The organism is Pseudidiomarina fusca, from assembly GCF_032227045.1.
Classification (GTDB): Bacteria; Pseudomonadota; Gammaproteobacteria; order Enterobacterales; family Alteromonadaceae; genus Pseudidiomarina; species Pseudidiomarina fusca.
In genome coordinates this window covers 115,343-173,013 of sequence record NZ_JANFPJ010000003.1, presented here as the reverse complement: position 1 = coordinate 173,013, position 57,671 = coordinate 115,343, and the positions used below count along the sequence as shown (strand labels likewise).

51 protein-coding genes and 5 tRNA genes (2 of these 56 running past the window's edge) are annotated in these 57,671 nt (G+C 47.0%); 42 read left to right on the top strand and 14 right to left on the bottom strand.

The window, feature by feature from the left end; genetic code table 11:
• The 5 genes in view from NOG12_RS02540 to serS are tightly spaced (at most 58 nt apart) and all read left to right on the top strand, a layout consistent with a single transcriptional unit that may run on beyond the window.
• Positions 1-1,094, top strand: the 3' portion of a protein-coding gene (locus tag NOG12_RS02540; protein ID WP_313932325.1) for a DNA translocase FtsK 4TM domain-containing protein. The gene continues 1,429 nt to the left of window position 1, outside the view; 1,094 of the gene's 2,523 nt are visible here — the last part of the coding sequence; its start codon lies off the left edge, out of view; it ends in the stop codon at positions 1,092-1,094.
• 58 nt (positions 1,095-1,152) lie between these two features.
• Positions 1,153-1,794: an outer membrane lipoprotein periplasmic chaperone LolA gene (gene lolA, locus NOG12_RS02535; RefSeq protein ID WP_110075039.1), complete on the top strand. Its 642-nt coding sequence runs from the start codon at positions 1,153-1,155 to the stop codon at positions 1,792-1,794.
• Positions 1,781-3,121 carry a replication-associated recombination protein A gene (locus NOG12_RS02530; protein WP_313932388.1) on the top strand — a complete coding sequence of 447 codons (1,341 nt, stop codon included), beginning with the start codon at positions 1,781-1,783 and terminating at the stop codon, positions 3,119-3,121. The genes lolA and NOG12_RS02530 overlap by 14 nt, the downstream gene beginning before the upstream one ends.
• Positions 3,111-3,500, top strand: a complete 390-nt coding sequence (crcB, locus tag NOG12_RS02525; RefSeq protein ID WP_110075041.1) for a fluoride efflux transporter CrcB — start codon at positions 3,111-3,113, stop codon at positions 3,498-3,500. The genes NOG12_RS02530 and crcB overlap by 11 nt, the downstream gene beginning before the upstream one ends.
• Before the next feature lies 1 nt (position 3,501).
• Positions 3,502-4,794 carry a serine--tRNA ligase gene (gene serS / locus NOG12_RS02520; protein WP_110075042.1) on the top strand — a complete coding sequence of 431 codons (1,293 nt, stop codon included), beginning with the start codon at positions 3,502-3,504 and terminating at the stop codon, positions 4,792-4,794.
• 76 nt (positions 4,795-4,870) lie between these two features.
• Here the strand turns inward: serS and NOG12_RS02515 are convergent, their stop codons facing one another.
• From NOG12_RS02515 to NOG12_RS02495, 5 genes are read right to left on the bottom strand one after another with little or no spacing between them, the layout of a single operon-like run.
• Positions 4,871-5,200, bottom strand: coding sequence for a TusE/DsrC/DsvC family sulfur relay protein (locus NOG12_RS02515; RefSeq protein ID WP_110075043.1), 330 nt, complete (start codon positions 5,198-5,200; stop codon positions 4,871-4,873).
• On the bottom strand, positions 5,188-5,550 hold the full coding sequence (locus tag NOG12_RS02510) for a hypothetical protein (protein WP_313932324.1): 363 nt from the start codon (positions 5,548-5,550) through the stop codon (positions 5,188-5,190). The genes NOG12_RS02515 and NOG12_RS02510 overlap by 13 nt, the downstream gene beginning before the upstream one ends.
• On the bottom strand, positions 5,534-5,881 hold the full coding sequence (locus NOG12_RS02505; RefSeq protein ID WP_313932323.1) for a hypothetical protein: 348 nt from the start codon (positions 5,879-5,881) through the stop codon (positions 5,534-5,536). The genes NOG12_RS02510 and NOG12_RS02505 overlap by 17 nt, the downstream gene beginning before the upstream one ends.
• A 13-nt stretch (positions 5,882-5,894) precedes the next feature.
• Entirely contained in the window at positions 5,895-6,248 is a 354-nt protein-coding gene (locus NOG12_RS02500) for a DsrE family protein (protein WP_313932322.1), read from the bottom strand.
• Between the two features lie 57 nt (positions 6,249-6,305).
• Positions 6,306-6,983: a Bax inhibitor-1/YccA family protein gene (locus NOG12_RS02495; protein ID WP_110075047.1), complete on the bottom strand. Its 678-nt coding sequence runs from the start codon at positions 6,981-6,983 to the stop codon at positions 6,306-6,308.
• Between the two features lie 207 nt (positions 6,984-7,190).
• Here NOG12_RS02495 and NOG12_RS02490 point away from each other — a divergent pair.
• The 11 genes from NOG12_RS02490 (at position 7,191) to NOG12_RS02440 (ending at position 14,623) form a co-directional block, all read left to right on the top strand.
• Positions 7,191-7,282 (top strand) — tRNA-Ser (locus NOG12_RS02490).
• 219 nt (positions 7,283-7,501) lie between these two features.
• Positions 7,502-8,293: a thioesterase family protein gene (locus NOG12_RS02485; protein ID WP_153825564.1), complete on the top strand. Its 792-nt coding sequence runs from the start codon at positions 7,502-7,504 to the stop codon at positions 8,291-8,293.
• A gap of 209 nt (positions 8,294-8,502) precedes the next feature.
• Positions 8,503-9,147, top strand: a complete 645-nt coding sequence (locus NOG12_RS02480; protein ID WP_110075049.1) for a LuxR C-terminal-related transcriptional regulator — start codon at positions 8,503-8,505, stop codon at positions 9,145-9,147.
• 6 nt (positions 9,148-9,153) lie between these two features.
• Positions 9,154-11,022, top strand: a complete 1,869-nt coding sequence (gene uvrC / locus NOG12_RS02475; RefSeq protein ID WP_153825565.1) for an excinuclease ABC subunit UvrC — start codon at positions 9,154-9,156, stop codon at positions 11,020-11,022.
• A 16-nt stretch (positions 11,023-11,038) separates the two neighbouring features.
• A complete protein-coding gene (gene pgsA, locus NOG12_RS02470) occupies positions 11,039-11,587 on the top strand; it encodes a CDP-diacylglycerol--glycerol-3-phosphate 3-phosphatidyltransferase (protein WP_313932321.1) in 549 nt (182 codons plus the stop codon).
• A gap of 80 nt (positions 11,588-11,667) precedes the next feature.
• A tRNA-Gly gene (locus NOG12_RS02465) sits at positions 11,668-11,742 on the top strand.
• 9 nt (positions 11,743-11,751) lie between these two features.
• Positions 11,752-11,825: transfer RNA gene (locus tag NOG12_RS02460), tRNA-Cys, on the top strand.
• A gap of 40 nt (positions 11,826-11,865) precedes the next feature.
• Positions 11,866-11,952, top strand: a tRNA-Leu gene (locus tag NOG12_RS02455).
• Positions 11,953-12,037: 85 nt separating this feature from the next.
• On the top strand, positions 12,038-12,340 hold the full coding sequence (locus NOG12_RS02450) for a hypothetical protein (RefSeq protein ID WP_153825620.1): 303 nt from the start codon (positions 12,038-12,040) through the stop codon (positions 12,338-12,340).
• A 64-nt stretch (positions 12,341-12,404) separates the two neighbouring features.
• On the top strand, positions 12,405-13,007 hold the full coding sequence (locus tag NOG12_RS02445; RefSeq protein ID WP_153825621.1) for a CBS domain-containing protein: 603 nt from the start codon (positions 12,405-12,407) through the stop codon (positions 13,005-13,007).
• A gap of 149 nt (positions 13,008-13,156) precedes the next feature.
• Positions 13,157-14,623 carry an FMN-binding glutamate synthase family protein gene (locus NOG12_RS02440; RefSeq protein ID WP_313932387.1) on the top strand — a complete coding sequence of 489 codons (1,467 nt, stop codon included), beginning with the start codon at positions 13,157-13,159 and terminating at the stop codon, positions 14,621-14,623.
• A gap of 2 nt (positions 14,624-14,625) precedes the next feature.
• Here the strand turns inward: NOG12_RS02440 and NOG12_RS02435 are convergent, their stop codons facing one another.
• Positions 14,626-15,519, bottom strand: a complete 894-nt coding sequence (locus tag NOG12_RS02435) for a LysR family transcriptional regulator (RefSeq protein WP_313932320.1) — start codon at positions 15,517-15,519, stop codon at positions 14,626-14,628.
• 44 nt (positions 15,520-15,563) lie between these two features.
• On the opposite strand from NOG12_RS02435, the gene NOG12_RS02430 reads away from it, so the two are divergent.
• From NOG12_RS02430 to NOG12_RS02420, 3 genes are all read left to right on the top strand, one after another.
• A complete protein-coding gene (locus NOG12_RS02430) occupies positions 15,564-16,217 on the top strand; it encodes a LysE family translocator (RefSeq protein WP_153825623.1) in 654 nt (217 codons plus the stop codon).
• Between the two features lie 134 nt (positions 16,218-16,351).
• A complete protein-coding gene (locus NOG12_RS02425; protein ID WP_313932319.1) occupies positions 16,352-17,233 on the top strand; it encodes a 6-carboxytetrahydropterin synthase in 882 nt (293 codons plus the stop codon).
• Positions 17,226-18,155, top strand: a complete 930-nt coding sequence (locus NOG12_RS02420; protein WP_313932318.1) for a M23 family metallopeptidase — start codon at positions 17,226-17,228, stop codon at positions 18,153-18,155. Before NOG12_RS02425 ends, NOG12_RS02420 begins: the two co-directional genes overlap by 8 nt.
• A gap of 18 nt (positions 18,156-18,173) precedes the next feature.
• Here the strand turns inward: NOG12_RS02420 and NOG12_RS02415 are convergent, their stop codons facing one another.
• Complete coding sequence (locus NOG12_RS02415) at positions 18,174-19,934, bottom strand: M61 family metallopeptidase (RefSeq protein WP_313932317.1); 1,761 nt, start codon at positions 19,932-19,934, stop codon at positions 18,174-18,176.
• 173 nt (positions 19,935-20,107) lie between these two features.
• On the opposite strand from NOG12_RS02415, the gene NOG12_RS02410 reads away from it, so the two are divergent.
• The 3 genes from NOG12_RS02410 to NOG12_RS02400 are packed head-to-tail and all read left to right on the top strand — an operon-like array spanning position 20,108 to position 22,863.
• Positions 20,108-21,184 carry a sensor histidine kinase gene (locus NOG12_RS02410; RefSeq protein ID WP_110075058.1) on the top strand — a complete coding sequence of 359 codons (1,077 nt, stop codon included), beginning with the start codon at positions 20,108-20,110 and terminating at the stop codon, positions 21,182-21,184.
• Entirely contained in the window at positions 21,181-22,008 is an 828-nt protein-coding gene (locus tag NOG12_RS02405; RefSeq protein ID WP_110075059.1) for a LytR/AlgR family response regulator transcription factor, read from the top strand. The genes NOG12_RS02410 and NOG12_RS02405 overlap by 4 nt, the downstream gene beginning before the upstream one ends.
• 12 nt (positions 22,009-22,020) lie before the next feature.
• On the top strand, positions 22,021-22,863 hold the full coding sequence (locus NOG12_RS02400; protein WP_313932316.1) for a DUF6279 family lipoprotein: 843 nt from the start codon (positions 22,021-22,023) through the stop codon (positions 22,861-22,863).
• Positions 22,864-22,913: 50 nt separating this feature from the next.
• Here NOG12_RS02400 and pyk read toward each other — a convergent pair whose 3' ends face one another.
• Positions 22,914-24,350, bottom strand: coding sequence for a pyruvate kinase (gene pyk, locus NOG12_RS02395; RefSeq protein WP_313932315.1), 1,437 nt, complete (start codon positions 24,348-24,350; stop codon positions 22,914-22,916).
• 146 nt (positions 24,351-24,496) lie between these two features.
• On the opposite strand from pyk, the gene NOG12_RS02390 reads away from it, so the two are divergent.
• From NOG12_RS02390 to NOG12_RS02320, 15 genes are all read left to right on the top strand, one after another.
• A complete protein-coding gene (locus tag NOG12_RS02390; protein ID WP_313932314.1) occupies positions 24,497-25,942 on the top strand; it encodes a glyceraldehyde-3-phosphate dehydrogenase in 1,446 nt (481 codons plus the stop codon).
• A gap of 107 nt (positions 25,943-26,049) precedes the next feature.
• On the top strand, positions 26,050-27,180 hold the full coding sequence (locus tag NOG12_RS02385) for a M14 family metallopeptidase (protein WP_313932313.1): 1,131 nt from the start codon (positions 26,050-26,052) through the stop codon (positions 27,178-27,180).
• A 56-nt stretch (positions 27,181-27,236) separates the two neighbouring features.
• Entirely contained in the window at positions 27,237-28,922 is a 1,686-nt protein-coding gene (locus NOG12_RS02380) for an alanine/glycine:cation symporter family protein (RefSeq protein ID WP_313932312.1), read from the top strand.
• 159 nt (positions 28,923-29,081) lie between these two features.
• The gene (locus NOG12_RS02375; protein WP_228759429.1) at positions 29,082-29,372 is read left to right on the top strand and encodes a hypothetical protein; all 291 of its coding nucleotides are present in this window, start codon (positions 29,082-29,084) and stop codon (positions 29,370-29,372) included.
• 2 nt (positions 29,373-29,374) lie between these two features.
• Complete coding sequence (locus NOG12_RS02370; protein ID WP_110075066.1) at positions 29,375-29,656, top strand: YeaC family protein; 282 nt, start codon at positions 29,375-29,377, stop codon at positions 29,654-29,656.
• Positions 29,657-29,671: 15 nt separating this feature from the next.
• Positions 29,672-30,157: a GAF domain-containing protein gene (locus tag NOG12_RS02365; RefSeq protein WP_153825631.1), complete on the top strand. Its 486-nt coding sequence runs from the start codon at positions 29,672-29,674 to the stop codon at positions 30,155-30,157.
• Positions 30,158-30,180: 23 nt separating this feature from the next.
• Positions 30,181-30,477, top strand: coding sequence for a hypothetical protein (locus NOG12_RS02360; RefSeq protein ID WP_110075068.1), 297 nt, complete (start codon positions 30,181-30,183; stop codon positions 30,475-30,477).
• Entirely contained in the window at positions 30,464-31,174 is a 711-nt protein-coding gene (gene proQ / locus NOG12_RS02355; RefSeq protein ID WP_313932311.1) for an RNA chaperone ProQ, read from the top strand. Before NOG12_RS02360 ends, proQ begins: the two co-directional genes overlap by 14 nt.
• 5 nt (positions 31,175-31,179) lie before the next feature.
• Positions 31,180-33,243, top strand: coding sequence for a carboxy terminal-processing peptidase (gene prc, locus NOG12_RS02350; protein ID WP_313932310.1), 2,064 nt, complete (start codon positions 31,180-31,182; stop codon positions 33,241-33,243).
• A gap of 220 nt (positions 33,244-33,463) precedes the next feature.
• Positions 33,464-34,933 (top strand): Na+/H+ antiporter NhaC, encoded by a 1,470-nt coding sequence (gene nhaC, locus NOG12_RS02345; protein WP_313932309.1) that lies wholly within the window; start codon positions 33,464-33,466, stop codon positions 34,931-34,933.
• Positions 34,934-34,950: 17 nt separating this feature from the next.
• Positions 34,951-37,593: an aminopeptidase N gene (gene pepN, locus NOG12_RS02340; protein ID WP_313932308.1), complete on the top strand. Its 2,643-nt coding sequence runs from the start codon at positions 34,951-34,953 to the stop codon at positions 37,591-37,593.
• A gap of 219 nt (positions 37,594-37,812) precedes the next feature.
• Complete coding sequence (locus tag NOG12_RS02335; protein ID WP_313932307.1) at positions 37,813-42,654, top strand: NAD-glutamate dehydrogenase; 4,842 nt, start codon at positions 37,813-37,815, stop codon at positions 42,652-42,654.
• 4 nt (positions 42,655-42,658) lie between these two features.
• Positions 42,659-43,666, top strand: a complete 1,008-nt coding sequence (locus NOG12_RS02330) for a quinone-dependent dihydroorotate dehydrogenase (RefSeq protein WP_313932306.1) — start codon at positions 42,659-42,661, stop codon at positions 43,664-43,666.
• A 74-nt stretch (positions 43,667-43,740) separates the two neighbouring features.
• On the top strand, positions 43,741-44,325 hold the full coding sequence (locus NOG12_RS02325) for a cell division protein ZapC domain-containing protein (RefSeq protein ID WP_162014470.1): 585 nt from the start codon (positions 43,741-43,743) through the stop codon (positions 44,323-44,325).
• Between the two features lie 46 nt (positions 44,326-44,371).
• Complete coding sequence (locus NOG12_RS02320) at positions 44,372-46,189, top strand: 5'-nucleotidase C-terminal domain-containing protein (protein WP_313932305.1); 1,818 nt, start codon at positions 44,372-44,374, stop codon at positions 46,187-46,189.
• Between the two features lie 22 nt (positions 46,190-46,211).
• Here the strand turns inward: NOG12_RS02320 and NOG12_RS02315 are convergent.
• Positions 46,212-46,288 (bottom strand) — tRNA-Met (locus NOG12_RS02315).
• Between the two features lie 177 nt (positions 46,289-46,465).
• Between NOG12_RS02315 and rlmKL the strand changes: the two genes are divergently transcribed.
• From rlmKL to rmf, 5 genes are all read left to right on the top strand, one after another.
• A complete protein-coding gene (gene rlmKL, locus NOG12_RS02310; RefSeq protein WP_313932304.1) occupies positions 46,466-48,598 on the top strand; it encodes a bifunctional 23S rRNA (guanine(2069)-N(7))-methyltransferase RlmK/23S rRNA (guanine(2445)-N(2))-methyltransferase RlmL in 2,133 nt (710 codons plus the stop codon).
• Positions 48,591-48,845 carry a glutaredoxin family protein gene (locus tag NOG12_RS02305; RefSeq protein WP_110075078.1) on the top strand — a complete coding sequence of 85 codons (255 nt, stop codon included), beginning with the start codon at positions 48,591-48,593 and terminating at the stop codon, positions 48,843-48,845. Before rlmKL ends, NOG12_RS02305 begins: the two co-directional genes overlap by 8 nt.
• Positions 48,842-50,785, top strand: coding sequence for an ATP-binding cassette ATPase Uup (uup, locus tag NOG12_RS02300; protein WP_313932303.1), 1,944 nt, complete (start codon positions 48,842-48,844; stop codon positions 50,783-50,785). The genes NOG12_RS02305 and uup overlap by 4 nt, the downstream gene beginning before the upstream one ends.
• A gap of 7 nt (positions 50,786-50,792) precedes the next feature.
• A complete protein-coding gene (locus NOG12_RS02295; protein ID WP_313932302.1) occupies positions 50,793-52,541 on the top strand; it encodes a DUF3466 family protein in 1,749 nt (582 codons plus the stop codon).
• Between the two features lie 195 nt (positions 52,542-52,736).
• Positions 52,737-52,910 carry a ribosome modulation factor gene (gene rmf, locus NOG12_RS02290; protein WP_153825644.1) on the top strand — a complete coding sequence of 58 codons (174 nt, stop codon included), beginning with the start codon at positions 52,737-52,739 and terminating at the stop codon, positions 52,908-52,910.
• 92 nt (positions 52,911-53,002) lie between these two features.
• On the opposite strand, the gene fabA is transcribed toward rmf, so the two are convergent.
• From fabA to NOG12_RS02265, 5 genes are all read right to left on the bottom strand, one after another.
• Positions 53,003-53,515, bottom strand: a complete 513-nt coding sequence (gene fabA, locus NOG12_RS02285; protein ID WP_153825645.1) for a 3-hydroxyacyl-[acyl-carrier-protein] dehydratase FabA — start codon at positions 53,513-53,515, stop codon at positions 53,003-53,005.
• 95 nt (positions 53,516-53,610) lie between these two features.
• A complete protein-coding gene (locus NOG12_RS02280) occupies positions 53,611-55,527 on the bottom strand; it encodes an AAA family ATPase (protein ID WP_313932301.1) in 1,917 nt (638 codons plus the stop codon).
• A gap of 101 nt (positions 55,528-55,628) precedes the next feature.
• Complete coding sequence (locus NOG12_RS02275; RefSeq protein WP_313932300.1) at positions 55,629-56,522, bottom strand: TraB/GumN family protein; 894 nt, start codon at positions 56,520-56,522, stop codon at positions 55,629-55,631.
• A gap of 33 nt (positions 56,523-56,555) precedes the next feature.
• Positions 56,556-56,708 (bottom strand): hypothetical protein, encoded by a 153-nt coding sequence (locus NOG12_RS02270; RefSeq protein ID WP_313932299.1) that lies wholly within the window; start codon positions 56,706-56,708, stop codon positions 56,556-56,558.
• A 398-nt stretch (positions 56,709-57,106) separates the two neighbouring features.
• Positions 57,107-57,671, bottom strand: the final stretch of a protein-coding gene (locus tag NOG12_RS02265; RefSeq protein WP_313932298.1) for an efflux RND transporter permease subunit. The gene runs 2,525 nt beyond the window's last position; 565 of the gene's 3,090 nt are visible here — the last part of the coding sequence; the start codon falls outside the window, past its right edge — the gene reads right to left on this strand; it ends in the stop codon at positions 57,107-57,109.

The window sequence follows — 57,671 nt, the reverse complement described above, 5'->3', positions numbered from 1 at the left end:
GTATTTCTGGTGCGCCGGTTGTAGTTGATTTAGCTAAGATGCCGCATTTATTGGTCGCGGGTACCACCGGCTCGGGTAAATCCGTTGGTGTGAATGTAATGATTTTGAGCTTGCTGTATAAGAGCTCACCTGATGATGTCCGCTTAATCATGATCGACCCAAAAATGTTGGAGCTGTCGGTGTACGAGGGGATTCCTCATTTACTTACCGAAGTGGTCACCGACATGAAAGATGCGGCCAATGCGTTGCGTTGGTGTGTGGGAGAAATGGAGCGCCGCTACAAACTGATGTCAGCCTTGGGCGTGCGTAACTTAAAAGGTTACAATCAAAAGGTGTTAGAGGCCATTGAAGCGGGCGAACCCTTGCGCGATCCCATCTGGAAACCAGGTGACTCGATGGACGAATTACCACCTTACTTAGAGAAATTACCAAGTATTGTGGTGGTGATTGATGAGTTTGCCGACATGATGATGATTGTTGGCAAAAAAGTAGAAGAGTTGATTGCTCGTATTGCACAAAAAGCGCGGGCAGCAGGAATTCATTTGATTCTTGCAACTCAGCGTCCGTCGGTAGACGTGATTACTGGGCTCATTAAAGCAAACATTCCTACGCGTATCGCCTTTCAGGTGCAGTCTAAAATCGATTCGCGCACCATTTTGGATCAGCCCGGTGCTGATCAGCTATTAGGGCAAGGGGATATGTTGTACTTACCGCCCGGCAGCGGAGTGCCAACGCGAGTTCACGGTGCCTTTGTGGATGACCATGAAGTACATGCGGTGGTCGCTGATTGGAAGAAACGCGGTAAACCTAATTACTTGGATGAAATTCTCAAGGGCGGCTTAGATGAAGACAACCTGTTGCCTGGCGAACAATTAGACATGGGTGATGAAGAAAGTGACCCTCTTTATGACGAAGCAGTCGCTTTTGTGACTGAAACACGTCGGGTATCCGTCTCTAGCGTGCAGCGCAAATTCAGAATTGGTTACAATCGGGCGGCACGAATTGTGGAACAAATGGAAGTAAGTGGGGTCGTTAGTAGTGCCGGCAACAATGGCCAGCGTGACGTTATTGCGCCGCGTGCTCCGCGCGATTAAGGCTTGTTAGCTAAACATTGCTATTGCTGGTCTCACTTAATAAGACAGAAGGTAAAAAATGACGTTTAAAACCCTAGTAGCTTACTCAGTTGGTATCTTTGCGTTAGCGCAGCAAGCGCTGCAGCCGGTTGCGGCCAACGATGCCGATCGTGATGCTCTGTTAGAGCGCCTAGCGCAAGTATCCACACTCGAAGCAGACTTTAGTCAGCAAGTTACCGATATGAACGGCGATTTGGTGCAGCAATTACATGGTCGCATGGCGCTCGCACGTCCTAATTATCTGTATTGGCAAACCGATGCTCCTGATGAAACCCTGATGGTCGCTGATGGCATCAATTTATGGTACTACAATCCCTTTGTTGAACAGGTTACTGTCTATCAACAAGCTGAAGCAGTGGAGCAAAGTCCGTTATTATTGTTGCTTGATGCTGATGCTACAGCTTGGGCAAATTATGACGTTAAAATGGCTGACAACAGTTTTGCGTTACAACCAAATGACCAAGCGCAGAGCCCGCAAAGTTTGCAGTTGGTGTTTGCCGGTGCGGATCTGAAGGCCCCACTGAGCCGAATCATTCTAGATGACGGGCAAGGCCAAATGAGTACCATTGAGCTAACCAACGTGAAGCTTAATGGTGCGGTCGCCAAGCAATTATTTACCTTTAAAGTGCCGGCTGGAGTAGATGTGGATGACCAACGCTAACCAGCGCTTGGCGTTCGACCCTGATTTTCGGCCATTAGCGGCACGGATGCGACCTCGGCGTTTGGCTGAGTACATCGGCCAAGAGCATTTGTTAGCGCCAGAAAAACCGCTCTATCAGGCGATCAGCAAGGGCCTGTTACACTCGATGATTTTGTGGGGGCCACCTGGTACCGGCAAAACCACCTTAGCTGAGCTGGTGGCAACCAGTGGCGCTGCCCAATTAGATAGAATCAGTGCCGTAACTGCTGGGGTGAAAGATATTCGCCAAGCCATAGAAACGGCCAAGCAGCGAGCTTTGCAACGGCAACAGCGCACGGTATTGTTTGTAGACGAAGTACATCGCTTTAATAAAAGCCAACAAGATGCCTTTTTACCTCACATAGAAGATGGCACCATCATTTTCGTGGGGGCCACCACTGAAAACCCGGCGTTCGAACTCAACAACGCGCTGCTGTCGCGGACCCGCATTTACCGATTGCAGAGTCTGGATGAAGAGGCTATTAAAAAAGTCATCATGCAGGCCTTAACCGATCCTGAACGCGGTTTGGGTGAACGCCACTTACGGCTCAGCGACGATGCGTTACAGTATTTATTGCATGCTGCGGCTGGGGATGCACGGCGTGCCCTGAATTACTTAGAAATTAGTGCCGATGCGACCACCGAGTCTGAACTGAGCTTAGCCTTAGTCAAGGAGGCTGTCGGTGGGCGGCAAGCAAGCTTTGATAAGCAGGGTGATGCTTATTATGAGTTGCTTTCAGCTTTGCATAAATCAGTTCGCGGCTCTTCTGCTGATGGCGCACTCTACTGGTATGCTAGGATTTTGCATGGCGGTGGCGACCCTTTGATCGTCGCACGACGTGTCCTTGCGATTGCCTCTGAAGACATCGGCAACGCCGACCCGCGTGCGCTACAGTTGGCTTTAAATGCTTGGGATACCTTTACCCGAGTAGGCCCAGCCGAGGGCGAGCGGGCGATTGCGCAAGCTTTGATTTATTGTGCCTTAGCGCCCAAGAGTAATGCTGTCTATCAAGCTTTTAACCAAGCCAAGCAACTGGCGGCAGATTATCCAGATTTAGCTGTACCTAAGCATTTAACCAATGCACCCACAGCGTTGCATAAAGCTGATGGCTACGGTGCAGATTATCGTTATGCCCATGACTATCCACAAGCGATTGTTCCAGGTGAACGTTATTTGCCTGCAGTACTTGCCAATCAACAGCTTTATCGCCCTAACGACCGCGGCTTAGAGCAGCAACTAAAAGCTAAACTAGAGTGGTTGCGTGAACAAGATCAACGTAGCAATTGGCGACGCAGTGATGTTGACTAACTGGGTTTGGGTAGGCTTAGGCGGCGCCATCGGTGCTATGGCTCGGTATGGGGTAGGGTTACTGTTGCCACATATCCTTGGTAAAACGTTCCCTTTCGCAACACTTACCGTTAACATATTGGGGTCATTCTTGTTGGCAATGCTGCTGGTGTGGCAACAACAGCAAAGCATTCATCAGTCTTGGTGGCTCTTTCTAGGAGTCGGGTTGCTCGGTGCTTTTACTACTTTTTCAACTTTCTCGGTAGAAGTTGTGCAGCTTGCCCAACAAGGCGAACTACTTAAAGCTGCGATTCATGCAGCTGCTAATTTTATTTGTTGTCTGGCGGCAGTGCTGATAGCGCTGTGGCTAAAACCTTATTATTTAAATATCTGGGATTAACATGTTAGACGCTAAGTTTTTTCGTAGTGAATTAGAGCAAACCGCAGCTAAATTGCTAGCCACCCGAAATTTTACCATGGATGTTGCTGGCTTAGCGCAATTAGAACAACGCCGTAAAGATTTACAAGTGCGTACTGAATCACTACAGGCTGAGCGCAACGCCAGTGCCAAAGCCGTGGGCCAAGCCAAAGCCAAAGGTGAAGATATTGCGCCTTTGTTAGCTGCGGTAGATGCGCTGGGTAAGGACTTAGATACGGCCAAGGCGGAGTTACAGCAAGTACAAGATGAACTGCACAGTATCATTGCTGGTATTCCTAATTTACCCGATGACTCGGTACCGTTAGGCGCTAATGAAGACGATAACCAAGAAGTGGCGCGCTGGGGTACACCACGCCAGTTTAACTTTGTTCCGAAAGACCATGTGGATGTTGCAGTAGGTTTACAGCAGGGGATGAATTTTGAACTTGGAGCCAAACTAGCCGGTGCACGGTTTGTGGTGTTACAAGGTCAGGTTGCCCGCTTACACCGCGCCTTAACCCAGTTCATGCTTGATTTACATACCAATGAGCATGGTTACCAAGAAACTTATGTGCCCTATCTGGTGAACCATGAAACCTTGTTTGGGACCGGACAATTGCCTAAATTTGGTGAAGACTTGTTTCATGTGCAAGGTGCTACCGAGAATCAAGTACCTTTGTCTCTGATTCCGACCGCAGAAGTTCCCTTAACCAATATGTGGCGCGATGAGATTGCCGACGAAGCTCAACTGCCGCTGCAATACGTGGCTCATACTCCTTGTTTTCGTAGCGAAGCAGGGTCTCATGGGCGTGATACACGTGGCTTAATCCGTCAGCATCAGTTTGATAAAGTTGAATTAGTGTGGTTGGTTGCACCAGAGCATTCGATGACAGCTTTAGAGCAGCTCACCGCGCACGCTGAAACCGTTCTACAACGCTTAGAACTGCCGTATCGTAAAGTGCTTTTGTGTACGGGCGATATGGGCTTTGGTGCGGCTAAAACTTACGATCTAGAAGTTTGGCTACCAACCCAAGAAAAATATCGTGAGATCAGTTCTTGCTCTAATATGCAAGATTTTCAAGCTCGCAGAATGCAAGCTCGGTTCCGTCGCAAAGGTGCGAAAAAGCCTGAGTTGATGCATACCTTAAATGGTTCAGGGTTAGCGGTAGGACGTACGTTGGTGGCCTTGTTAGAAAACTACCAGCAAGCTGATGGCTCGGTAGCTATTCCAGCAGCCTTGCAGCCTTATTTAGGTGGCGCTACCGAATTGCGCTAAAGGTGACGAGTGAGCTAGCTTAATAACAACGCCAGCGAGAGCATGAATCGCTGGCGTTGTTGTTTATGGCGAAGACTTAAATGCACTTGGCTGGTTTGGGTAAACCCGCAATTCGTGTGGCTTGTTTGGCTGGGCCTTTAGGAAATAACTTGTAAAGGTACATACTACTAGCCTTGTCCGCGCCTAAGCTCTTGCCTATGGCTTTAACCAGCACTCGCATCGCAGGGCTGGTATCGTATTGTTGGTAAAAATCACGGACAAAATGGACGACTTCCCAGTGGGCATCACTAAGCGCAATGCCTTCTAGCTCGGCAATATGCTCCGCTAAAGCGGGCGACCACTGGCTAAAATCAGCTAAATAGCCGTGTTGGTCGGTAGCATATTGCTGACCCTCTAATTCGAACATGGTTGCTCCCATAATATCACTGGCTGACATTCCAAGGTAAGTTCCACCCAACGTTGGTCACCAATCTGAATCACCGTGATAGGCAGCTCTAATTCAGCTAACTCAGGCTGCTGTTGGCGCAGTAGTTGAATTTCTGTATGCAGCGCTAATGCCCTTGCCGGGAGCTCATCAATGCGCTCAGGGTGGTACCAGACCTCAAGTAAGGCAAGTTCCGATAAGATGACTTGGCTTGCTGCAGTTAGCCACTGCTGACACCAAGCTGCATCAGGCCAAGTGCGCAAAACCCATAAGGGATTGCTCGCAGCCTGAGTATCGATTGCCTCGGATAAGCCCTCAATAGCGTAGGACATGTTGAAACTCCTCTAAGCGAGCGCTCCATAGCTCGTCATCTATCACTTCTACCGTAGCTATCCAGTTGCTGTCGGGGCCACCGGCAGCTAGGTACTCACTGGCTTGAATCCATACGTTAGGACAGTCAAACAGCTCTAATAACGCATATCTCTTATGCAGCGATTGGCCATGACGTTGTTGATCTTGGTTACTCAACCATGCCTGCACCGCGGCGCCAGTTAAGATAAGTTGTGGATTAAGATCTAAACTAGCTAACGCCAACAGCATATCTTGACCATGCCAGATGGCAGGGTGGTTGATTGGACTCGTTTGAATAATAGCGAAACTCACAAGCAACCTCAGCTTAAAATTGAACGACTTTGTCGGCGGCGGCTACCGCCGTGGCAAATTCTGTTAAACCACCGTTACTGTACCCCTCAGCAAGTTGCTCGAGCTGATACTCGGTAGCAGCTACGGTATGGCAAAGCACCAAGGGAATGTGATGTTGTTGTGCAAATGCCTGCCATTGGGTGGCAATACTTTGCTCGGCGGCAGCTGCTTGCCCATGCAATACCGCACTTTGGTAAAAGAACACTTGGTTAATACGATGGCCAGCAGTCACGGCAGCCTGAGCAAAGCGTAAAGCTAGTAAACTACGATAATGAGCTGGTTGAGCGGCATTCGGGGAAGTATGTAAGGCTAAAACAAATTGGGCCATAGCAAGAGCTTCAAATTGAGAAGCAGGGGCGGGAGCCCCTGCTAGATAACAGATAACTTATTCGTCACCGCCGGCAAACGCCATTAATAACTGAATCAAGCTTAAGAAAATATTATAAATAGACACGAATAGGGTAACTGTAGCTAATACATAGTTACGCTCACCACCGTGAATAATGGCACTGGTTTGCATCAAAATGGCACCAGCTGAGAACAGAATAAACAGCGCTGACAAAGCTAAACTTAGCGCTGGCATGTTCAGGAAGATATTTGCGATCATCATCACCACCAAGGCCACAAAACCGGCAACCATCATGCCACCTAAGAAAGACATGTCTTTCTTCGTGGTTAATACATAAGCTGATAGGGCAAAAAAGATTAACGCGGTGCCACCCATGGCAGTCATGATAATCTCATTACCTTGCGGCCCAATGGCACTAATCATACCTAGTAACGGCCCAATGGTGTAACCCATGAAGCCGGTTAAGGCAAACACTAATACCAGCCCCATAGCACTGTTAGCCGTTTTGTGGATAGCAAAGAGCAAACCATAAAAACCGACAAGGGTAATAATAAAGTGCATCGGTGCTGCATTAGTAGCAATAGCTACGAACGCCATTAAAGCACTAAAGCCTAAGGTCATGCCCAACAACATATAGGTGTTGCGTAAAACCTTATTTGTTTGTAACACCGACTCTGATTGATGAGTGGTTGATAGGTGAGCTTGGTTACTCATGGATATCTCCGTGTTGTTGTTACTGCAAATTAAAACTGCAACCAGTGTACCTTATATATGGGGGCACTTAGCAATGATTTCAGCACTTTTATTGGCTTATTGTATAAAATGACAGCAAACGAACCAAATGATTCAAATTTTTGCTTTACAAGCGCGTTTTAGCTCTTTATCATTCGCTTCGTCTTGAGGCGCACAGCCACAGACACCGGAGAGATGGCAGAGCTCGGTTTAATGCACCTGACTTGAAATCAGGCGTGGGTTTGCGCCCACCGGGGGTTCGAATCCCTCTCTCTCCGCCACATTCTAGAAAAAGCCCGCTACTTAAGCGGGCTTTTTTTTGCCCGTTTTTCGTCACGGCTGCTGCTGGCCATATGGTCTTACCTGTGTATAATCTCAAGGTATTAGTTCAGTATTATTCATACGTATCCTAACGGCTTATAGCTCAATTTTTGCTGTGGCTAGGTGAATAGTGACTGGTTTCTGTTGAAGCAAAGAGTAATGGCACAAGGAAACTTACCATGCAGTTTAGTGAGACATTAGCGCAAATAAGCGCTGCCGCAGAGCAAACGATTGAGCTGCCTGAGGGCTGGGGGCAAGGACGCGCGTTATTTGGTGGGCTTACTGCCGCTATTGCTTGGCAACATGCTCACCTTGGTGCCAATTCTGAACAACACCTACGGGCACTAACTGTCTCTTTCGTAGCCCCAGTGCAACCAGGCACAGCAACATTAAAACGGCGAATTTTACGAGAAGGCAAAAATGTGACGCAAATCGCCGTTGAAATCGTGCAGGCTGATGACGTGGTGTTAGCCGCTTTAGCAAGTTATGGCCGATCACGGCCATCCCGCGTGCGAGTGGTAGATTTGCCCAGCGCCCATGTGCCGCCACGAGAGCAAGGCCCAGCTTTTCCGCCAATCGACATACTGCCAGAGTTTACTAGTCACTTTGATTACCGTGTGAGTTTGGGTGGCTTACCTTTTACCGGCAATGCTAGTCGCGAGTTTGGTGGCTGGATGCGTTTTCGTGCAGAACAACAACCGATGTCGATAGGCCTGCTCTTAGGTATGGTTGATGCTTGGCCGCCAGCCGTATTGCCGCATTTAACCGCTCCAGCACCTGCCAGTTCTCTTACCTGGACGATTGAGTTCCCAGAGCCGTTAGATAACCAATTGAGTAGTCATGATTGGTGGCAGTATGCTGCCTATATTGATTACGCCAATGAGGGGTATGGTCATACTCATGCACATATTTGGGATGCCGCTGGTAACCTAGTTGCCATTAGCCGTCAGACTGTGACGGTCTTTGGTTAAGGTTTAAACAGGCTGATTTAACTCAAAAAAACCTTATTTATGTCATTTGAAACAAGGTGTTTTTAAAAAGACTAAAAACGCCTTGTTAATTTCCTAATAGCTAATTAAATCAATAATTTTTGCTTGCAATTTATGCCGATATAGCGCAAATCTAAGCCACCTGAAATGGTTTCAGGACTCGTGGAAAACTAAACAAAGGAATGTGGCTCATGGCTGATTTCATTATAGCTGTATCGAGTGATTTAGTGCGTGCAGGAATGTACGCCACGTTAAGCTCGAATAAAAAATACCGAGTTGTTGCAAGCGTCAAGAATATGAATGAATTACGGGAAGAAGCAAAAAACAACCCGTATGCCACGGTTATTCTTAGTAGTCAGCTTGTAGGTGATGGGACAATTGAAAGTTGGCGTCGGTTACATAGACGATATAATGATTTGCAGCTGCTCTTATGGGCGCGATCATTTCAAGATGTGCTGGATTATCAGTGCAATCTTTCTCGAGTAGACGGTTATTTGTTAGATCATGCAAACTATGAAGAGTTTGATGCGGCTTGTTATTCTTTAAGTCGTGGGCAAATGTTTGTGGCCAGCGCAGTAGCGGAATACTTTGCTAAGAATCCGCGGCGGCAAGAGCAGGTGCGAATGATAAACTCCTTAAGTGAGCGTGAATTACAAGTGACACAGATGTTAGGCCGAGGTATTCGCGTCGTCGAAATAGCCAAGCATTTAAATATCAGTAGTAAAACAGTAAATACCTTTCGCTATCGTATCTTCCAAAAACTTGGTGTCGCCGGAGATGTAGAATTAACTCATCTTGCGATACAATCGGGACTTGTTGACCTAGAACCTACATAAAACAGCATGACCGAAAAGCAGTTATTTGATGCAAAAGCATTTATTCAACACCTGACTCATCAACCTGGCGTGTACCGCATGTATGATGACGAAGGTGTTGTTATTTATGTGGGCAAAGCCAAAGACCTGAAAAAGCGCGTGAGTAGTTATTTTCGCGCTACGGTAGATAGGCCCAAAACCCAAACCTTGGTCCGTCATATTGCGGCGATGGATGTCACAGTTACCAATACTGAGGCTGAAGCCCTAATTCTTGAAAATAATTTCATTAAAAAGTACCGCCCGCGCTATAACGTCTTATTACGAGACGATAAGTCTTATCCATACATTCTTGTCAGCCAACACCAGCATCCACGTTTAGCTTTTCATCGGGGCACGCGCCGCGAAAAAGCTGAGTATTTTGGCCCATTCCCCAATGGCGTAGCCGTGCGTGAAAGCTTACGCTTGTTACAAAAGCTGTTTCCGGTGCGGCAATGTGAGGATTCCTACTATCGCGCCCGCAGCCGTCCGTGTTTGCAGTATCAGCTTAAACGTTGCTTGGCTCCTTGCGTTAAAGGCTACTGCAGTGATGAGGAATACCAAGAGCAAGTAGACTTAGCGAAGTCGTTTTTACAGGGGAAGAACCAACAAGTGATCGATCAGTTGGTGGTGAAAATGGAACAAGCCAGTACGCAACTGGAGTTTGAACGAGCAGCGCGTTTTCGTGATCAAATTGGGGCCTTGCGCAAGGTACAAGAACGCAACGCCGTTACCGGTAATCAGCAGGAACTGGATGTGATTGGCTTTGCTCGCCGTGGTGGTATTGCTGCCATCCATCTGCTATTTATTCGTGAAGGAGCAGTGCAGGGCAGTCGTAGCTATTTTCCGAAACTACCTAGTGACACCAGTGATAACGAAGTGTTGTTAGCCTTTTTGCTGCAATTTTATCTGAATGACCAAGTAGGTCGACGCTTACCGCGAGAAATTATTCTACCGGCCGACAATGCCGCTTTGTTGCTTGACCCCGAACACGATTTGCAAGTACTTGAACAAGCCTTAGCGCAACAAGTACGGATGACGCATAACGTGCGAGGCGAACGGAAACAGTATCAAGTGTTAGCGCAAAAGAATGCGCTCAACGCGCTTGAATCTAAATTAAACCAAGCCTCAACCATGAGTATGCGTTTGCAGCAGTTAGAACAAGTACTGGATGTCGCTGAGCCGATTCAACGGATGGAATGCTTTGATATCAGCCATACTATGGGCCAAGAAACAGTGGCTAGCTGTGTCGTTTTTGATCGCCAAGGCCCGAAAAAGAGTGATTATCGCCGCTTCAACATCAAAGGCATCACGCCTGGTGATGATTATGCAGCGATGGCGCAAGCGCTACAGCGCCGTTTTGATGCAGCCCTGAAGAGTCCAGAGGGCTTGGCGGCGTTACCTGATATTTTGTTTATTGACGGTGGTAAAGGGCAGTTATCACAAGCAGAAGCTTATTTTGAACAATGGGCCGCACCAAAACATATAGATGCGCCGTTGTTAATTGGCGTCGCCAAAGGCGAATCACGCAAACCTGGCTTAGAAACCTTGATCCTCGCTGGTAGCCATCAAACCATACCTTTAGCTGGCGATGCTCCTGCTTTACATTTGGTGCAGCATATTCGCGATGAATCCCATCGTTTTGCCATTACCGGGCACCGGCAACGGCGAGCAAAAGTAAAACGCTCATCCAAGCTGGAGGATATTCCTGGTATTGGCGCCAAGAGAAGGCAGAAATTATTGCAAAATCTCGGTGGATTACAGGAAGTAAAACAGGCTAGTATTGACCAACTTAGCGCAGTGCCCGGAATTAGCCGAGAAATCGCTGAAACCATCTATCATGCATTTCGGGACGAATAGAGGATAAATTTTAAAGATGTGGAATATTCCTAATCTGCTTACCAGCTTTCGCATTGTTTTAATTCCGGTATTTTTAATTATTTACTATATTCCCGGGCCTGAATCTCATTTTTGGGCAGCGTTTGTCTTTGCTATTGCCGGGATTACCGATGCTTTAGATGGTTGGGTGGCACGCAAATTTAATCAATTTACTAAGTTTGGCGCCTTTTTAGATCCGGTTGCCGATAAAGTTATGGTGACAGCTTCGTTAATTGTCGTAGTAGAGAACTACGCCGTTTGGTGGATCAGTATTCCGGCATTGGCGATTGTAAGTCGTGAATTGGTCGTTTCGGCGCTACGCGAATGGATGGCGCAAATAGGGCGGCAAGAACAAGTTAAAGTCTCTAATTTGGGAAAATTAAAAACAATTGCACAAATGGTGGCAATTGGAGGTTTAATTTGGGAGGCAAATAGTTTTATAATTGGCACCGCAACCTTGCTGTTATACATAGCCTTTGTGTTAACTCTGTGGTCAATGTGGGAATATTTGCGGGCTGCTTGGTCAGATTTAAGCCAAGTGGATTAAAAAAAAAGCAAACGAACCAAATGATTGAAAAAAAGCGTTGACGTTAACGAAATAGCCAGTAGAATGCGCAAGCACTGGATGCGGGAATAGCTCAGTGGTAGAGCACAACCTTGCCAAGGTTGGGGTCGCGAGTTCGAATCTCGTTTCCCGCTCCAAATTCGGTTGGCGGGTTGGCAGAATGGCTATGCAGCGGATTGCAAATCCGTGGATCTCGGTTCGACTCCGGGACCCGCCTCCATCTCGAAGACCTTAGGTAGTACCTCGGAATTACAATGTATGCCCGGGTGGTGAAATTGGTAGACACAAGGGATTTAAAATCCCTCGCTGGTAACAGCGTGCCGGTTCAAGTCCGGCCCCGGGCACCACTTCTTTTTTTGAAATATATCTTGTTTATTGATCCAATCGACCTTATCTTAAGTTAAGACGCAGTTTGTCCAACTTAGGAACCCCATGGTCGCCATTCGATTACTCAGTTTAGCCCTCATCGTGAGCTTGCTCTGGTTTGCGCCACATGCGCAAGTACAGACCGCTGACGGCTATCAACTTGAGTCTCAGGCCATTGCTAGCCATGTTAATTCGACCAGTGTTCATCAAGAGCTGCTGTCGTTAGACGAGCCCGACCCGGCGTTACCGAACGTTATTCGGCCAACCCTGGTCCCGACTGGGGCAGTTCAACTTACCCCTGTCATTGTTACTACCTACCAAAAAACCTACCAAACCTATAAAGCCAGAGCTCCGCCCGTTGTTGGTTGACTTTTTATTCGCACCATAAAAACATTCAATTCAATAAGTGCTGTTATCAGCAACGAGGTTAGTTATGGCAGATTTTCATGCATTACGCTGGGCTACAGCCACCAGCGCGACATTTTTACCAGCCGCAGTTTACGCAGCGCCGGCGGTGCTAGATTGGCATCAGCCAGCAACGGCTGTGGTTGAGCAGTGGCAAGCGCCATCGGTGTTACGAATTAACGAGTCTTTGTTGTTACCCGAAGCTGAAGCTTTGTTGAGCAAGCAGGCATCGCGGTATGCAGTAGTGCTAGGTACCGATAACCAGGTGAGTGGTATTATCATGAGCAGCGATTTGCGTAGCAGGCAAACCCTAGCTATTGCAAACTTATTACAGTTGCCTTGGCACGAATTACAAGTAGGCTATGTGATGCAACCAGCTGACTTGTTGCCCGTGATTCAGCCGCAAGATTTAGCCAGCGCACGCATCGGCGATCTAGCTGCCACGATGCAAGCATCAGGACGCGATGTACTGTGGGTCGGTGATGCCGACGCCCAGACTTTTTCTGGAGTGATTACCTCGCTGCACATCATGGCGGCGACGGGAGAATCGGTAAGGCTGTATCCACAAGTAAATACCTTTGCTGATGTTTTTCAAGCTCTGCACCACAAACGAGCGAAATATCCGGTCTAGTTGAGTAAAAAGCCCTCGCTAAATACGAGGGCTTTTTATATGGTTATAGCATCTTCTACGAACGCATTAGGTGAACTATGTTATTAACCCTGCAAACGGTGACGCCAGCCACGACTGAAACAACCTATAACGGCCTCGACACGCTGTTAATGATAGCCCAATGGCTGGTAGCCGGATTTGTCCTGGTGCTTATATTAGGCGCGTTGTGGTTACTCGTTCTCTACATTATTGATAAGACCCAAACCAGACACACCATTCGCAGAAATTTCCCGGTTATTGGCAGGTTTCGCTACCTGTTTGAACACTTAGGTGAATTCTTTCGCCAGTATTTTTATGCCATGGATAGAGAAGAAATGCCGTTTAATCGAGCCCAACGTAGCTGGGTTTATCGAGCCGCTAAAAATGCTGATAGAACGCTCGCCTTTGGCTCTACCCGAGACTTAACCAAGCAGAGCACCATCATTTTTGCCAATAGTGCCTACCCGCGGCAGCAAGAAGAGAAAACACAGCCCATGGCGGTGACTATTGGCGCAGAATGCCCTCATCCTTACTCGCCAACCAGCTATTTTCATATTTCAGGGATGAGCTATGGGGCGCTATCACCGGTTGCGGTTACGGCGTTATCAAAAGGTGCCAAATTAGCAGGCTGCTGGATTAATACCGGTGAAGGAGGGCTGAGCCCTTATCACTTAGTTGGCGGAGCCGATGTAGTATTTCAGATAGGTACCGCAAAATATGGCGTTCGCACTGAGCAAGGAGAATTGTGTAAGCAACGTCTCAAGCAGATTGCCGACCATGACCTAGTTAAAATGTTTGAGATTAAGCTCAGCCAAGGCGCTAAACCTGGTAAAGGTGGTATTTTGCCGGGGGTTAAGGTCAATCAAGAAATTGCAGACATCCGCGGTATTCCTGTTGGCCAAGATTCAATTAGTCCCAATCGTCATCCTGAAATTAGTAATAACGAAGAATTACTGGACTTTATCGCGCGCGTTCGTGACATCACCGGTAAGCCAACGGGGATTAAGTTTGTGATGGGCGACCCGACTTGGATCGATGAATTGATTGCCGCTATTCATGCCCGCGGAGCAGCCTCTGCACCTGACTTTATTACGCTTGACAGTGCTGATGGCGGTACTGGTTCTGCACCACAACCTTTGATGGACTATGTCGGATTAAAACTCTCTGAAAGTTTACCGATTTTAGTTGATAAGTTAATGGCAGCAGGGCTCAAAGATCGGATTAAAGTGGTCGCTTCTGGAAAAATGATCACGCCCGCCGATGTTGCTTGGGCGCTTGCCATTGGTGCGGATTTTATTGTCTCAGCTCGCGGCTTTATGTTTTCGCTGGGTTGTATTCAAGCGATGCAGTGCAATAAAAATACCTGTCCGACCGGCATCACCACTCACAATAAGAGCTTGCAGAAGGGCCTAGATCCAACCGATAAAAGCGTCCGAGTTGCGAATTACCACAAATACCTTGAATACGGCGTGAATATCATTGCGCACTCTTGTGGTGTTGCTGACCCTCGAGAACTCACTCGGCGCCATGCGCGTGTTGTTACCCACACCGGCGATAGTATTAGCTTGGCACAGCGTTACCCACCCACTCAAGGTTAGGGTTAACCTTTGTGTAATCGGCTTTGGAGCCACTTAGTAAAGGCAATCACAGCGACCGGCTGGCGTTGACGTTGTTTCACCGCCAGTTGGATAGCATCAGGTAATTGCACGCTTAGTTCCGGCGCTTGGCTAAACTCCTGCAACTGGGGATGTTGCAAATACAAGCTATCTAGTAGGGTTACTTGATCACTACCAGCCATTAAATCAATAGCGATGTTACTGTTTCCTACGGGGCGCAACTGCAGTTGTTTGGTTAAAGCGGGTTGTTGGCGCTTAAATAGCGCCCAATAAGGCGCATTTACATCAATATGCCATAACCGTGAGGCCCAAGCGGTGCTACTGTCGATGGCACTTACAGCGCGATAAGTAGGTTGATACAGGGCCTGTTGTTGAATGGTCTTATCTTTTAACGGCCCGTAATGAATGGCTAGATCTAATGACTCATGTTGTAACTCGGCAATAACATGAGCTCTACTGCCAGGTTCCGGAAACAAGGGGATGGTAGTAAAATGCAGTTGCACGTGGGGATAGAGGCTATAAAACTCAGCTAGTCGGGCTGATAACCACCACCGCAGAAAGCTCTCTGGCACGGCAAGTTTTAGGGTCGTATGCTCGGTATAGCTTAAGTTACGGGCGCGCTCAATGATGCGGTCAAGCTCATTAAATAGCTGGCTAACATCCGCTGCAATAGCTTGCCCGGCGGCAGTTAGCGCATGCACGCGATTATCACGTTGAAACAAACGCGTGCCAAGCTGCTCTTCCAGTGCCTGTATCTGTCGAGTTATATTGGATTGAGAAACATTAAGTTGCTGCGCTGCATGCTTGAATGATGGAGCCGTGGCTGCCACCGCAAATACACGTAACGCATTGAGAGAAGGCTGTTTTTGCGATTTCATAAGCATGCCAGAGTGATTATTTAATTAACTAAAAGTAAATCAGAATGAATCAAATAGCAATCTATTGGAATGAGTTTTTGCTTATTGCAGTGTTACATTTTCTGGCGGTAGCTAGCCCAGGGCCTGATTTTGCAGTCGTCACTCGCTACAGTATTAGTTTTGGTGGCCGTATTGGTCGTTGGGTCGCCGTCGGTATTGGTACCGGCATCTTGCTGCATATTGCCTATTCAGTGTTAGGTGTAGCGTTATTAATTCATCGATACCAATGGCTGTACGCAACCTTATTGTGGGTGGGTGCCATTTATTTAGGTTGGTTAGGATGGCAAGCATTACAAGCTAAACCTCGCGGCGCTATGCCAAGTACCGAAGAGTTTACCAGTAGGGCCAGCCAAGTCAGTGCAAGCAAAGCTTTTCGGGTAGGTTTTTTAACCAATGGCTTAAATGTAAAAGCCACGCTGTTTTTCTTAGCGTTATTCTCGACCGTGATCGACCCAGCCACACCAACTTGGGTAAAAATCGGGTACGGCGGTTATATGGCCATAGCTACTGGTTTATGGTTTATGGCGTTAGCCACCGCGATTACTTGGGGGCCTTTCTACCGCAAGCTTTGGCGATACAGCCATTGGCTCGATAGGCTCATGGGCTTAGCGCTAGTATTATTGAGCCTGAAGCTAATTTGGGATTGGTGGCAGCTTTAATTTGCACTATTTTTATAAGGCTTAACAGCCAGCTATGATATCATTGCGAGTAACCAAATTATTCCTTACTAAGCTTAGTAGCATGGCGTTTTTCGCCTAACTTAAGCTCACTATTTTTAAGAGTTGATGTCTATATGCAGTTATTTGTAAACGATCTGACCGTGATTGATTTTTCTTACCTGTGCCCAGAGCGGGGAATGGTGGGAGAAAGTTGGATTGTTGATATTATTCTAGATGGCTCGCTTAACGAGCAATCCATGGTATTAGATTTTGGACGGGTAAAGAAACAGATTAAACGCATTATAGATGGTGCCGTTGATCATAAGTTAGCTGTGCCTGCTGAGCATCCGTTTACCCGAGTGCATCATCACGCCGATGGTAATAGTTATTGGGTTGATTTTCTGCGCCCGCAACAAGCTTCTATTCATTTGTTTTGTCCCGCTGATGCTTTTGCTTTCATTGACGCAGAAGCTGTTACCATGGCCACTGTTACCGATTATTTACGCGCAGTGATTAAGCGTGAATTACCCGATAATGTGCAAGGTTTAGAATTATTGCTGAGACCAGAACAAATCGAAGGGGCGTTTTATCATTACACCCACGGGTTAAAAAAGCATGACGGCAATTGCCAAAGGATTGCTCATGGCCACCGCTCGCGGCTCTTTATTGCCCTTGATGGCAACCGTGATGAAGCGCTAGAACAGCAATGGGCAGCCAAATGGCAAGATATCTACTTAGGCTCGACTGAAGATGTGGTTGAGCTTGCGCAGTTACAGTTATCACCAAGCGCTACGGACGTGACTCCAGCTTCCCATATCGGCTACAGTTATACGGCTGATCAAGGGCTGTTTGAACTCGTCGTGCCGGTAGCGGAAAATTATCTGATCCCAACGGATTCGACGGTCGAGTGTATTGCCACCTATTTAGCCCAAGCGGTAAAACAGCAACATCCCGATTGTGCAGTTAAAGTGACTGGATTCGAAGGGGTTGGCAAAGGAGCAATTGGTTATGCCTAAGTTTGGTGGGCAGCCGCTGTTACTGGCGTTAGCGACGCTAGGTTCCATGTTCGCTTTGGTAGCAACGCAGCCGGTTGCTGCGAGCTCGACAAACCCAGCCGAGCTCAACAGCAGTCATGCGGTGTTGGCGATCAACGACAGTAATAAAGGACAAGCCAGCAGCAAGGGCATTCAACTACGCGGAGCCCTTCGCTCGGGTGGTCTCATCATAGGCAAAACTCAGCCGACTAGTCAGGTCTGGTTAAATCAACAAGCGCTAAGTGTCAGTAACAGTGGCCATGTGGTGTTTGGTTTTGGTCGTGATACAAACGGCTCTCAAACCCTTACCGTACAACATGCTAACGGTGAGCAGCATGTCTTAGAATTACAGATAAGCGGGCGCGATTATGCTATCGATCGCGTTGATGGCGTTCCCCAACGCACAGTAACTCCTAACCCAGAGCAGCAACAGCGTACTCGTAAAGAAGCCGAGAAAGTCTGGTTGGCACGTACCGTAAACAGTACCCGTGAAGATTATTTGCAGCCGCTGATAATGCCAGCACAGGGGCGTATTAGTGGTGTTTACGGTAGTCAGCGAATTTTTAACGGAACGCCACGCAACCCGCATTATGGGTTGGATATTGCAGCTCCCACCGGCACCCCGGTGCAAGCGCCTTGGTCAGGCAAAGTGGTGTTAGCTGAGCCCGATTTATTTTATTCTGGCGGTACCCTGATTATTGATCACGGATTTGGCATCACCAGTACTTACATTCATCTCAATCAATTGCATGTCAAAGTGGGTGACAGCATCGAGCAGGGCCAGCATATCGCTGATATTGGTGCCACCGGCCGGGTTACTGGCCCTCACCTCGATTGGCGAATTAACTGGGGCCATGAGCGTTTAGATCCAGCCCTGGCCCTCGAGCATTTTCAAGCAGAGTGATAAGTTAACCCGCGTTTTTCAGCATAACCAACCCTGCAATAACTGCGGGTTGGTTACCTTGAGTACCTTGTTGTGTTGCAATGGCGCTTGCCAAGTTAATTCAGTACTGAATAACTCATCGCGCCGAAAAGCATGCACCGTTACTGTCTGTCCTGGTTGGTAGCGCTCGAACATCTCTTTTAGGGTGGCATCCGTGACCTGCAAATTATCTATCGCAATAACCCTGTCTAAGGCACTTAAACCTGCTTGCTGAGCAGCCTCGTGCTCATACACGGTTTGCAATTCTAAGCCGGCGCCAGTGGCTTTGTATTTGGCGCCTAAAGACACCGAGTGCGTTGGCGTAACGGCCTTACCGACCACACTATTGTCATCGGCACTGGCGGCTGTAAGCAGGCTCACGCCAAACTCCGCCAATAATTCGGCTAGAGGTAGTTCGCTGGTGCCATACACAGCAGCATCGATAAACCCCGCCAACTGAATGGCGTACTGCTGATTTACAAAATCAACAAAGGTTGTTTCTTCTGTACCTAGTGAGGTGGCCCCATAGGCTTGCCAAAAATCCTTCAGCACCAAGCCTAGGTTAAGTTGATGTTGGCTAGCTAAGCGGATCTTAAGATCCAGGCATAAGGCTATTAATGCCCCTTTAGCATAGTAGCTGACGATGCTATTGGGCGAGTTCTCATCTTGTTTGTAAAACTTAGTCCAAGCATAAAAACTGGACTCTGCAACCGACTGTTTGGTCACTCCGGCAGCACGATAAACACGTGCAATGGTGTCACCTAGTAGAGTGAGATAAGTCGCTTGATCGATTAAACCTGCTTGGTGCAAAACATAGTCGTCATAATACGAAGTGATCCCTTCGTAGAACCAAAGCTGCTTAGTGTATTGCTCTTGCTGCAATTGATAAGGCAGAAATTCGCGCGGCTTCAGGGTTTTTACGTTCCAGCTATGAAAGTATTCATGGCTGCATAAACTTAAAAAGGTGCGGTAATCGTTATCAATTACAGCTTTGTTGGGTTTGGCTAAGTCTTTACGGCTGCAGAGCAGGGCGGTGGAGTTACTGTGCTCGAGGCCGCCAAAACCTTTCCCGACCACCATGGTTAAAAAGAGGTACTGTTGGAACGGCGGTTGATGGCCAAACATGGCGATTTGATATTCACAGATTGCGGCTAAATCTGCGCAAATACGTTCACTATCGGCGAATTCACGCCCGGCCAAGACGAGTGCATGCTTCACGCCGCCGGCGATAAATTCATGAATATTAAGCGGCCCCATCAACACCGGATAGTCTATCAGTGCCTGATAATTTTCGGCGCGAAATTCACCCGCAGCAAAATGGCTACCAGACAGGCGTGGCATACCGGTTGCAAGACGCCAACCCGCAGGCACAGATACTGCCACCTGGCAGGGCTCTTCGGACAGTTCGACCACTTCTAGGCATAAACTTGAGTGATTGTAGAACCCAAAAAATTGGTCTAGGTAAGCACTGCGAACGGATAAATCAAAAGCATAGACCTGATATTCAACGGTTACCGTGCCAGCTTGTTGCGGAAAAATACGCCAGCTTTGTTTATCCACTAAGTCGATGGCAACGGCGTGACCGGACTGATGCGCAGTCACTTTACTTAGATTGCGGGCAAAGTCGCGAATCATGTAGCTGCCAGGTATCCATGCCGGTAGACGCAAGGTTAGGGCGCCCGGGCCAGTGACAGGAATATCTAGCGCCACTCGAAATTGATGAGCGGCGGCATTATCTACACAAATTCGGTACTGCAACATACACACCTCATGAATTGCCAACAATAGCAGGGCCAACGCCTAGCCAACTATGAATGACGTTATAGTAACACGAGGGATAGGCGCTATATAGCTCTCGCAGTGCGATAAATAGCACCGCTTTATCTTGCTAAATAGGTATAATTGAGGCAATGACATACAGTGATAGGGGCGTTATGAACCAGACTTGGAAATCGCTACTTGAAGATCGTAATCGCTTTTTCTGGGTGCTACAAGCAGCCGGTTGGAGTGGTTATGCTTTAGTGCATTATATTGGCTCGTTAATGCATGAAATGCGCGACATATACGTCCTGATTTTATTATTAGGTGCTTACGCGGGGTTTCTGATTACGGTTCCGTTACGTTATTTGTACCGACGTATTTGGGATGCTACGCCCTGGCTATTGATCGTGGTGGTGCTAGCTGCTTCCTATGTTTCAGCGGCTTTGTGGGCCGTCATTGATAACGCGACTTACTGGGAAATCTATAAGTTTGGTTTTAGGCCTGATAGCCCTTGGTTTTACTTTAAAAATACCATCGCTAAATTTTACATTATGTTGAGTTGGAGCGGCCTGTATTTTGGCATCAAGTATTACCAAATGCTGCAAGAAGAAAAACAAAAGGCGTTATTAGCCACTTCAATGGCGCACCAAGCGCAGTTAAAGATGTTGCGCTACCAATTAAATCCGCATTTTTTGTTTAATACTTTAAACGCTATCTCCACGCTCATTTTGGTGAAAGAGAATGAGCTAGCTAACCGGATGATGTCAAAGCTAAGTTTGTTTCTTCGGTTTAGCTTAGATAACGAACCCATTAAGAAAATACCACTCGAGCGCGAAATTGAGGCTTTGATGCTGTATTTGGATATTGAGAAGGTGCGTTTTGATGAGCGTCTAAAAGTATCCTTAGACATTGATGACGAAGTTAAACAGGCGCTGGTGCCTAGTTTAATGTTACAACCTTTAATTGAGAATTCGATTAAATACGCCATTGCCAAAATGGAAGATGGCGGTGAAATTATCGTTAAGGCGCAAAGGTTTAGCGAAGATTTACTGATTAGCGTCGCAGATAACGGACCGGGAAGTAAAAAGCCCATTAAAGACATGATGAAACAAGGCGGGGTGGGGTTAGTCAACACCCGTGAACGCTTACAGGCCTTGTATGGAAAGAATTACTCCTTTACATTAGCAGAGAATAAGCCGCAGGGCTTACGCGTAGAAATTCGTATTCCATTTGAGCAGGTTGAATCATGACGCAAAAAATCCGCACCTTGGTAGTTGATGACGAGTCGTTGGCCCGCCGCGGGCTGGTGGTGCGATTACAGGCCTTTGACCAGATTGAATTGTTAGCCGAGTGCCAAAGTGCACGGCAAGCGCTGGCCATGATTGGCGAAGAACAACCTGACTTGGTGTTTTTAGATATTCAAATGCCGAGTATGAATGGCTTTGAGTTATTGCGTGAAGTTAAAGCAAGTGGTTTTAAGATGCCATTAGTGGTGTTTGTCACAGCCTACGATCAATACGCGATTAAAGCTTTTGAAGTGCGAGCCATCGATTATCTGTTAAAGCCTGTTGACCACGAGCGCTTAGAACAAAGTATTAAACGGATTGAAAAAAATCTCGAGCAACGTGAACAAGAACAGCAACAGCAGCGTATTCTTAATTTGTTAGCTGATGCTACTGGCGAAGATTGCGAAGATATTCTTAAACGTTTAGCCAGTGGTGATGACGTTAACGTGGCTCGCTATCCTGAGCATATTGCGATCAAAGAAAGTGGTGAAATAACTCGTGTAGCCATTAACTCAATCGAGTGGGTAGATGCAGCGGGGGATTACATGTGTATTCACGCTAGTAATGAAACCCATATTCTACGACGCACCATGAAAGAGCTTGAAGAAGAGTTAAACCCGCAACGGTTTCAACGGATTCATCGCTCAGCCATTGTTAATATGGAACACGTAGAAAAGCTCTGTAGTCGTCAAAATGGCGAATACCACATCGTTTTACGTAATGGTAAAGAGCTGAAAGTAAGTCGTAGTTATAAGGATAGAATAAAAAAACTCATTCTTAACCCCTGAGGCTGAAAACCTATGTTGAAAAAGCTTACCTTACTAGCCATGCTGACGTTCCTGGTAGGCTGTTCAACTCAGTTAGGTTACCGCTTCGCCGATACCATCATCGAATGGCAATTGAGTAGCATTGTCGAACTGCGGCCAGAATTGCAACGTGATGTGGATCAGGTGATTACTGATTTGCATCAATGGCACGCCCGTGAAGAAATGCCTCGTTATCACCAAGAATTAGCAAAAATTCGTACCGCTATTGCCAACGATGAAGTGGATGCGGCCTTTTTAGACACCAGCTATGAGGCTGTGTGGCAAGCTTGGCAACGTATTTTAGAGCAATTAGAACCGCATGCTCAGTCACTCCTACCTCGCCTTAATGATGCTGAACGAGCTCAACTACGAGAAAGTTTGGAGCAACGTCAGCAGCAGCAAATAGAGGAGTTTAAGGAGCGTCAACAAGAAGACCAACCGCAACGACGCTTTCAGCGGGCTGAGAAAAATATCAAAACCTGGCTGGGCTCAGTCAATAGCGAGCAGCGACAGTTATTGCGTCAATGGCTAGCGCAACGGGTGGATAATCAACAACAGTGGTTGCTTTATAGCATGCAGTGGCAAGCACAGTTTTTGCTGTTAGTCGACTACCCACAACAGCAAGACTTTGAGCAACAGTTAAAGTTACTGATGTTTTCACCACAAGAGTTACGTAGTGATGAGTTGCAGCAAAGTATTGAGACCAACAGGGTGTTAACTACGGATTTGGTGCTAGCTATTTACGCTAGCATGGATGCTAAGCAAAAACGTCATTTATTAAGAAAAATAGATGGCTATTTGGATGATATTGATGGCATTGTCCGCTATTACCAATAGCGCCGCTGAGGTTAGCAGCGACGCTATCTAAGAGCAAACCAAGCGCCGCGTTAGCGTACTTCGATAATTTTACAGGTATTGGTAGAGCCCACGGATTCCATCACATCACCGTGGGTTAAAATAACCAAATCACCACTGACTAAATGGCCACGCTTTTTCACCTGTTCAATCGCGTCATGCACTAACTCATGGGGTTCACTTTGCGTTGAGTCAAAGTTAATCGGGTAGACCCCACGATAAAGCGCACAACGGGCTCGACTGCTGGCATGCCGAGATAGCGAAAAGATCGGCAGAGCGGTATTAATACGTGACATCAATTTTGCCGTTGAGCCAGATTCTGTAAGCGCAATAATCGCCTTGACGCCAGTTAAGTGAGTAGCCGCATACATGGCGGTGATGGCGGTCGCTTCTTGGATGCTGGTAAAGGTTTCTTCTAAATCGGTGTTATCAATCACCACACTTGGGTGAGTTTCAGCGCCCAAGCAAATTTCTGCCATCGCCTTGACCGTAGCGACTGGGTGCTTACCGGCGGCCGTTTCGGCAGATAGCATCACTGCATCGGTGCCGTCTAACACCGCGTTAGCTACGTCCATTACTTCAGCTCGCGTTGGCATCGGGTTTTCAATCATCGATTCCATCATTTGCGTAGCTGTAATCACCACTTTATTGAGTTGGCGTGAACGCTCAATGATGCGTTTTTGTTTACCCACTAATTGAGCGTCGCCAATTTCAACGCCTAAATCACCACGGGCAACCATCACGGCATCAGAAGCGCGAATAATGTCATCTAACGCAGCATCGGAAGCCACGGCTTCAGCTCGTTCAATTTTGGCACAAATTAAGCCATCACCACCGGCATCGCGCAATAGTGTGCGCGCTTGATTGATGTCGGCGCCGGTACGAGGGAAGGACACCGCAAGATAATCTACCCCTATGGCTGCCGCGGTTTTAATATCATCTAAATCTTTATCAGTCAGTGCTGCTGCCGACAGGCCTCCACCTAAGCGGTTGATGCCTTTATTATTCGATAATTTGCCACCCACCAAGACAGTGGTGGTGACCTGATTGCCAGAAACATCTTCAACTTGTAACCGAACACGGCCATCGTCGAGCAGCAAAATATCGCCAACATCTACATCTGCAGGGAGTTGTTTATAATCGATGCCAACCCGCTGATGGGTGCCAGCGTTTTTGTCGAGTTCGGCATCCAGTACAAAAACATCGCCTTCATCTAGCGTAATCGCACCATCTGCAAATTTTGCGACACGAATTTTCGGGCCTTGTAGATCGCCTAAAATGGCCACATGAACGCCCAGGCTTTGTGCAATCTCACGAACTTGCGCAGCACGTTGCTGATGATCAGCCGCGTTACCGTGAGAAAAGTTTAAACGCACCACATTAGCGCCAGCTTTAATCAGAGACTCTAAAACGTGAGGGGAATCGGTGGCAGGACCGAGCGTGGTAACGATCTTAGTACGACGTAACATGACAGTACTCCTTAGTGATAAGCTTAAGAATTATATCACGTTAAACCTTAGGTAACATAGATTCTGGCGCTTGGCGCAGGTTTTAAGTACAATAGCCAGCAATTTTTCACGCAACCGTCAAATTTACTCAACATAAAGGTAACCTCATGAGTGATCAGCAACAGGATCTGACTTTACAGAGCTGGCAGGAACGCCAAGAATACGCAGAAATGATGCAGCCTTTAATTGGTCGTCTATACCGTAATTACGGGGTGGAGATCTTAGTCTATGGCCGCTCGTTATTAAACGTTGACACCATTAACATCATCAAAGCGCATCGGTTAATTCGTCGCCACGAAGGGGTGAAAGTACGGTTGCGCGAAAGCTTTCCATTCATTGAAGCTTTAAGCAAAATGCAATTGGCGCCAGCGCGCGTTGATTTAGGTAAATTAGCTTACAACTATTTGCATAAAGATGCGGGTAAGGGCGACAGCATTGAAGCATACCTGCAACGCGAACTCGCAGACATCATCGACAAAGCTGATGAAATTGCAGCGCAAGATGTGGTGCTGTATGGTTTTGGCCGGATTGGTCGATTGCTAGCACGGTTATTAATTGAGCGTAACGGCAGCAATAATAAAATGCGTTTACGCGCTATTGTTGTGCGTGGCGGGCGTGACGGTGATTTAGAAAAACGTGCCAGTTTATTGCGTCGCGATTCTATTCACGGTCCATTTAATGGTTCTATTACTGTTGATCACGAAAACAGTGCCATCAAAGCCAACGGCACCAGCATTAAAGTGATTTACTCAGACGGTCCAGACCAAATTGATTACACCCAATACGGAATCGATAACGCCATCGTGATCGACAATACCGGCATTTGGAAAGATGAAGCTGGCCTAGGCTTGCACTTGAAATCAAAAGGTGTGAAAAAAGTCTTGTTAACAGCACCAGCCAAAGGCGGCATCAAGAATGTGGTTTATGGTGTGAACCATGACGACATTTTGCCAGAAGATCTAATTGTTAGCGCTGCTAGCTGTACGACAAACGCCATTACGCCGGTATTGAAAGTAGTTAATGATGAGTTTGGTATTCGCAATGGCCACGTTGAAACAGTGCACTCATATACCAACGACCAAAACCTTATTGATAACTATCATAAAGCTGACCGTCGTGGTCGTTCAGCGCCATTAAACATGGTGTTGACCGAAACCGGTGCGGCCAAAGCTGTTGCTAAAGCGCTGCCAGAATTAGCCGGTAAATTAACCGGGAATGCGATTCGAGTGCCAACGCCAAACGTATCTATGGCGATCATGAACTTAAACTTAAACAAGTCGACCAGCAAAGACGAAATGAATGCCTTCTTGCGTGACCAAGCATTGCATTCAGAGTTGCAAGCGCAAATCGATTTCACCGCTTCAACCGAGATTGTTTCGACCGATTTAGTTGGCTCGCGTTACGCAGGTGTGGTTGATTCACAAGCGACCATTGTTGACCAAGACCGTGCGGTTCTGTACGTCTGGTATGACAATGAGTTTGGCTACAGCTGTCAGGTTGTTCGTGTAGCTGAGCAAATGGCTGGTCAGCAACTGCTGAACTTACCTAAATAGCAATACATCCATGCAAAAGCGCCTTCCGATAGGCGCTTTTTATTTTGTCCGCAACCGATGAAACCCAGGTTGCGGCGACTCTATTCATTATAAAAAAGGGGAACGCGATGTTCATTACGGCCCAATTTGATAGCGGTAATATCGAGGTTATCGAAGCTAATTCAGTAGACAATATTCAGTTGGCGATTCGCAAAGATAACCAATCAGATTTTTATCAATGGTTCCATTTTAAGCTCTACGGTGAACCCGGTGTTGAGCATGTGATGACCATCACCAACGCCGGTACTTCAGCTTACCCTGATGGCTGGAAAGATTACGGTGCCGTCGCATCCTACGATCGAGAGAACTGGTTCCGGGTACCTACCGAATACAACGGCAAAGAACTGGTGATCCGCTTCGCGCCGGACCAAGAAAGTGTTTATTTTGCATACTTCACACCATACTCCTATGAGCGTCATCAAGACCTAGTACAGTGGGCGCAACAAAGTATTGAATGCCAGCACGTGCTATTGGGCCAAACCCTTGATGGTCGTGATATGAATCTGCTGGTGATTGGCGAACCGGACGACCATAAAAAGGCTATCTGGATTACCGCACGTCAGCATCCTGGTGAGTCTATGGCCGAGTGGTTCGTAGAAGGCCTGCTAAGTCGCTTACTGGATGATGAAGATGGAACCGCGCGACGGTTATTAGAAGACAACGTCTTTTATGTTGTGCCTAACATGAACCCTGATGGTAGTGTGCGTGGTCATTTGCGTACCAATGCCGTCGGCGTAAACTTAAACCGTGAGTGGGCAGAGCCAAGCCTAGAGCGTAGCCCTGAGGTTTATTTGGTACTGCAAGCTATGGCAGCAAGTGGGGTAGACTTGTATTTGGATATTCATGGTGATGAAAATCTACCCTATAACTTTTTGGCCGGTTCAGAAGGCATCCCAAGCTATACTGAGCAGATGGATAAATTAGGTGAGCAATTTAAGCAAACCTTACTGAACATTACGCCAGAGTTTCAAACTAAATTTGGCTATGAGGTGGATAAACCAGGTGAAGCTAACTTAACCGTAGCGAGTAATGCGGTGGCAGAACGCTTTAACTGTTTAGCCTTTACCTTAGAAATGCCATTTAAAGATAATGCTGATTTACCTGATGCTGATTTCGGTTGGTCTGCTAATCGTAGCCAGCAGTTAGGTGCCGATGTATTAAGTGCGATTTATTCAATCGCAAATAACTTGCGCGACTAAGTCGCGCAAGCTAGCTTAAAAGCGAACAACAACAATAATAACGCTAGGGGGACACCTTGGAAGCAATTAATAATTTCTTACTGCTACTAGATAGCTATCTAGGTTCGGCAGCCTATTTCCCATATATTCTGTTGGGTGTAGGTTTGTTTTTTACGCTCTACTTGGGCTTTCCACAAATCCGTTTTTTCGGGCATGCCTGGAAAGTGGTCACGGGAAAATTTGATAAAAAGGGTGCACAAGGCGATACCACGCACTTTCAAGCTTTATCAACCGCGTTATCGGGTACTGTGGGTACTGGTAATATCGGTGGTGTTGCCCTAGCTATCTTTTTAGGTGGTCCAGCAGCTTTGTTCTGGATGTGGATCACTGCCTTTTTGGGGATGACCACTAAATTTGTTGAGGTAACTTTATCGCACAAATACCGGGTACAAACGGAAGATGGCACCATGGCTGGCGGCCCTATGTATTTTATGGACCGTCGCTTGAACATGAAGTGGTTGGCCGTGATTTTTGCGATAGCCACCATTATCAGCTCTTTCGGTACTGGCAACATGCCGCAAGTAAATAACATTGCGCAAAGCATGCAAGCCTCGTTTGGTATTGAACCTATGTTAACGGGTGGTATTTTGGCCATCATGTTAGCCATGGTTATCATCGGTGGCATTAAACGTATCGCTGCAGTGACCTCGAAAATTGTACCCATCATGGGCGTGCTTTATATCATAGGTTCACTAAGTGTTATCTTCTTCAACTTAGACCAGATTGGGCCTTCGTTTGCAGCCATTTTCAGCGATGCCTTTACTGGCTCAGCAGCTACTGGCGGCTTCTTAGGTGCGACCTTTGCTTACGCCTTTAATCGCGGGGTAAACCGAGGCTTGTTCTCAAACGAGGCAGGTCAAGGTTCAGCTCCGATTGCCCACGCAGCAGCGCGCGCCGACGAACCTGTATCTGAGGGCATGGTGTCCATTTTAGAACCTTTTATCGACACCATAGTTATCTGTACCTTAACCGGTTTGGTGATCTTGTCGTCCGGGGTTTGGTCAGAGAAGCATACAAATGAGTTCTCTCGTACTGACCTTGAAATCGTGGCCGGCCACTATGACGATACCACTCAAGCGGATCGCCAAGCCTTATACCATTACTTAAATGGTACCTCTGAAAATACTATTGAGAAGTACACAGGTACGATTGAAGTCGCTAATGGTAAACCTGTGAGTAATGGCTTTACCATTTTGCATGCGCGCTCGGTTGCAGAAAACGTGCGCTTTATTGTAGCTGGTGAAGACCCCTACACGGGTGTCCTTAGAATCGATAATGGCGCCTTACGCAAACAAGATATCCAAATTTTTGGTGATTCATTGATTCACTCAGCAGCACTTACCGCCAAGGCCTTTGGGCGTGGCTTCTTAGGTGATGCAGGTGAATACATTGTGCCTATCAGTTTGCTGCTGTTTGCGTTTTCTACTGCCATTGCTTGGTCCTATTACGGTGATAGGGCGGTGGTCTACCTGGTTGGACAGCGTGGTGTCATGCCTTATCGGATTCTGTACGTGGCTGGCTTCTTTGTCGCCTCATTTGCCGATACCACCTTAGTGTGGACACTTTCATACGTCGCAATTGTGTTGATGACTCTACCTAACTTATTTGGTTTGGTGTTACTCAGACGCGAGATGAAAGATACGGTGAAGGCTTACTGGCAGGATTTTGAAGCTGAAAAAAATGGCAGTCAATCTGACAAGTAACCATTGATTGAGTAAAAACCCGCTGCGGCGGGTTTTTATTTGTCCGCAAACTCTGGGCAATGCTTGAATTTACTCTGAGATCCCTTATATTGCCTACTTAGATTGCTGAAAATTGAGGTACCCATGGCGTTAATAGAATGCCCGTCATGTAACAAACGCATGTCCGACAAAGCAGACACTTGTCCCCATTGTGATTTTCGGGTGGCAGGTGCAACTCCGGAGCAACGTAATCGCGAGCTAGAGCGCTTATTACAAGCTAAAAAAGATAAAATATTAGGCCAGTCTATGCTTGCGTTATTGATCGCAATTGCTGCCTTTACGTATTTTTTCATTCAGCAACCTCATCCCGAGAGTTGGCAGTCGAGCGCAGCATATGGTGCTATGATTGTTGGCTTGGTGTGGTTTGTGCTTAACCGCGTTCGATTATTGTTCTTAAAAAGGAAGCGTTAGTCATGCAGTTTGACGAACTTCTCGCCAGTATTACCCCGGAAACTTTTGAGCGTTTGTTGCAAGCCGTTGAATTAGGCCGTTGGCCCGATGGTGCCAAGCTTTCAGAAGAGCAACGTGCTAATTCTATTCAACTCGTGATGGCCTATCAGGCGCGCTACCGGCCATCGGATGAGCCATTTCGGATTGGCTCAGATGGGCAATTAGTCACACGCAGTAAGCGCGAGATGAAGGCTGATTTAACTGGAGCTGGCACCATTGCGAGCTTTTCACTCAATGATAACTAAGGCAATAACACTGTTATGAGTCAAACCCTTGTAGACTATCAGCTGTTAATTGAGCAAGCTAAAGCCATTACCGCTGATGAACCCGACCTGATTGCCAACTTGAGCAACCTGTCAGCCCTTATTAACGAGACTTTAGCCGATGTTAATTGGGTCGGCTTTTATTTAACGCGGGCGCCCGAATTGTTGGTGTTGGGGCCATTTCAAGGTAAAGTAGCTTGCTTACGTATTGCCTTTGGTAAGGGCGTTTGTGGAGCTGCCGCAGCAACGCGGCAAACCCAACTGGTAGAAGATGTTCACCAGTTCGCTGGACATATCGCTTGTGATGCTGCTTCTAATTCAGAAGTAGTAGTGCCTTTAATCGTAGCGGATCAGGTGGTAGGGGTGTTGGATATTGATAGCCCTAGTGTGGCTCGTTTCAGTCCAGCTGATGCGGCTGGATTAACCGAGTTAGGCCGATTTATTGAGAGTTTAGACTGGTCACAGTTGCAGCCTAGCGCCTAGGTTACGGAAACATAAGGCTAACCATGTATAACGAATTTGATATTTATGCGTATTTAGTTAGTCAACAGGATATGCAGTTTTTTGAAGGTGACGAAGAAACTGCAACGGATCAATTAAACGAAATGCTGCACTATATTGTCGACTTTAGTGAAGAAACCGACACTTTAGCGCAGCTTGAAGAAGTGGTACGCCGTGTACTTTTTGAATGGATAGAAAACCCAGCCTTGCTGGAGCTAGACAGTGAAGAAATGCAGGCTTATATAACGGAGCAACTGGCGGACGTACGCCAGCAGGATATTGACGAAGATGACCCATATTGAAGAAAACCAAACCGCAAGTAAGTTATCCAAAACTAAAGACGTGATCGCTTATTTAGCGGCAAAGTTTCCGGCCTGCTTTTACGCGGAAGGAGATGCAAAACCTCTAAAAATTGGAGTGTTTGATGACCTTGCCGCACGTTTAGATGATGATGAGACGGTAAGCAAAACGCGTTTGCGTATTGCCTTACGCCACTATACCAACAGCTGGCGTTACCTACGTACCGTAAAAGCTGGCGTTGAACGGGTTGATCTAGATGGAAAGCCAGCGGGTATTGTAGAAGAGCAGCATCAACAACATGCCGAAGAGACGTTAGCGGCATCCAAAGCGGCAGCAGCAGAGCGTGCAGCGGCGAAACGTAAAGCAGAGGCAGACAAAAAGCCTCGTAGCCGAGCACCAAAAGCCGCACCAGCAAATGCTGCACGGCAGGCACGGGCTAAGCGTCCAGCTCGGAAGCCGGCTGCAGCAAGTGCCAGCAGCACCAACGCAAGTAACACGGCTAAAGCAGCACAACCGCAGTTAGCGGCAACGACAGTAGCTGCACTTAAAGTAGGGCAAGCTGTGCATGTAAAAGCCGGCGTTGCACCTATTCCAGGCAGTATTACTGAACTAGACAAAAACGATGTGCATGTGCAACTTCAAAACGGCTTAACGGTCAAAGTTAACGTTGCCGCAGTATTTGTTGCCAAGCAGGAGTAGTAAGTATGAGTAAAAAAGGGTTCACACGAAAGGCGATTGCAGTATTTATTGGTTTATCGTTAAGCCATGTAGCGCTTGCCTTACCACCGGCACATCAACTGGACGAACTGCCTGAGTTAGCACCAGCAGCTCAGCATGGCGTAGCTAGCCAACGTGTGAAAAACTTTTTTACGCGCTATCACTTCAAGCAAATGGAACTGGATAACGAACTCTCAGAGCAAATTCTTGAGCGTTATTTAGAAATGCTTGATTACAATAAAATGTTTTTACTGGCTACCGATATTGAACAGGCCCAAGAATATCGGTTGCTGTTTGATGACATGATCGATTCAGGCAAACTTAGCCCAGCATTTTCGCTCTATCAGAAGTCTTTGCAGCGGCGCTTTGAACGCTACTCTTATGCGTTATCCTTGTTAGACGAAGAACAACCCTTTGATTTCACTGAAACGGGTGACAAGTATCATTTTCAGCGTGAAGATGCGGATTGGCCTGCAGCAGCAACTGAGTTGGATGAACTGTGGCGTCAGCGGGTTAAATACGATGCGCTCAACTTAACCATGGCGGGTAAAGAATGGCCTGAAGTTGTTGAAACGCTTGGTAAACGCTACAACAACGCCCTAAAACGCTTAACTCAAACCAACAGTGAAGATGTCTTCCAAACGGTAATGAATGCCTTTGCACGCAGTGTCGAGGCGCACACCAGCTATTTGTCACCGGTAAATTCAGAGCGGTTTGAGCAGAACATGAACCTTTCCCTAGAGGGAATAGGGGCCGTACTGCAAGCGGATTACGATTACACGGTGATCCGCAGTTTAGTTCCTGGTGGACCCGCTGATAAGAGCGGGCAAGTGGCCGTAGATGATAAGATCGTTGGCGTGGCTCAGGGTGATGATGACGATGCTGACTTTGTCGACGTGATTGGCTGGCGGCTTGACGATGTGGTGGAGCTGATTAAAGGGCCCAAAGGTACTACGGTTAAACTACAAGTACTTAAAGCGAACCAAAGCGCCAGTGCCACGCCCAAAGAAGTGATGATTGTACGCGATAAGGTAAAACTCGAAGACCGTGCTGCCAAGATTGAGATCAAGCAATCTACGGATGATAAGTACGATGGTCGGGCCACCGCGCTGATTACCATTCCGGGCTTTTACAATAACCTCACCACTGATGTAGTGGCGTTATTAGAGGAAGCTGCCGCAGCGAATGTGGAAAGCTTAATCATCGATTTACGTGGCAATGGGGGCGGTTCGTTAGCTGAAGCTATCAGTTTGACGGGACTATTCATTGACCAAGGTCCTGTGGTACAAGTTGCCGATGGTAGCGGTCGGAAAGAAGTCAACGGCGACCGCGATGGTAAAACTTTCTACAATGGTCCCATGGTAGTGATGGTTGATCGCTACAGTGCGTCTGCCTCGGAAATTTTTGCCGCCGCTCTGCAAGATTATAACCGAGCGGTGATTGTGGGTGAAAATACCTACGGTAAAGGCACAGTACAACAACATCGTGGGATTGCACGGCCGTTTGATTTTTATGACGAGCCTTTAGGTAGCGTTCAATACACCATGGCTAAGTTTTATCGAATTAATGGTGGCAGCACGCAATTACGAGGGGTACAACCTGATTTAGAGTATCCATCCATCATTGATGCTGAAGAGTTTGGTGAGAGTTCGCAAGAAAACGCGTTGCCGTGGGATCAAATTACCCCAGCTAAATATCAAACTACCCATAGCATTCGTGGTTATGATTTTAAAACGCTGCAGCAACAACTCGATGAACAGATTCAAGGAAACCCAGAGTTTAATTATATTTTTGCTGATATCGAACGCTATCAACAAGAGAAAGAAAAAACTTGGGTAAGCTTGGTACTGGCTGAAAGAAAAGCGGAAGAAGCGGCCGACAAAGCTCGAAACCTTGCCCGTGCTAATGAACGTTTACAGCGTTTAGGACAGGAGCCGGTAGAGAAAATTGACGAAATTCCGACCGATTTAGAAGCGCCAGATCCTTACTTAGAAGAGACAGTCGAACTGGCGTTTAGGTTAGTAGACCAAGCTAAGATGGCTGCTAACTAAACTAGCTAATCTGTTGATATACCATTAGAAAGCCGCTTTTTGCGGCTTTTTTAATGGACAATCACTGGGTTTGGAAATAGGTGAATGGTAGCTTGGTTGTGCCTGATGACAGCACACAAGAATATGATCTTAGCCCGAGCTGGTTTATCATTAGCCTGACTAGAACATAAGCCTAGCTCACGCAATCGTGAGTAGACGATAAAAATAATAGAGAATATTTATGCAACACACCCCATCTAACGGAACCCGTTCGCCGAGTGTTCTGCAAGCTGCCACGCCGCTCGTGGTATTGATTATCATGCTAGCCAGTTCGGTGTATCTTTTTGGCGAAGATTCATCTTATGGACCAAACCAAATTGCACTCTGGATAGCTGCCGGCGTTGCTATTGCCATCGGTTTTTACAACCATTTTAGCTGGGAACAAATTGAAGATGGCATCAAAGAGGGGATTTCGGTAGCCCTTGGCGCGCTCTTGATTATTCTGGCCGTGGGTTCGCTTATTGGTACTTGGCTTTTAGCCGGCACCGTGCCTAGCATGATTTATTACGGCTTAGAGCTGCTTGATCCTAGTTGGTTTTATGCTGCTAGTGCGTTGATGTGTGGCATTATTTCGTTAGCAATAGGCAGCTCATGGACGACCGCAGCCACTATCGGGGTAGCCTTAATGGGGGTTGCGGCAGGTATGGGCCTATCACCAGCTATTACCGCTGGTGCTGTTGTTTCTGGTGCCTATTTCGGTGACAAAATGTCACCTTTGTCAGATACCACTAATCTAGCGCCAGCTGTGGCTGGCACTGAATTGTTTGCGCACATTCGGTACATGGCGCTTACGGCGGGCCCTGGCTTTGCCATTACCTTGGTTATTTTCTTAATCTTAGGCTTCAACGCTGATACTTCAGTGAGCTTACTCCAGCTAGAAAGAATGCAGCTAGAACTGCAAAACACCTTTAACATTGGTTGGTTAATGTTAGTGCCTTTGCTAGTTTTGTTATATCTAGCAGCCACCCGCAAGCCAGCGTTACCCACGGTATTTTTTGGTGCCTTGTTAGGCGGCCTTTGGGCGGTTATTTTTCAACCAGAAATGATCAGTAAGCTCGCAGAAGGGGACGATTCTTATGTTGCGACCCTGAAAATTGTTTGGCTTGCACTTACTGATGGGGTGAAAATTGAAACCAGCTCAGCTGATCTGAACGATCTTCTTAGCGGTGGCGGCATGTCAAGCATGCTAAATACCGTATGGTTGATTTTAAGTGCCATGACCTTCGGTGCCATTATGGAGAAACTAGGCCTATTGCAACGCCTAGTTGCTGGTATTTTAGGGTATGTGAAGTCGGTAGGAAGCCTGATTGGAGCTACGCTATTTACTTGTTTTGGCGCCAATGTACTCACCGCAGACCAATACATGGCGATTGTCTTACCCGGGCGCATGTACCGTGAAGAATTTGAGCGGCGTGGGCTTGACCCACGAGTGTTGTCTCGTACTTTAGAAGACAGCGCTACTTTAACCTCTGCATTAATCCCGTGGAACACTTGTGGTGCCTTCATGATGGGTGCTCTAGGTGTCAGCCCATGGATTTACGCCCCGTTTGCGTTCTTTAACTGGATAACCCCATTGATTGCGCTATTCTACGGTTACACCGGTATTAAAATTTTGCGCCTAGAGCAAACGGCCAAGCCAACCACAGCCTAACGAGGTGTGTACTCCCTATGAGTGAGAAACAAGCTAAGTTCCGGAGCGATTATCGTGCTCCGGACTTTTCTATCAGTACTGTTGAACTAACCTTTTATCTCGACCCTCATCACACCCGCGTGCATAACCGCATGCAAGTTCATCCGCAGCGCCAACAACAGCCACTATGCCTTGATGGCGAACAATTAAAGCTACTTGAAGTGAGTATTAACGGTGAACTTTTAGACGCCAACGATTATCAAGTTGACGCCCAGCAACTGGTGCTAACAAAGGTTCCAGAACAAGCGTTTGAACTGGAGGTGGTCACTGAAATTGACCCTGCTAATAATACTGCGCTTGAAGGTTTGTATCAGACCAATGGTAGTTTTTGTACTCAATGCGAAGCGGAAGGTTTTCGGCGTATCACTTATTATCTTGATCGGCCGGATGTGCTGGCGATTTTTACCACCACCATTTACGCCGATCAGCAACAGTATCCTTATCTCTTAAGTAACGGTAATCCTCAGGCCTCAGGTACCACTGCCGCAGGCCAGCAGTGGGTTACCTGGCACGATCCCTTTCCTAAACCAGCTTATTTGTTTGCCTTGGTGGCTGGCAACTTTGAGTTACTGGAAGACCATTTTACCACTCGTTCTGGTAAACAAGTGCTGTTGCAGCTCTTTGTCGACCCCGGCAATTTAGCGCGGGCTCATTATGCGATGCAGGCGCTAAAAAACTCCATGGTGTGGGACGAACAACGCTTTGGGCTTGAGTACGATCTAGATATCTACATGATTGTCGCCGTGGACTTTTTCAATATGGGGGCCATGGAGAATAAAGGCCTTAACGTGTTCAATTCACGTTATGTGCTAGCCGATGCCGCCACCGCCACCGACCAAGATTTTTTGAATGTTGAATCGGTTATCGGCCATGAATATTTTCATAACTGGACCGGTAATCGAATTACCTGTCGAGACTGGTTTCAACTGAGCTTAAAAGAAGGTTTAACGGTTTTTCGTGACCAAGAATTTAGTTCCGATTTAGGCTCGCGGGCGGTTAATCGGATCCAAGCTATCCGAGTGATGCGAAGTCATCAGTTCAATGAAGATGCTAGCCCTATGGCGCATCCGATTCGGCCTGACAAAGTTATTGAAATGAATAACTTTTACACAGTTACTGTGTACAACAAAGGGGCCGAAGTTATCCGGATGCTACACACCTTGCTTGGTGAAACGGGATTTCAAGCGGGCATGCAGTGCTATATTGAGCGCCACGATGGCCAAGCCGTGACCTGTGATGACTTTATTGCGGCGATGGCAGCGGCTAATCAGCGCGATTTAACTCGGTTTAAAAACTGGTACAGTCAAGCCGGCACTCCGGTCGTTAGAGTAACAGAAAACTATACTCCAGCGAGCGCTCAGGCGGCGGGGCAGCTTCGGCTTACGTTCGCGCAACACACACCAGCTACGCCGGGGCAAACTAGCAAACAACCGGTACATATCCCGGTATTGTTAAGTGCCTATTCAAGCCGCGGCGAACGTCTTAACCTAACTCATCCAGAGCTGCAACTGCACGAATCCGGCAGTTATTTATTTGAGCTCACCGAGGCCACGGCAGAATTGACGATAACCGGATTGCAACAGCGCCCGATTCTGGCGCTGTTAGAGAACTTCAGTGCGCCGGTGCGCTTAGAATACAACCAAAGCTTTGCTGACAAAGCGGTACTGTTGGGGTCTGCAGAACAAGAAGTAACGCGCTGGGAAGCCGCCCAACAGATGTATCTAGATTTGCTCACAGCAGCAGTAGCTAAAGATGGGCTAGTCAGCTTGCCACCGGAAGTAAGTCAAGCCTTACAAGAGCTTCTGGCAGCACCACTCGACCCTGCGCTAAAAGCCTTAGCTTTGACCCCTCCGGCCGCAGAAGAGTTAGCCGAGCATTATCCGCAGGATATCCCTCTAGCCCTGATTGGCGTGGCTTGTGAGCAATTAAAACGAGCGATTGCGGCAGCCTTGGCAGAGCAATTAGCAACCTGGTGGCAACAACAGCAAGGTCAACCCTATGAACTAACCGCCGAGGCTATAGCGCAGCGCAGCCTCACGCATCTGGCTGCCTACTATTTGGCGTTGAACGAGCCTGAAGCTTTCAATAGTGAGATTAGCCAAGCTTTTAGCCATGCCGACAATATGACGAGCCAGCAGGCGTTACTGCAAATTGCAACGCACTTAGAATTAGCTTGTGCCAGCGACTTATTAGAGCAATTTGAGTTGCGCTGGCAACATGATCCTTTGGTCTTAGATAAATGGTTCGCGGTGCAAGCTAGTGCACCTGTGGCGGGCACTGTTGCACGGGTAGCTGAGCTGGTTGATCATCCGCGTTTTAATCGAAATAACCCGAATCGTGTCTATGCGTTGTTAGCTACTTTCAGTCGCAATCTGCTGGCTTTTCATCAAGCTGATGGAGCAGGGTACCAAGTGGTTGCGAGCATGATCCGTTACTTGAACGGTAAAAACCCTCAAGTGGCAGCGCGGCTTATCACGCCATTCACTCAATGGCGACGGTTCGATAAGCAACGTCAAAAGCTGCTGCTTGGTCATCTGCAAGAGCTGCAACAATTGCCGAATTTAGCGCCTGATTTGGCCGAGAAAATTAGCAGTAGTTTGGCTCCTGATATGCAGGCCTAGCCGCAGCCTTTGTAATAATCATGCAAAGCTTTTGGATAAACATGTTCAGACCGCGAAATTCGTGGTCTGAACACTGTTTTTTGTGCTTTATAATGATTGAATAACCTAGCTAAATGTCCGACAATAATATGAATTATTTCGCTGTGTGATTTTACCGGCTGGCGGTGCCAGAGGGTAGAACCATATCGTTATATCTCATCACGTTAAAAGGACACTAGCATGAATGCGTTTGGCGAAGGCCAGATCCCCGTTATTTTGCAGAAGGTGGCCGATCTGATTGAACACAGAGCTACCGATCGAGCCGACTTAATCAAAGATTTTGCGTTGAGGTTATATAGAAATATCTCACCGGATGATCTGGCGCTGCGAAATGACAGCGACATGTACGGCGCGGTGATGGGATTGTGGCACAGCTTCAACGAATACACGCCCGGTAAAAAAGCCTTAATTAAAATCTATAACCCAGAAGTGGCGCGCCACGGCTGGGAATCTGCGCATACCATTATTGAAATCATTCAATCAGATATGCCGTTTATGGTTGATTCCATTCGCATGGCTTTAACGCGCTTGGGTATCACCTCGCATTTGCTACTGCATTTGCCAATTAGCCATAAACGAAATGAGCAAAACCAAATCAACGAACTGCTTAAGGCTGGTACTCGTAACGATGATAACGAAGTCGATACGGTATTTCTGATTGAAGTGGATCGTCAAGCCTCTGCCGACGCTATCAAAACCCTGAAGAAAGAATTAGCTGCAGTAATGGAAGAAGTGACGGTATCGGTAGGTGATTGGTTGCCAATGCGTAACAAACTGACCGAACTGGCCGCAGACTTAAGCAAGATTAATTACCCTGGTAGTCAACAAGAACTGCAAGAAGCACAGCGGTTTTTAAGTTGGTTAGCCAAAGATAACTTTACCTTAATGGGCTATCGTCGTTACGACTTAGTGCCGATTGAAGGTGACTACATCATTCGCCAACAAACTGAATCCAGCCTTGGCTTGATGCGCAAAAGCGCCACTAACAAAGAACGCTTGGTATCATCTTTACCAGAAGTAGCGCGTGACATGACTTTTGACGATAGTTTGTTATTGGTAACTAAGACCAATACCAAGTCTAAGGTTCACCGTCCAGCTTACAATGACTACATTGGCATTAAGCGCTTTGATGACAACGGCAAAGTGATTGGTGAAGATCGTTTTATTGGTCTGTACTCCAGCAGTTTCTATAACAACAGCGCGCGTGATGTTCCATTAGTTGGCGATAAGATTAAACGCGTGATGGAAGCATCAGGTTTCGCACCTAACTCACACGCAGCCAAAGCGTTATTGAATATTCTTGAAACCTATCCGCGCGATGAGATTGTACAAGCAAATGAAGACGACCTGCTTGAAGTAGGGCTGGGCGTGTTGCAGATGCAAGAGCGCGATATGACGCGGTTGTTTGTCCGTCGAGATATTTTTGGTCGCTTTGCATCGTGCATGGTGTTTGTACCGAAAGAACGCTACAACACCTTATTACGTCAAAAGACCCAGCAGATTTTAGCAACCTCGTTGCACAGCACTGCGGAAGTTGACTTTACCACCTATTTTTCTGAGTCCTCCCTAGCTAGAACTCATTATACCGTGCGCATTGGCGAGCACGTACAGGACATTGATGTGAAAGAACTTGAGCAAAACTTAGTTGAAGCAGCGCGCACTTGGGAAGATAACTTCGAGCGCATTTTAAGTAGCACCTTCGGTGAAGGTCGCGCTAACGAGCTGAATAAAAAATATGCCAATGCGTTCCCGCGGGCCTATAAAGAGGACGTCTTGCCATCGGTTGCTATTGCCGATTTACAGCAGATTGAAGCCCTAGACGACGAACACAAACTAGGCATGCTGTTTTATCGTTCACGCGAAGAGAACGAAACCAGTAAAAAAATTCGCTTAAAACTGTTCCATAAAGACGAGCCGATTCATTTGTCTGATGTGTTACCGATGTTAGAAAACTTCGGCTTGCGGATCATTGGTGAGAGCCCGTACCAGATTAAAACGACCGACGGCAATCTATTCTGGGTGTTAGACTTCCAGATGTTGCACAACAACGTCAAGCTCGACCTTGAAGCCAGTCGTGATTTGTTCCAAGACGCCTTTGCGAAGGTTTGGGACGGTCACTATGAAGATGATGGTTTTAACCGTTTGGTACTAAGCGCCGGTCTAACAGGTCGCCAAGTGATTATTTTACGTATGTTTGCTAAATACATGCGTCAAATTGGTACGACCTTCAGCCAGAGCTACATTGAAAGTACCTTTGGGAAATACCCACTGATTGCCAAATTGATCATTAAGCTGTTCTATACTAAGTTTGAACCGAAAGAGAAGAGCCGCGCGAAGAAAATCGAAGCCTTAGAAACGCGTATTGCTTCTGAGCTAGAAAACGTAGCCAACCTCGATGACGACCGTATTATTCGTCGTTACGTTGAGCTGATTTTGGCTGCACTGCGAACCAACTTCTTCCAAGCTGATGCCTCTGGCAACGAAAAACCCTACATTTCGGTTAAGTTTATGCCTGAACTTATTCCTGAAATGCCATTGCCGCTACCTAAGTACGAAATTTTTGTGTATTCACCTCGCGTAGAAGGGGTGCATTTACGTGGTGGCAAAGTAGCTCGTGGTGGCTTGCGCTGGTCAGATCGCCGTGAAGATTTCCGTACAGAAGTTCTCGGCTTGGTGAAAGCGCAGCAAGTTAAGAACACTGTGATTGTTCCGGTTGGCGCCAAAGGTGGTTTCTTCTGTAAAAACTTACCAGAAGAGCGGGAAGCCTTTTTCGAAGAGGGTAAGGCTTGTTACCGCACCTTTATTCGTGCCTTGTTGGATATCACGGACAACATTGTTAACGGTGAAGTTGTACCACCACAAGACGTAGTTCGTCATGATGAAGACGACATTTATTTAGTGGTTGCGGCCGATAAAGGAACCGCGACTTTCTCTGACATTGCTAACAGTATTTCAGCGGAATACAACTTTTGGTTGGGTGACGCCTTTGCCTCTGGTGGCTCTGTAGGTTATGACCACAAGAAAATGGGGATCACAGCCCGTGGTGCATGGGAATCTGTGAAACGTCATTTCCGTGAACTTGGGGTTGATTGCCAAACCACTGATTTTACCGCAGTAGGTATCGGCGATATGGCTGGCGATGTGTTCGGTAACGGTATGTTGTTATCCAAACATACGCGCTTAGTTGCAGCCTTTAACCACATGCACATTTTTGTGGATCCAAATCCGGATGCGGCAAGCAGCTACGCCGAGCGTGAGCGCCTGTTCAAGTTACCGCGTTCAAGCTGGGCCGATTACGATAGTTCGTTAATTTCTTCTGGTGGTGGTATTTTCTTGCGCAGTGCGAAAGCCATTGAATTAACGCCAGAAATGAAAAAATTATTTAACACTCAGAAAAAGTCGTTGACGCCAACTGAGATGATTAAAACCATCTTAACTTTGCCCGTCGACTTACTTTGGAACGGTGGTATTGGTACTTACGTTAAGAGCAGTAAGGAAAGCGACAGCGACGTTGGTGATCGTGCTAACGATGCGGTGCGGGTGAACGGTGGCGAACTGCGCACTAAGATTGTCGGCGAGGGCGGTAACCTAGGTTTCACCCAATTAGGACGTATCGAATACGCTCGTAACGGCGGTCGTATCAATACTGATGCGATTGACAACGTAGGTGGCGTTGATTGTTCGGATAACGAAGTTAATATCAAGATCTTGTTGAATGGTTTGGTTGCCAACGGCGATTTGACCCGAAAACAACGCGATCAGTTGCTATACGACATGACCGACGAAGTGGCGCAAATCGTGATTAAAGATTGCTTCCGTCAATCGCAATCAATTTCCGTTACAGCGATTCGTGGTGCCGATCAGATTAAAGAATTGCAGCGCTTTATTCATCACCTAGAACGTGAAGGGCAACTTAACCGTGCACTTGAGTTTTTACCGGATGATGATGAATTGGCAGAACGTCAGGCGCTCAATAAGGGCTTAACCCGTCCTGAATTAGCCGTGATCACTGCCTATGGCAAGATGGTATTGAAAGATCAATTGGTCGATGACGCTATTATGGATGACCCTTTCCATGCGCGTTCACTGATTAATGCGTTTCCTAAGCCGTTGCAAGAAACCTATGCTGAGGCAATGCAAAATCACCCATTACGGGCGCAGATTATTGCTACGCGTTTAGCAAATAATATCGTTAACGATATGGGACCGAACTTTGTTTATCGCAAAGCAGACGCGACCGGGGCTACTGTTGCTGAAGTAGCAAACGCCTACGTGATTGCGCGTGAATGCTTTAATTTGCGTGGTCTAATGGAAGCCATTGAAGCAGGTAACAACCAAATTCCTGCCGATGTGCAGAACAGCATGCTATTCCAGATCCGTCGGGTTGTGCGTCGTGCTACACGTTGGTTCTTGCGCCATCCAAATCCTGAACTAGGTAACATTCAAGCGCACATTGATTTTTATCAAGACAGCTTTAATGACTTGCGGGAGAATGTGCTGGATTACGTTATTCCAGCCGAGCGTGATGCTATTCAGAAAGACATTGATAAGCTACAAGCGCAAGGCGTACCAGCAGATCTTGCTAAACAAGTTGCGATTCTGTCCACCTTGTTCTCGGCGCTGGATATTGCCGACGTGGCTAAACAAACAGGACGTAGTGAAGCTAGCGTAGCGAAAGCCTACTTTAATTTAGGCTCGCAAGTGTCCTTGCATTGGTTCTTGGAGCAAATTAACAGTCAGCCGGTTGATAACCACTGGCAAGCTCTAGCTCGTGCTGCGTTCCGCGAAGAGTTGGATTGGCAACAGCGTTCATTAACCATGAGTGTCTTGAACGGCAGTGACGAAGCCCAAGATAGCCTCGATGTGTTAGCGGCTTGGTTAGATGCAAATAAAGTCTTTGTAGACCGTTGGTTAGTGATGCTATCAGATTTCCGCACCACCAAAACCCATGAGTTTGCCAAGTTCTCCGTTGCGTTACGAGAACTGATGTTACTCAATCAAAACTGCACGTCGGCAGCTTAAGCCTATGTACGGGATCTTGCGTAAGTGGCTGTTCAGCAAAGATGCTGAACAGTCACATGATTTGACCTTGAGGTTACTTAAACGCTACGCCAACACCCCGTTGGCGTGGTTTTGGCGACAGCAAGTTGAAGCTAAACCCGTCACTGTGATGGGCATTGAATTTCCTAATCCTGTAGGTTTAGCGGCAGGTCTTGATAAAAACGCCGAGTGCATTGATGCTTTTGCACAAATGGGATTTGGTTTTATCGAGGTCGGTACAGTTACCCCAAAACCGCAAGAAGGCAATCCCAAGCCACGTCTGTTTCGGATCCCTGAACGTGAGGCCATTATCAACCGCATGGGTTTTAATAACCTTGGCGTTGATTACTTGGTTGAGCAAGTGCAAAAAGCGAAGTTCAAGGGGGTGCTGGGGATTAATATAGGCAAGAATAAAGCTACAGCAGAAGCTGATGCCGTGCACGATTATGTGCATTGCATGCGCAAAGTTTACGCTTTTGCGAGCTACATTACGGTCAATATATCCTCGCCAAACACGCCCGGCTTACGCGCCTTTCAGCATGGCGATGCGCTGCATCAACTGCTGGCCAGCTTGAAACAAACTCAAGCAGAACTCGCCACCGAACACGGCCGTTATGTGCCACTGGCAGTAAAAATTGCGCCTGACCTTGATAACGACGGCATTGCAGCGATGGCGGCTGCCTTAATAGAACATCAGATAGATGCTGTTATAGCGACCAACACAACTCTCAGTAGGGACGCGGTAGTCGGCTGTAAGCATGCCGATGAGGCAGGGGGCTTGAGTGGCAAAGTGCTATTTGATGCGAGCACGGCCGTAGTTAAGCAACTAGCAGAACATCTTCAGGGTAAACTACCTATCATTGCCGTTGGTGGCATCGATAGCGCGGCCGCAGCTCAAGCAAAACTAGCCGCAGGAGCAAGCTTGGTGCAAGTGTACACCGGCTTCATTTACCATGGACCGCAGTTGATCCGCACTATCGTAAACGACTTGTAAACAATCTCAGATTTCTTTATGGTATAAAGCATAGTCAAAGTTCACTCGCAATAACGATAACGACAAGGTTGAACGTGCACGTAAATATCCAGTGGCAATGGTTCTGTGAGCCAGCAACAAAGCATCTCGGTATCCAGCTTGAGTCTGGCACAGCACACCTATGCCCTTATAAAGCCAGTAGACTGATTCCTTTGTACCCCTTGCAAGCGAGCCTAACAACCGACGAAGCTCAATTATTTCAAGAGTTTACTGAGTGTTTAGAAGAAGTTAGCCCACTTATTGAGACAAGCATTCAGCAACCTTGTAACTCAGACTGGGTACAGGCCGCAGGGCTGAATTTACTGATTATCCAGCGTTTTGGGCGGCCACAATTGCCTCAGAGTTGGTATTTTCAAGAAGCTTTAATCGCCGAACAAACCCAACAAGAACTAAAACTCGGGGCCCTAGTACAGCTTAATTCAGGGCTGCAACAAGGGCTCTGTGTGGTGTTGCAGCAAGATGGTGAGTTTGCTGAATGCATGGTGTTGGGAGCAGAATTTGTGTTATCCGATGTGAAAACATTACGCCAGTTTGATGTGTTCAAGGTCATGATTAATCGTTTACAACGAGGCCCTCATGAAACTCATGCTGACGGTAGTCCTACTCTGCGGTTAGCCTAAAGGCGTCATCTTACTCCTGTTGTTAAGCTAGTTGAGTCTGTAACCTATGAAATTACCCGGTCATATTGCTGCAACTGTTACTTTGTTAGCCAGTGCAATCAGTCTGGTGTTAACCCCGAGCCATGCGTTAGCCACACCAACACTACCAGCTACCAGCAGTGCTGCTGCACCTAGCCTCCATTTACGTATTCTCAGTACCAGCGATGTTCATGGCCAATTTATCGGGAAAAATTACTTTACCGAACAACCAGTAGCAGCAGGTTATGCACACTTAGCCAAGGTCATCGAAGAAGCCCGGGCGGAAGCAGACTTGCATGTGTTAATTGATAACGGTGATCTCATCCAAGGTAGTCCTATGACGGACTGGATGGTAACCGCAGCAGCTAGCGAACAGCCGTTGCCACTCACTCAAGTGATGAATGCCCTGCAGTTTGATGTGGCCAACTTAGGCAATCATGAATTTAATTACGGTCTAGATTACCTTGCCCAAGCCTATGCTGGTGCAAATTTTCCGCTGCTTAGCGCCAATCTTAAACCCTTGACCGAAGCGGCCAAGAATAAATTAAAGATTGCGCCTTGGGTGATGTTAGAAAAGCAGCCTGCACAGGCATGGTTACCCGCTGTTAAAGTTGCAGTGATTGGGGTACTACCGCCGCAAATCATGCAGTGGGATGCCCATTATTTACAGCATCAAGTTACGGTAGAGGGGATGTATGAAGCAGCCCAGCGAAGTGTGCAAGAGGCCCAACAACAAGGAGCCGAGGTGATCATTATCGCAGCTCATACGGGGTTACCGAAAAATTCTCGCGAGACCCATAGCAGTGAGCAAGATGTTTGGTCGCTTGCGCAAATTGACGGCGTAGATGCAATCGCATTTGGCCATCAGCATGAGTTATTCCCCGGTACTGATGCTTACCAATTAAATCCTGACGTAAATAGCGAAGCCGGCACCATTCATGGTGTTGCAGCATCGCAGCCTGGTGCACAAGGCGAGTACCTTGGCGTGATAGATCTTTATTTACAGTGGCAGCAACAAGGTTGGCAAGTTAGTCGCAGTAAGAGTCATTTACGAGCTGCCGCGGCAACTCCAGACACAAATATTCAGGCGTTATTAGCAGAGGCTGATCAAGCTACTTTGGCTTATATGAAGCAACCCATTGGGCATACAGAGGTAGCATTATCACATCGATTATCACGGTTACAGCCCACGTCCGCCATGCAACTCTTGCATGATGCTCAGCGATGGTATGTGGAGCGTTATCTAGATGGTTTGGCCGATGAGTCTTCCACTAGCACCGAACAATCATGGCAACGGTTGCCATTACTGAGTGCTGCGGCTCCTTTTTTTGCCGCAACCTCGGCAGAGGAGGCCGCGCAACAGCAGTTTACTTTTATCAATGCAGGACCAGTAACCATCGGCGATGTGGGTAATTTATATCGATATCCCAACACCTTGGACCTTGTCAAAATATCGGCGGCACAACTACAGCAATGGCTAGAAACCAGCGCAGCCGCGCTTAAAGTAGGCAGCAACGAAGATCCATACAGTTGGGTTGAGAGCCAAGTACCTTCTTATAATTTTGATACGATTGCTGGCATCAAGTACCAGATTGATGTTAGTCAACCCATAGGTCAGCGCGTCACCATCCTCGATCAGATAGCAACCGAAGCAGTCTTGGTCGTAACCAATAATTATCGCGCTAATGGCGGTGGTGATTTTGCCGGATTAGATGGCAGTCAGATAGTGTTTAGCAGCCCAGATCAAATTCAGCATATTCTTATCGAGTATCTGAAACAGTTACCACAACCCTATTTAGCAGGGCAACAGCTGGATAAGAATTGGATTATTGTTGACCGGGAATAGTCGGAAAAATCAAGTAAGGAGTTGGTTGCGGGGGCAGGATTTGAACCTACGACCTTCGGGTTATGAGCCCGACGAGCTACCAGACTGCTCCACCCCGCGTCCGATGAAGTGCATAGTATAGAGTTAGTTCTGCAAACGCAAGCCCCCATTGAATCGTTCGCTTAGTTATTAACCGATATTGATTTGATTGCTGCTTTTACGTCCATATCGAGCAATACAGCAGCCTCATCTTTCGGTATAATCTGTTTCTATCTTTCTTAATAAGTGATTATTTTCATGTCGGCAACTCTGCAACTTTTTGCAACCTGCGCCAAAGGTCTCGAGCCTTTATTGTTTGATGAACTGAACCAGTTGGGTATTCCCCAAGTGCGCCAAACAGCTGGCGGCTGCCGGTTCGACTGCTCCTTAGAGCAGGCCTATCAAGTGTGCCTGTGGACTCGGTTAGCGAATCGAGTGTTATTAAAATTGGGTGAATGCTTCGTTAAGCAAGCCCAAGACATTCCATTGGCCGTTGCCCAAACTGAATGGGAACAGGTTTTTGCGCCTGAAGATACGTTCTTAATTGATTTCAGCGGTCGTCATCCAGATATCCGCCACACGCAATTTGGTGCGCAGCTAGTCAAAGACGGTATTGTGGATCGCTTTAGAGAACAATTAAACCAACGACCTTCAGTTAGCAAAGAGCCTGACGTTCGCATTAACGCTCATTTACAAAAAGATAAGCTTACCTGGTATTTAGATTTAGCGGGTGAGAGCCTGCATAAACGTGGCTATCGGCAACAGCAGGGTGCTGCACCGTTACGTGAAACCTTAGCGGCGGCGGTGGTGATTCGTGCGGGTGTTGATACCACAACTGAAGTAGTCATGGACCCATTCTGTGGTTCGGGCACCTTACTACTTGAAGCAGCAATGATTCGTTATCAGTTAGCACCTGGCTTACAGCGTAGCTATTGGGGCTTTCAAGCATGGATGGGACACCAACACAGCTTGTGGTTACAAGTGCGTGAGCAAGCAGAGCAGCGTTTTGCCGAAGCTATCGCCGAGCCTAGCGCTAGGTTTTACGGACGCGACAATGATCCACGCATGCTGGGGATTGCCCGACAAAATGCCGAACGGTTGGGATTAAGCCATGTATGTGACTGGCAAGTAGGGGATGCGGAGCATGCAGAACCGGCCGTAAATGCGGCAGAACAACACACCGCACCTTTGCTTATTTGTAATCCACCCTATGGTGAGCGGCTTGGCGAAGAAGTTGAAACGCTGCTGTTGTATCGTCGTTTTGGTCAGCAATTACGGCAACAGTTTTCCGGTTGGCAAGTGGCGGTTCTAGCCGGTGATGAAACTCTCTTAAAACGTCTTAAGTTACGTAGTCAACGCAAATACAAGTTGTTTAACGGTGCCATTGAGACTTTATTGGCTACTTACGACTTAACCGTAGAGCAACCTGAGTTTACCCAAACGCAATCAAACGACCTTGCCAACAGATTACGGAAAAACTACCAAAAATTAGAAAAATGGGCGGCAAAAGAAGGGGTTAACGCATGGCGTCTGTATGATGCCGACCTTCCAGAATACAATGCAGCCGTTGATGTCTACGATGATTGTATTGTGATTCAAGAATATGCAGCGCCGAAAGACATTCCGCCGGCGGTAGCTAAAGATAGATTATGGTTTTTAATCGATACCTTAGCCTCTGAGTTGCCTTTTAAAGCTGAAAACATGACCTTAAAGGTGCGGCAACGGCAGGCTGGTAAACAGCAATATCAAAAACAGACCCCGCGTGGCTTAGTTCGGATAGTGCATGAATACGGCGTGCAGTTTGAGGTGAATCTGAGTGACTATTTAGACACAGGGCTATTCTTAGATCATCGTTGGGCACGCCGAGAATTAGGTAAAATCAGTGCGGATAAGAGTGTTCTGAATTTGTTTGCCTACACCTGTTCAGCATCGGTGCATGCCGCAATGGGCGGTGCTAAAGAGGTGGTTTCAGTCGATTTATCTAAAACTTATTTGGCTTGGGGCGAACGCAATTTCCACCTCAACAAGCTCAACACGCGCGCCCATCAGTTTATTCAAGCTGATTGTATTACATGGCTTAGAGAACAACGGCCACAGCAGCGCTACGACGTGATTTTCCTCGATCCGCCCACGTTTTCAAACTCTAAGCGGATGGATGATGTTTTAGATGTTCAACGTGACCACGTGCAATTGTTGAAACTAGCAGCACGGTTGTTGAAAGACGACGGGGTGATTTTGTTTTCCAACAACAAACGCAAATTCAAGCTTGATAACGAGGCTTTAGCTGAAGCCTTTTTGGTTGCAGAAGACCTAACCAAGCGCTCTATTTCCGCTGATTTTGAGCGCCACAAAGGCATTCACCATTTGTTCAAGGTACGCCACAGTGGCTGACTATTATCTGCTTAGCAAACCTCATTGTCCTTTGTGTGACCAAGCTAAGCTGCTCGTTGAACAAGCCATGCAGCAAGCGGTTCAGTCACCAGCAACGGGCTGGCGTCTGCATGTGGTTGATATTACCCAACAACCCGAGCTACTAGCAGAGTACGCTTGGTTGATCCCTGTATTAGTGCGCGCTAGCGACGATGCCGAGTTACGTTGGCCGTTTGCAACAGCACTTGAGGATTTTTTAATAGCATGAATATTGTAAGAATTCAGAATGCGCAATTAGCCTTTGGCAACGATGCCATTTTAGACCATGTTGACCTAACCATTGAAGCAGGCGAGCGGGTCTGTTTAGTGGGCCGTAACGGTGCCGGTAAATCGACGCTACTCAAGGTTATCGACGGCGAAGTGCAGCTCGATGACGGGGCAGTGCAATTGGTCGGTGATACGGTTGTTGCTAGATTGCCGCAAGATCCACCAGCAAACTCAGAGCAGTCGGTATACGATTATGTTGCTGAAGGTTTAGCTGAGGTGGGCGATTTACTTAAAGATTATCACCATACCCTGCAACAGCTCGAACAGGAGCATGATAGTGACCAAATCATGAATGATTTGGCGCGCTTACAGACCGCTTTAGAAGCGGCCGATGGCTGGCAGTTACAAACCCGCATAGAACAAGTGTTAACGCAGCTAGCACTACCTGCCGATAGCACCATGGCGGCGCTCTCGGGCGGTTGGCTACGACGGGTAGCATTAGCCCGTGCACTGGTGGTCAATCCTGATTTGTTGCTGTTAGATGAGCCTACTAACCACCTCGACGTAGAAATGGTGCGGTGGTTAGAAGAGCGGGTTAAAGACTTTCGTGGTGCGGTGCTATTTATCAGCCACGACCGGGCCTTTATTCGTCATCTAGCAACTCGTATTATTGATTTAGATCGGGGCCAATTAAATAGTTATCCCGGTAGTTACGATGCCTACTTAGAGCTCAAGCAACATCAGTTGGAAGTTGAAGAGACTCACAACGCTGAGTTTGATAAAAAACTGGCTCAAGAAGAGACCTGGATCCGTCAGGGCATTAAAGCACGGCGGACTCGCAATGAAGGCCGCGTCAGGGCGTTAAAAGAGCTCCGAAAACAACGTGCGCAACGCCGCGAACAGCAAGGTTCGGCCAAGTTAGCTGTGCAGGAAGCCAGTAAATCAGGCAAGCTGGTGTTTGATGGCAGTGATGTTAATTTAGCGTTCGGTGATAAAACCATCCTACGCCAGTTTGAGTTTACCTTACAACGCGGTGACAAGGTTGCCTTGGTAGGACCGAATGGTTGCGGCAAGAGTACGTTGATCAAAGTTTTGCTGGGACAACAAGCGGCAGATTCCGGGCAGATCAAGCTAGGGACTCACTTACAAGTCGCCTATTTTGATCAGCATCGTGCGCAACTAGATCCTAATCTAACCATTGCTGAAAACGTAGGTGATGGTAAGCAGGATGTTACCTACAATGGTAAAACTCGACATATTCTGAGCTACTTACAAGATTTCTTATTCTCACCTAAACAAGCCAGAACGCCGGTAAGAGCTTTATCTGGCGGAGAGCGTAACCGAGCTTTATTAGCCAAACTGTTTTTAACCCCAAGTAATTTCTTGATCTTGGATGAACCTACCAACGACCTTGATATCGACACCTTAGAGCTGTTAGAGCAAATTGTGGCAGATTATCAGGGGACGGTAATCTTGGTCAGCCACGATCGTGAATTTGTGGATAATACGGCGACAAGCGTGCTGTTATTTGAAGGTGAGGGTAAAGTAACCGAAATCGTGGGTGGCTTTACCGAAGTAAATCATTATTTAAGCCAAACTGCGGGAACTAATTCGGCTGCCAGCAAGTCACAGCCTGCAGCATCTGCAAGTAGTAGCAGCACTGCGGCAAGTAAAGAATCTGCTAACAAGGGTTCAGCTGCGCCGCGTAAAAAGTTATCCTACAAGCTGCAACGTGAATTAGAACAATTACCGCAACGGATTGAAGCGTTAGAGCAGGAGCAAGAGCACTTGCAACAACAAACCAGTCAGGCTGATTTTTTCACTCAGCCGCATTCAGTTACTGCGCCGGTATTAGAGCGATTAGGCGAATTAGAACAAGAACTTATGGCCGCGCTAGAGCGCTGGGACGAATTAGAAAATTTACAACAAGAGAGTCGTTGAATTCCTTATGAAACAGTTTAAAACCAAAGCACTTACGCTGGCAGTAGCCGGTTTATTAAGCAGTAGTTTTAGTGCCGCAGCTATGGCCGATAGCTACACCTTTACCGTACTCCCAGAAACGCACAGTCAAGTTCGGGCTAGTTTTCCGCGCAATATCAACGATAGTGGGTTGATCACCTTACATGGTCGCTTTTCTGCTAGCACCGAGATTGATTTTGATCTTATGACCGATAATTTAAAAGGCTATATCGGTTTAGATGAAGATTTTGATCCTGCCACCGATAGCTTAACTGAGGCCCAATATTGGGGACTCGTTCAAGTGCTGGCTGATCGAGAGAATGCAAATAGTGCTGAGTTGCGTATTGCTACTGATTTTGCTGGAACTTATAACGGTCAAGATATCCTGTTTCATGGCTTACTTAACGGTACCGATGGGGCTGTATCAAGCCAAGAAAAATCAGCGGATCATGCCTTTTTAGGTTTGAATAACAATAACGTGAGAGTAGGTTGGGCATCTGCGCCTTACACTCGCTTTGATCACACGTATCAACCTGAACCAGCGGAAGAGGGTGGCGAGATGCCAGACCCCATCACGTTAAACTTTGCTGAGCGTGAGTACATCAGTCGTGGTTTGTGGTTTGATGGCACTAATTACAGCTTAATTGCGCCGCCAGAGCAGGAATACTTAGGTGGTGAAGCACAAATCTTTGCCATCAATGACACCAATTTAGCCGTAGGTAACGCTAGTGTGGCGTTATTCCCAGCTGCTCAAGAGCGAGTAGATGCTTGTATTGAAGACTTTACCCCAGCGTCCAATCGCGCCGTTTATACCTGTATTTGGAATCTTTGGTACGGTTTTCAGCGCGAAGCAGCCTTAGGCGGCTCTTTTACTGCTAATGGCTCTCTTTACGATATGCATGCAGCCGTGTGGCAACTTGATGACCAAGGCCAGGTTATTTCAGAAACTCTGTATCCGCCATTGCGTGAGCGTTCAGAAGATGATGGAGCCTACTGGTCTGCTTATGCTTATGCAGTCAACAACAACGGCATTGCGGTAGGCCAAAGCTGGACTTACTACAACGACGTAGAACAACCGGGCAACCGGATTAAAATGCCAGTGGTTTACCAAAATGGCGAAACTAAAGCGATCACGACAGATGAGGAATACATTTGGGGCTCGGCGACTGCCATCAACGATGAAGATCAGGCAACGGGTTTTGTGATTCGTACCATCCAAGGGGTACGTCGCGCTATTGGCTTTATCTATGATGTAGAAGCTGAAACTTTCGCTGAGTTACCAGGCTTTTTCGAGGGTTCAAGCACCTATCCCAATGCCATCAACAATCAAGGCTTAGTGGTGGGCTCAGGTGAAATCGATTACACCCTGAACGCCGAACGCCGTCGAGTTGGTTTTGTTTATGACTTAAATAATCCAGATGCTGGTTTTATCAACCTCAATGATGCTATTGGTTGCAGTGCGGACTATTACATAGTGTCGGCAGACGATATCAACGAAGATAATCAAATCTTGGCCACCGCGTTAACGACCATCGAAGAAACCACAGAAGAGGGTGAGACCTACACTCGTAATGTCTATGCGACGCTGAAGCTGGATACAGCCGCAGGCGAGGTTACAGGTTGCTCTACTGAGGATGAGATAATTACACGTGAAGGCGCTGCCACATCTCCTTTTGGCTTGATTGCTATGTTCTTGATTGGTGGCCTTATTACTATTCGTCGCTTAATCAAGGTTTAACTGGCAATAATCTTCTAAGTAAAGCCTTCTGACAAACTGGCGTAATATCATCAACTTAACGGTAACGATGATATTACGCCATTTTTTTAGGTTGAACTCCCTGATTAAGTTGCTATCTATTAAAGGGAGAGCAGTCAAAAAAACGTCATGCTCTTGTCATAAATCAAAAACGACAATTGGACGAGGAAGGTAAATATGAAACGACAAAAACGCGATCGCCTCGAACGTGCTCACGCACAGGGGTTCAAAGCCGGAGTATCTGGTCGTTCTAAGGAACTGTGTCCTTATCAAAACCAGGATGTTCGATCTCAGTGGCTAGGCGGTTGGCGCGATGCGATGGAAGCTCGTGGCGTTGGTCTGTTCCGCTGATGCGTCCTCATCAGAAACAGCTACAATAAAGCCGAATGAAATAAGCCCGCATAAGAGCGGGCTTTCTTTTAGCAGGACGAGACACTAACCTTTTAAAAGGTGGAAGTGTCTGTAAATAAACCTACTTTCAAATCTTTTGCAGTATAGATAGTTTTGCCATCCACTTCGACGCGACCATCAGCAATACCCATGTACAATGAACGTTTCAACACACGCTTCATATCGATGTGATAGGTGACTTTTTTCGCCGTAGGTAGAATCTGACCGGTAAACTTCACTTCGCCAACGCCTAACGCGCGACCACGACCGGGGCCACCTAAACAGGCCAAGAAAAAGCCAGTAAGTTGCCACATGGCATCCAAACCTAAGCAACCAGGCATGACAGGATCACCAATAAAATGGCAATCAAAAAACCATAGATCTGGGTTGATATCTAACTCGGCATGAATGTAGCCTTTGTTGTAGGCACCGCCGGTTTCAGTAATTTCTAAAACCCGATCCATCATCAACATATTCGGGGCAGGGAGCTGACTATTGCCGGGACCAAACATTTCGCCACGAGCGCATGCCAGAAGTTCTTCGCGGGTGAAGCTAGACTGTTTCATAAAGACCTTTATTACAGCTAAAGAATAAGTGTTCGCAAATACCCGCTCAGATTAGCGAACACTTGTACGCTTAACAAGTCCGATTTGTTCTTTATTTAAAACCAGCGTTGCCACCATGACGTGGGTTTTTCTATATGCTGTAGTTCGCTAAGTCGTTGTTCTATCTTAGTGTATAGTTGTTTCTGCGGCTCGTTGGTCAATAACTCTAAGGCTGCAGTAACGTGTTCAACGGCATAAATATGAAACTTTTCGGCAGCTACCGCAGCAATCACTTCATGATCAAGATTAAGCTGGCTTAAATTGGCTTGAGGAATGATGACGCCTTGCTTGCCGGTTAGTCCACGCGCTTGGCAAAGCGCAAAATAACCTTCTATCTTTTCGTTGACGGCGCCGATGGCTTGTACTCGACCAAATTGATCGACTGCACCGGTAATAGCTAAACCTTGCTCAATAGGAGCCTCAGCTAGTGCCGACAGCAGACAGCAAAGCTCAGCCAAAGAGGCACTATCGCCATCAACTTCGTGATACGACTGCTCAAATACAATGGTAGCCGACAGACTCATAGCATCATTGCGAGCGAATACATTGGCTATATAGGCACTTAAAATCATCACCCCTTTGGTATGAATACTACCACTGAGCTCTGATTTTCGGTCGATGTCAATAATATCGCCGTCACCGTAATGCACGGTTGCCGTAATCCGGCTTGGCTCACCAAATTCAGACCCACCCGCAGTAACCACGGTTAATCCATTGATCTGGCCGATAACCTGACCACTGGTTTCAATGTAGACTTGACCTTCTAAGATAGCGCGGCGACTCAACTCAGCGATGTAGCCATCACGCTGCTTGCGTTGTTCAAGCACTTGTTCAAGGTGTGCTGCACTAATCTGTTGCTGCTGTTGTTGGGCGGCAATGCCATTGGCTTCACGCAAAAATTGCATTAAGGCGATAGTGTCTAGTGTTAACTCTGTTTGAAAATCAGTCAGACGAGTCGCAAATTTTAACAAGGGCGCAATAGCATCAGGCGCTAATGGACGTACCGCAGCCTCACGCTCAACATAAGCTAAATAGTCAAAATAAGGGGCTAGGGGAGCTTGAGCTAGCGAATAATGAGATGAAAAGTCCGCTAAATAAGGGAATAGGTTATCAAAATCACGGTCTACTTCGCGTAATTGGGCGTAAATATCACGATCCCCTAATAACAATACTTTCAGCTGCACAGGAATAGGTTCTGGCTGGTAATAAGCTGCAATGTGAGCTTCGCCTGGTGCTTGCCAATGCATCATACTGGTACGCAGAACGTATTTTAATTTGCGCCACAAGCCGGGCTGCAAGAACAGCTCTTCGGCATCAATGGCCAGCACGCCACCATTAGCACGCAGCAAGGCGCCGGGCTCAATTAAATGCAGATCAGAAGAAATGGTTCCTTCAACGGATTGAAGCCGAATACTACCAAACAAACTCGCATCGGTAACTCTGTCGCAATAAGTAAAAGGCTCTGGCTGGGCCGGCTGTCGTACCAATATAGTAGCAAGTTCAGCACCGGGCAGATCGTCAAAAGTTTTGTCTGAAATGAGCTCTAAATAGTGCTTTACCCGCGCACTGGTAAAGGTTTCCAGCATATATTCAAGCAACGGTTGTCGAACATTCACGGCGGCTTGTAGAAATTCCCATAGCTTGATGACAAAGCTATCTGCTTGGCCGGCATTTACGTCGATACATAATGGCTGGTTAGCTGAATCCGGATTAGCCACATAGAGCCAATCGCGTTGACTATGAGCGCTTTGCCAGCCTTGTTGCGTAGGTAACTCGGCCAACACATCTAAGGCCCGTAAGCCAGCTGGCGTCACAATAAAACCATGGGCGTAACGACCGCAAATACTTAACGCTTGCTCAATCGCATGAAGCGCTCGCTGTTGCCCAATGAGAGGGTTAGGAGCTGAAGTGACCGGACGTTGTGCCGCCCATTCGGTGAGATTTGGTTGTAAAGCTTGCGCCGCAATCCGCATAATTTGCCGTTCTCCTTTTATAGACAGCTATGATAGCCGAAATAAGGGGTAACTGACCATGTTTGTTAGCGTTTGCGACGCATTTGTAGAGACTTTAAGTGTTAGTTAGTAGTAGGGCGTTCAACTTTGATTGCCTGCACTTGATAACCAGCCTCGCGCAACAAGGCAACCACACCCTGATCACCGCCTAAATGACCCGCACCTACCGCGATGAAACTTGGCTTAGTAGCCATCATTTGCGGTAGTTTTACCACCCAGTCACGGTTTCTGTCACTCAGTAATAGCGCTTCATATTCAGCAAATTCAGGCTGAGCCACGGTATAGGCATATAATTTGTCAGCGTCACCTTGGATATAAAGCTGGTTAAGTTTCTGCATCTCGGCTTGCGAGCTTGCAGGGTCTGAAATCATGTCCCACAACCAGTTAACTTGTTCAGCAACAGGTACTTGGTTAAATAGATCTAATTGAAACAAAGGTGTTTCTAGCTCAGCAATGGTATGCCCACCAAGTTGTGCTTGTTCAGCAAAATAACCGTCATAGGATGCCTGGTGCTGACAGTTCAACTGCATAGGTAAGAGCAAGCTGGTTAAAATAAACGGCCGTAAATGGCCAACCTGAGTTAAATCAGCGCCTAAATTATCAACAAAGTATTGATTCATCTGTTGATGCTGTTCAGCATTCAAAAACTTTCTTAAGTACTGTGCATCGGGCTGCGCAGAATGCTGTTGAAAGACCTGCGCCAAGGCTGGATCCGTTAAATCAATTTCTAGCACCAGTTGCTCAGTTTTAGCAAAAGCTTCAGTCACGCTTGGATCTATGTAGAAGTCATCCTGACAGAGCATATGCATGGTGCCATACAAATAAGATGGTTGAGTCAAATCCTTGCCACTAATTTGATAAAACAAATCAGCCTGAGCGCTAGGCGCAAACAACAAGCTAGAGCTACAAGTCACTGCCATAGCAACGCCAATCACATTCTTAAACCAAGCTTTCATGAATCGTCCTTAAATTGAGATGTCGTTAAATTTTCAATAACGAATACTAGGTGAGAGAGCTAAAACCAACAAGCAGCAAGCTACCGAAAAACCGTAACCAAAGGTTTCTAACTTGGCCTTATTCAGCTTGTTGAACGCCGAATAAGGCGGTAATGCCAAAGGAAAGAAATCTACCGCCATCTTCATGATTATATGATTGCGTATAATGTATATTATGTTAAATCATTTATTATTATTATCTTTAACGAGATGTGATGACTTACATTTCTAAAAGATTCTTAGCTAGTTCTGAATTTAAATCCGCTTTACTCCACATAGAGTTCATAGCTTTTCAGATTAGTTTGCAGGCCTGGCAAATGTAGCTAATTAAAACTCTCATCCTTAGCTTCATTAAACTTAATGATAGCAACTCACCTCTCTGTAACTTATCTCCCTGCAACTAAAATTCATCTAGCACCGGTAGCGTTATTTGGGTTTCTTGGTGGGCGCTTCTTAGTGTTCATCGATTTGTTTTCGCTATTCAAAAAAAAGCCCCGCATCAATGCGAGGCTTTTATAAACTTTCGATAGTGAGCCGTTAAGTGATTACAACTCCCCGGCTTTTTCCATTTCATCAGCCAGACGATCACTTTCATCAGCACGTGGTTTGGTGAAACGTGCAATAGCTAGGTACATAACCGGCGTTAAATATAAAGTGAATACCACAGCAAAAGCCAAGCCACCAAAGACGACCCAACCAATAGCATTACGGGCCTCAGCCCCTGCACCCATGGAAAGGATCAGTGGTAATGCGCCTAGCAAGGTAGATACCAAGGTCATCATAATCGGCCGCAAACGAATTGCCGCAGCATTTTCGACTGCCTCACGTACGGATTGTCCGTGGTCGCGCAGTTGGTCCGCAAACTCAACTAGCAAAATGGAGTTTTTCGCGATTAAGCCAATCAACATAACTAAACCGATTTGCGAGAAAATATTGATTGAGGTACCCGTCACAAACAACGCAAACAAGGCTGCAGCTATGCCAAAAGGTACTGTGGCCATTACAACTACGGCACTATTCACACTTTCAAACTGCGCTGCTAGTACTAGAAAGACGATAACAAAGGCCAAGATGTAAGTTAAGGCTACTTCCCGTTCGGTTTCTTCGTAA

What these genes read in the sequence shown, in the direction of transcription:
- lolA (WP_110075039.1), top strand. Translation starts at nt 1,153, where the DNA reads ATGACGTTTAAAACCCTAGTAGCTTACTCAGTTGGTATCTTTGCGTTA.
- NOG12_RS02530 (WP_313932388.1), top strand. Translation starts at nt 1,781, where the DNA reads ATGACCAACGCTAACCAGCGCTTGGCGTTCGACCCTGATTTTCGGCCA.
- crcB (WP_110075041.1), top strand. Translation starts at nt 3,111, where the DNA reads ATGTTGACTAACTGGGTTTGGGTAGGCTTAGGCGGCGCCATCGGTGCT.
- serS (WP_110075042.1), top strand. Translation starts at nt 3,502, where the DNA reads ATGTTAGACGCTAAGTTTTTTCGTAGTGAATTAGAGCAAACCGCAGCT.
- NOG12_RS02515 (WP_110075043.1), bottom strand. Translation starts at nt 5,200, where the DNA reads ATGTTCGAATTAGAGGGTCAGCAATATGCTACCGACCAACACGGCTAT.
- NOG12_RS02510 (WP_313932324.1), bottom strand. Translation starts at nt 5,550, where the DNA reads ATGTCCTACGCTATTGAGGGCTTATCCGAGGCAATCGATACTCAGGCT.
- NOG12_RS02500 (WP_313932322.1), bottom strand. Translation starts at nt 6,248, where the DNA reads ATGGCCCAATTTGTTTTAGCCTTACATACTTCCCCGAATGCCGCTCAA.
- NOG12_RS02495 (WP_110075047.1), bottom strand. Translation starts at nt 6,983, where the DNA reads ATGAGTAACCAAGCTCACCTATCAACCACTCATCAATCAGAGTCGGTG.
- NOG12_RS02485 (WP_153825564.1), top strand. Translation starts at nt 7,502, where the DNA reads ATGCAGTTTAGTGAGACATTAGCGCAAATAAGCGCTGCCGCAGAGCAA.
- NOG12_RS02480 (WP_110075049.1), top strand. Translation starts at nt 8,503, where the DNA reads ATGGCTGATTTCATTATAGCTGTATCGAGTGATTTAGTGCGTGCAGGA.
- uvrC (WP_153825565.1), top strand. Translation starts at nt 9,154, where the DNA reads ATGACCGAAAAGCAGTTATTTGATGCAAAAGCATTTATTCAACACCTG.
- pgsA (WP_313932321.1), top strand. Translation starts at nt 11,039, where the DNA reads ATGTGGAATATTCCTAATCTGCTTACCAGCTTTCGCATTGTTTTAATT.
- NOG12_RS02450 (WP_153825620.1), top strand. Translation starts at nt 12,038, where the DNA reads ATGGTCGCCATTCGATTACTCAGTTTAGCCCTCATCGTGAGCTTGCTC.
- NOG12_RS02445 (WP_153825621.1), top strand. Translation starts at nt 12,405, where the DNA reads ATGGCAGATTTTCATGCATTACGCTGGGCTACAGCCACCAGCGCGACA.
- NOG12_RS02440 (WP_313932387.1), top strand. Translation starts at nt 13,157, where the DNA reads ATGATAGCCCAATGGCTGGTAGCCGGATTTGTCCTGGTGCTTATATTA.
- NOG12_RS02435 (WP_313932320.1), bottom strand. Translation starts at nt 15,519, where the DNA reads ATGAAATCGCAAAAACAGCCTTCTCTCAATGCGTTACGTGTATTTGCG.
- NOG12_RS02430 (WP_153825623.1), top strand. Translation starts at nt 15,564, where the DNA reads ATGAATCAAATAGCAATCTATTGGAATGAGTTTTTGCTTATTGCAGTG.
- NOG12_RS02425 (WP_313932319.1), top strand. Translation starts at nt 16,352, where the DNA reads ATGCAGTTATTTGTAAACGATCTGACCGTGATTGATTTTTCTTACCTG.
- NOG12_RS02420 (WP_313932318.1), top strand. Translation starts at nt 17,226, where the DNA reads ATGCCTAAGTTTGGTGGGCAGCCGCTGTTACTGGCGTTAGCGACGCTA.
- NOG12_RS02415 (WP_313932317.1), bottom strand. Translation starts at nt 19,934, where the DNA reads ATGTTGCAGTACCGAATTTGTGTAGATAATGCCGCCGCTCATCAATTT.
- NOG12_RS02410 (WP_110075058.1), top strand. Translation starts at nt 20,108, where the DNA reads ATGAACCAGACTTGGAAATCGCTACTTGAAGATCGTAATCGCTTTTTC.
- NOG12_RS02405 (WP_110075059.1), top strand. Translation starts at nt 21,181, where the DNA reads ATGACGCAAAAAATCCGCACCTTGGTAGTTGATGACGAGTCGTTGGCC.
- NOG12_RS02400 (WP_313932316.1), top strand. Translation starts at nt 22,021, where the DNA reads ATGTTGAAAAAGCTTACCTTACTAGCCATGCTGACGTTCCTGGTAGGC.
- pyk (WP_313932315.1), bottom strand. Translation starts at nt 24,350, where the DNA reads ATGTTACGTCGTACTAAGATCGTTACCACGCTCGGTCCTGCCACCGAT.
- NOG12_RS02390 (WP_313932314.1), top strand. Translation starts at nt 24,497, where the DNA reads ATGAGTGATCAGCAACAGGATCTGACTTTACAGAGCTGGCAGGAACGC.
- NOG12_RS02385 (WP_313932313.1), top strand. Translation starts at nt 26,050, where the DNA reads ATGTTCATTACGGCCCAATTTGATAGCGGTAATATCGAGGTTATCGAA.
- NOG12_RS02375 (WP_228759429.1), top strand. Translation starts at nt 29,082, where the DNA reads ATGTCCGACAAAGCAGACACTTGTCCCCATTGTGATTTTCGGGTGGCA.
- NOG12_RS02370 (WP_110075066.1), top strand. Translation starts at nt 29,375, where the DNA reads ATGCAGTTTGACGAACTTCTCGCCAGTATTACCCCGGAAACTTTTGAG.
- NOG12_RS02365 (WP_153825631.1), top strand. Translation starts at nt 29,672, where the DNA reads ATGAGTCAAACCCTTGTAGACTATCAGCTGTTAATTGAGCAAGCTAAA.
- NOG12_RS02360 (WP_110075068.1), top strand. Translation starts at nt 30,181, where the DNA reads ATGTATAACGAATTTGATATTTATGCGTATTTAGTTAGTCAACAGGAT.
- proQ (WP_313932311.1), top strand. Translation starts at nt 30,464, where the DNA reads ATGACCCATATTGAAGAAAACCAAACCGCAAGTAAGTTATCCAAAACT.
- prc (WP_313932310.1), top strand. Translation starts at nt 31,180, where the DNA reads ATGAGTAAAAAAGGGTTCACACGAAAGGCGATTGCAGTATTTATTGGT.
- nhaC (WP_313932309.1), top strand. Translation starts at nt 33,464, where the DNA reads ATGCAACACACCCCATCTAACGGAACCCGTTCGCCGAGTGTTCTGCAA.
- pepN (WP_313932308.1), top strand. Translation starts at nt 34,951, where the DNA reads ATGAGTGAGAAACAAGCTAAGTTCCGGAGCGATTATCGTGCTCCGGAC.
- NOG12_RS02335 (WP_313932307.1), top strand. Translation starts at nt 37,813, where the DNA reads ATGAATGCGTTTGGCGAAGGCCAGATCCCCGTTATTTTGCAGAAGGTG.
- NOG12_RS02330 (WP_313932306.1), top strand. Translation starts at nt 42,659, where the DNA reads ATGTACGGGATCTTGCGTAAGTGGCTGTTCAGCAAAGATGCTGAACAG.
- NOG12_RS02320 (WP_313932305.1), top strand. Translation starts at nt 44,372, where the DNA reads ATGAAATTACCCGGTCATATTGCTGCAACTGTTACTTTGTTAGCCAGT.
- rlmKL (WP_313932304.1), top strand. Translation starts at nt 46,466, where the DNA reads ATGTCGGCAACTCTGCAACTTTTTGCAACCTGCGCCAAAGGTCTCGAG.
- uup (WP_313932303.1), top strand. Translation starts at nt 48,842, where the DNA reads ATGAATATTGTAAGAATTCAGAATGCGCAATTAGCCTTTGGCAACGAT.
- NOG12_RS02295 (WP_313932302.1), top strand. Translation starts at nt 50,793, where the DNA reads ATGAAACAGTTTAAAACCAAAGCACTTACGCTGGCAGTAGCCGGTTTA.
- rmf (WP_153825644.1), top strand. Translation starts at nt 52,737, where the DNA reads ATGAAACGACAAAAACGCGATCGCCTCGAACGTGCTCACGCACAGGGG.
- fabA (WP_153825645.1), bottom strand. Translation starts at nt 53,515, where the DNA reads ATGAAACAGTCTAGCTTCACCCGCGAAGAACTTCTGGCATGCGCTCGT.
- NOG12_RS02280 (WP_313932301.1), bottom strand. Translation starts at nt 55,527, where the DNA reads ATGCGGATTGCGGCGCAAGCTTTACAACCAAATCTCACCGAATGGGCG.
- NOG12_RS02275 (WP_313932300.1), bottom strand. Translation starts at nt 56,522, where the DNA reads ATGAAAGCTTGGTTTAAGAATGTGATTGGCGTTGCTATGGCAGTGACT.
- NOG12_RS02270 (WP_313932299.1), bottom strand. Translation starts at nt 56,708, where the DNA reads ATGAAGATGGCGGTAGATTTCTTTCCTTTGGCATTACCGCCTTATTCG.